The sequence below is a fragment of the Croceibacterium salegens genome (assembly GCF_009827435.1).
Classification (GTDB): Bacteria; Pseudomonadota; Alphaproteobacteria; order Sphingomonadales; family Sphingomonadaceae; genus Croceibacterium_B; species Croceibacterium_B salegens.
The window spans coordinates 57672-115342 of the sequence record NZ_WTYM01000057.1 but is presented as its reverse complement, the minus strand read 5'-3'; the positions used below and the strand labels follow the sequence as shown (position 1 = coordinate 115342).

Here is a 57671-nt window from a genome sequence, read left to right as displayed (position 1 = left end):
GTTCGAGGAGATCACCGCGCCCGACATGATGGCGCCCGATCCGGTCTACCACATCACCTGGGGCGCGACGCCGTTCCAGGTCCACGGCACCAAGGGGGTGTTCGATTTCTACTCGGGCATCGGCGAGATCGTGCTGTGGAACTCGGGCGACAAGGTCGCGGTGGCCGACTGGGGCATTGCCGACGAGATGTGGTTCCACCAGATGTCGACCGGCGCCGAGCTGGCAAAGGTCGGGCACGAGGGACTCAAGGACGACGGGCTCTACCTCGTCCATTCGCTGCAGGCCTTCATCTGGCCCTACGACGAGAAGGCGCTGCTCAAGGGCGAGCACCTCTACGAGGACAAGTCAACGCTCAAGATCGAGGAAATCGACCCGGCAGAATTCATGCCCGCCGCCCGCGTGCGCGAAATCCACGTCGAGTGCCTCGCCGAACTCGAGGAGCGCTGGGGGCCGGAGTACTGGGTTTACAAGGGCTAAGTTACTTGCCGAATTGAGATTTTTGGGAGGGCTTTTTCAATGCGAATTACGAAACTCAGCCTTGCTGGCGCCGCCGCAATGCTGGCCGTGGCCACCTCGCCGGCCGACGCCAAGTGGGTGGCCAGCTGGACCGCCGCGCCGCACGCGCCGTTGTCCACCGAAGGGCCGTTCGCCGCGGCGAGCTACGACAACGTCACGATCACGCAGGTCGTCCGCGTGAGCGAAGGCGGATCGAAGCTGCGGGTGACCTTCTCCAACCGCTATGGCCCCCACCCGCTCAAGATCGGCGCGGCGCGGATCGCGCAGATCGACGATGCCGGCAAGGAAGTGCCGGGCACCGGCCGCACGCTGACCTTCGGCGGCGAGGCCGGGGCGGTGATCCCGCGCGGTTCGCCGTTCGTCTCCGATGTCGTCGACGTCGACCTGCCCGACCTCGCGCGGATGAAGGTCGAAATGTACCTGCCCGAGGACACCGGCGCCTGCACCTGCCACCTGACCGGCACGGACGAGCTTGCCGTCAGCCCGCCGGGCAACTTCGTCGGCAAGAGCTTCGAGCCGGCCGACAGGAAGCAGTTCCGTGCTTTCCTGTCGGGCGTCGAGGTGGATTCGCCCGACGCGCTCGGCACCATCGTCGCCTATGGCGATTCGATCACCGACGGGGTCGGCTCGACCCCCGGCGCCAACCGCCGCTGGCCCGATATCCTCGCCAACCGGCTGCAGGCCGCGGGCAAGGAATGGGCGGTCGCCAACCAGGCGATCAGCGGCAACCGCGTGCTCAGCCCGGGCATGGGCGAGTCCGCGCTGAGCAGGTTCGACGAGGACGTGCTGAGCCTGCCGAACGTGAAGTACATGATCGTGTTCGAGGGCGTGAACGACATCGGCAACCGCTATGGCCCGCAGCGCGGTGGTCCGGGCGGGGCCGCCTTCACGCTCGACCAGCCGCAGATCGACGTCGACCAGATGATCGCCGGCTACAAGCAGCTCATCGCCCGCGCGCATGAGGCCGGTATCAAGGTGATCGGCGCACCGATCGGCCCGTACAAGGGTGCGAGCTACTGGTCGGAAGAGGGCGAAAAGGCCCGGCAGGCGATCAACGACTGGATCGTCAACGGCGGCGCGTTCGACGCCGTGACGCGGATCGACCTCGCCTTCGCCGACCCGGCCGATACCGAGCAGATGCGCGACGGCTACCACATGGGCGACCACCTGCACGGCTCCGACGCCGGGCTCAAGGCAGTCGGGGATTCGATCGACCTGTCGCTGTTCAACTAAACCGGAAGCCGGTCGGCGGCGCGGACCAAAGGGATACTGTCCGCGCCGCCTCCGGGTACACCGAAGACCTTACTTGAGGTCGTCGGCGGTAAGGGTGGTGCCGTTGGCAATCGTCGCGGCGCTCTTGGCGAGAACGTCGTCAGGCGCGGCGACGAGGCCGATCTTGGCCAGCGGGCCGCCTTTGGCCCACTGCGAAGTCCACTCGTTGAGGAACTCCTTGAGGCCCGGAATGGCATCGAGGTGCGCCTTCTTGACGTAGATGTAGAGCGGGCGGGCGCCGGGGTACTTGAAGCTCGAGATGTTCTCGTAGGTCGCCGGGACGCCGTTCATCGGCAGGTCCTGCAGCTTGTCGGAGTTCTCCTCGAGGTACGAGTAGCCGAACACGCCCACGGCCCTGGTGTTGCTCTCGATCTTCTGCACGATCAGGTTGTCCTGCTCGCCCTGGTCAACATAGGCGCCGTCGGAACGGACTTCGGTGCAGGTCTGGTCGAACTGGTCCTTGTCCGCTTCCTTGAGCGCTTCCATCGCCGGATCGGCGGTGCAGCCCTTTTCGAGGATCAGTTCCTTGAGCGCGTCGCGCGTGCCCGAGGTGGTCGGCGGGCCGTAAACGAGGATCGGGTCGTTGGGCAGCGAGGGATCGACGTCGCGCCAGGTCTTGGCAGTCTGTTCCTTGCCATAGGGCCTGGCGGCCAGCGCCTTGTAGACGATCGCCGGGGTCAGGTTCATCGTGATGCCGTCCTTCGCCGAAGCGAAGGCGATGCCGTCGAGGCCGACCTGGATCTCCATGATGTCGGTCACGCCGTTGGCCTGGCAGTCGGCGAATTCGCTCGCCTTCATGCGGCGGCTGGCATCGGCGATGTCGGGCGTTTCCGCACCGACGCCGGCGCAGAACAGCTTCATGCCGCCACCGGTGCCGGTGGATTCGATCAGCGGCGACTTGAAGTCGGGGTTGGAGCGGGCGAAGGCTTCCGAAACGGCCTTGGCGAACGGATAGACGGTCGAGGAGCCGACGGCGTGGATCGAGTCGCGCGCGCCGCCGCCACCGCTATTGCTGCCGCAGGCGGTCAGAGCGAGGGCCGAGAGGGTAGCGAAGGCAATCGTTTTCGAGAGTTTCATGGGAGGTTCCTGCTTGGTTTTCTGGGGCTCGTTATGCTTGCTGTGTGACAGAGGGGTGACAAATGCCGGTCAGAAGCGGAACTGGCCGTAAAGTCCTACCTCGTCGCGCTTTTCCTGGCCCGATCCGAGGTTGCCGATCTTGAGTCCGCCGTCGGCATTGTCGCGCTTGTAGACCAGCGCGAAGTCGACGATCGTCGCCGGGCTGAACTGCACGCCGAACATCATGAAATCGTCCTGCATGAGCGGGGCGGAGTTCTTGAACGGCTCGATGTGGTCGAGGCGGCCGAAGACGCTCCATTGCTCGACGGGCGCGATGGAGGCAAACAGGGAGTATCCTTCGGCCTTGTCCTTCGGCGCAGCCTGCAGGACCTTCCAGTTCTTCGCCGTGAAGTATTCGCCGCCGATCGTTACCGGCATGCCGGCGATCTCGTCCTTGTAGGCCAGCATCGCGTTGAAGCGCGTGGCGGTGCGATAGGGCGCCGCGCCGGTCACGTCCTTGCCGAGCTCGCCGGTGTATCCGCCGACGGCGACGTTGAACCCGCCGAACTTGGCCGAGATTCGGCCTTCGAAATCGATGGTCTCGGTGAACTTCGGCTCGCGGTAACCGGCACCGTCAACGGCCGATACCTGGTAGCTGACCACGCCATCGGCCAAATCGCCCGAGGCATGGACGCCCCAGTCGGCCGAGGTGCCGAAGCTGTCGAGGTCGGTCAGGGTCTTCTCGATGTGGCGATAGCCGTAGACGCCCTCGACGTAGGGGATCCACGGCATGTCCGCCGAGCCGAGCCGAAGCTTGAGTTCCTTGGCCAGCTTGGCTTCGAGGTACGCCTTCTTGATGTAGAAGCCGTAGCCGACGGCTTTGCCGCCGTTGTCGACCGGGCTGACGTCCATCGTGACGTTTCCGGCGAAGGTATCGTCGAATTTGTGGTCCACGCCGAGGTAGAAGCGCTTGAGCTCGAAACCGCCGTCGCTCTCGACCTTGTTGCCGGCCGCGTCCTTCGCGTTGACCGAACTGACGTTGTAATACATCCGGCCCGAAATCTTGGTGTCGGCGGCCCACTTGGCGGCTTTGGCGAAAGCACCGGTGGTGTCGCTCTCGGCCTTGGCGTCGGCGGCGGTCGCCGCCGCGACTTGCGCGGTCTGGGCGGCATCGTTGGCCGCGTCTTCGGCGGCCTCGGCCTTGGCCTGCGCTGAGTCGAGGCGGCTCTGCATGGCGTTCATCTGCTCCGCCATCGCCGCCATTTGCGCGCGCATTTCGGAGAGCTGCTGCCGGAGCGCGGCCGTATCGGCATCTTCGGCCTGCGCCGGGACCGCCCAGGCGCATGCTGCTGCCAACGCGAGCACCGAAGTCTGCATTTTTCTTGCAGTCATATGACTTTATCCTGACTTTCGTATGTCCATGATGTGACGTTCCGGCCCGCTAGGCGCGAGATGTTACAGCGGCGTGACAGCGATTGTTTCCCGGCGGGATAACTTGTGGACAAGCTACGTTGATGAGGCGGCTGCCGGCGTCCCATTGCGTGCAACCGGTTTCACTTGTAACGGCCTCTCGCATACGAGGAGATTGCCATGCGCATCGGTTGCCCCAGGGAAATCAAGAACCGCGAATACCGCGTCGGCCTGACACCCGAGAGTGCCAAGGAACTGGTGACGCACGGTCATGAGGTGTGGATCGAAAGCGGCGCGGGACTCGGCATCGGGGCAAGCGATTCCGAGTACATTGCCGCCGGCGCGACCATCAAGGACGGGCCGGAGTTGCTGTTCGCCGAGTGCGAGATGATCGTCAAGGTGAAGGAGCCGCAGGCTGGCGAGCGGGCAATGCTTCGCGAAGGGCAGATCCTCTACACCTACCTCCACCTCGCCCCCGACCCCGAACAGACCGCCGATCTCGTCCAGTCGGGCGTCACCGCCATTGCCTACGAAACGGTGACCGGCCGGGGTGGCGGTCTCCCGCTGCTCAAGCCGATGAGCCAGGTCGCGGGCCGCATGAGCATCCAGGCCGGGGCCACCGCGCTGGAGAAGGCCCACGGCGGTCGCGGCGTGTTGCTCGGCGGCGTGCCGGGCGTCATGCCGGGCAAGGTCATCGTTATCGGCGGCGGCGTGGTCGGCTTCAACGCGGCGCAGATGGCCGCGGGTTTGGGCGCGGACGTCACCATCATGGACCGCGATCCCGAAGTTCTGGAGCGGGTCGGCACCCATTTCGAGGCGCGGGCGAAGACCCGTTTTTCCAACCAGGCCAACCTCGAGGAAGCGGTTTGCGAGGCCGACCTGATCATCGGCGCGGTGCTGATCCCCGGAGCGGCGGCACCAAAGCTCGTCACGCGCGACATGCTCAAGTGCATGAAGCCCGGCTCGGTGCTGGTCGATGTCGCGATCGACCAGGGCGGCTGCTTCGAGACAAGCCACGCGACCACGCACGACGATCCGACCTACTTGATCGACGAGATCGTGCACTACTGCGTCGCTAACATGCCCGGCGCTGTCAGCCGCACCAGTACCTACGCGCTCAACAACGTGACCCTGCCGCATGCGCTGCGGATCGCGGACCTCGGCTGGAAGGAAGCCATGCGGACAGACCCGCACCTGGCCGAAGGGCTGAACGTCCACGCGGGGCAGGTAACTTATCCGGCGGTGGCTGCAGAGCTGGGATACGAGCTGAAGCCGGTCGCGGAACTGCTCGCTTAGGGGTATTTGTCGCCCTCGGCTTAACTGCCCGATAACCAACGGTATTTAGGGTCCCATCCATGTGGATCGGGGCGATATTCAGGGTGCTTCTCGTGCCCGCGGCCGTGCTGTGGGCGCTTTTCGCCGCCACACCTGCTCGCCCCGCTCCTCCTCCCGATTCCCTCGCCACCCGCGATTACTGCGTCGCGACTTCCGACCTCGCAGAGCCAATCGCCAGTGTCGTCGCAGATCCTAACCGCTGGAACTGCCGCGACAGGAAGGTTTCGCTTGAGCCGGAACGGACGCTGCTGCGGTTCGGAATTGACCGCAGCAAGCCATTGCCGCGCTTTCTCGTCACGCGACGCAGTCCGCTCGAAAATGTGCGTCTCCTGGCAATCGATGCAGACGGAGCCGTGCGCTCGGCCATTTATGCAAACGAGCAGCTCCTGCCCGCCCAGACAGGCGGTTTCGTCAAGGCTCCGCTGCCAACCATCGGCCCGGACACGCGCGAGGTAGTGGCCGCGTTCGACCTGGCGACTCACCAGGTGGCCTTGCATGACGCCCACATTGCGCCGAACGACCCGGGCGACCATCCGGGCGGGAGAAGACTGCTGCTGCTGCTGTCCGCGCTGTGCGGCATGCTGGTGCTGCCGCTGATCTTCAACGCCGTCTTCTACCGCATCCTGCGCGAGCGCTTCGTGCTGTGGCACAGCGCCCTGGCGCTCTCGCTGCTGCTGACGATCCTCGTCAATTCCGGGCTTTCGACCTACATCGTCGACCTTGCGGTCCCGACGCTGAGCAAGCTCACCTCGCTGGCCTTCGGGCTGGCGGTCGTGGCCGGGGCGATGTTCGCCTACAGCTTCATCGAACCCGGCAAGCTGCACCCTGTCCTTCGCCGATCGTTGCCCTGGGCGGCATGTTGGGCGCTGGCCATCAGCGCGGGACATGCCTTCTTCCCGTTCGTCGCCCGCGAAGTGCAGACCGATCTCTACTATGCAGGATACCTGCCGATCCTCGCGCTGCTGTTCTGGATGGTGGTCGATGCCCTGCGGCGGGGAAGCCGCGCCGCCAAGTTCCAGTTGATCGGCTGGCTACCGATGCTGGCTGTGGGAGTGATCCGCGAGCTCGGCCAGCTTACGCTGCTGCTCCAGCCGACCGAGGCAATGATGCTGTTCTACTTCGGCTGCGTGTTCGACATCATTGCCACCACGCTGGGTGTGGCCGACCGCTTCATGGCGCTCAAGAACCAGCGCGACGAGGCCCAGACCGAGGCGCGGCTGCTGGAACGGCTGTCCGAGCGGGATTCGCTCACCGGACTGCTCAACCGCCGCCTGATCGAGGAGCGATGGGATGTCCTGCGCTCGGAAGGGTTCAGCACGCTCGCCATCGTCGATCTCGATCGCTTCAAGCAGATCAACGACACCCACGGCCATGCTCGCGGCGACGAGGTGTTGCGCGCCGTGGCAATCGCCCTCGCGCCCGACCGGAATACCCTCGCCTTCCGCATGGGCGGCGAGGAGTTCATGCTCCTCCTTCGCGGAGCCGATACCGCAGGGCGCGCCGAGCGGCGGCGGCAGGCAATCCCCACGCAGGTCGCCGCCAAGGTCGGCGGGCTGGACCGGATGATCACCGCCAGCATGGGCATGGTCGAACTTCCCGCCGATGCGAAGATGGAAGGCAGTTTCCAGTCGATCTACGAGCGCGCCGACCAGCTGCTCTACGAAGCCAAGCAGAACGGGCGCAATCGCACTGTCGGCGAGAAGCTCACGCTCTTCGTGCCGCGCGCGCGGGAACGCCGGCGCAGGAAGCAGGCTGCCGGCTAGTCGCTGCCAGCCAGGAACGGGGCCGAAACTTCCTTCGGCACGCGCATCAGCCGCCAGGTCGCCCGTTCGACCATCGCCCAGGTCGTCTTCGCCCTGACGAGCACCTTGCCGGCGGAATCGGTGAAGGTGAAATGCCGGTCGAACCGCGCGCCGCTTGGCCCTTCGCGAATCTCGGTCGTGGCGATCACCTCGTCCCCCTCGCTGACGTTGCCGCGATAGTCGATCTCGTGTCGGGTCACGACCCAGGCATAGGCCGCCACATGCTCCGGCGCGGCATCCGCCATCCAGTGAGCCGTGGCTATATCCTCCATCCATCGGACCCACACCGCATTGTTGACGTGCCCGATCTCGTCGATGTGCTCGGGCAAGGCGATGAAGGTCATAGTGTAGGTGTTGGCCATTCTCAGCCCTCGACGCCCATCTGCCACAGGATGAAGGCGAATTCCTCGGCCGTTTCGTGCAGGCTCTGGAACCGCCCGGACTTTCCGCCGTGGCCCGCGCCCATGTTGGTCTTCAAGAGCAGTTCGTTGCCGTCCGTCTTCATCTCGCGCAGGCGGGCGACCCATTTGGCCGGCTCCCAGTAGGTCACGCGCGGATCGTTGAGCCCGGCGGTGACGAGCAGCGGCGGATAGTCCTGCGCGCGCACGTTGTCGTAGGGGCTGTACGAGCGGATCAGCTCGAACGCCGCCTGGTCCTCGATCGGGTTGCCCCATTCGGGCCATTCGCCCGGCGTCAGCGGCAGCGAGGCGTCGAGCATCGTCGCCAGCACGTCGACGAAGGGGACGTGCGCCACGACCGCGCCCCACAGCTCGGGGTTCGAATTGACCACCGCGCCCATCAGTTCGCCGCCAGCCGAGCCGCCCGAGATCGAAATGCGCCCCGCCTCGGTCAGCCCGCGGTCGATCAGGCCGCGCGCCACGTCGACGAAATCGGTGAAGGTGTTGACCCGGCTTTCGAGCTTGCCCGCCTTGTACCAGGCGCGCCCCAAGTCGTCCCCGCCGCGGATGTGGGCGATGGCATAGGCGAAGCCGCGGTCGACGAGGCTGAGCCGCGTGGTCGAAAAGCCCGGCGGGATGGCGATGCCATAGGCGCCGTAGCCGTAGAGGTGCAGCGGTCCGGGGCTCTTGCGGTCCTTGCGGTACATCACGCTGACCGGGATCGGTGTGCCGTCGCGGGCGGCGATCTCGAGCCGTTCGGTGGCATAGAGGTCTCGGTCGTAGCCCGAGGGGATCTCCTGCCGCTTGAGCAGCGTCAGCTCGCGCGTGGCCACGTCGTAATCGTAGGTGCTCGCCGGGCTGATCATGCTCTCGTAGGACATGCGCAGTACGGTCTGCTCGTATTCGGGGTTGCTCCCGGTCCCGGCGCTGTAGCTCGCCTCGGGAAACTCGACCGGCTCGATGCGGGCGGGGTCGTCGTAGTAGCGGATCTCGATCCGATCGAGCCCGCCGAGCCGCCCTTCGATGACGTAGAAGTCGCGGAACAGCTCGAAGCCGGTGAGATAGAGCTGATCCGTCCCCTCGATCAGCGTTTCCCACTTGTCCGGCGTGTCGAACGGCGCGGTGGCGACGCGGAAATTCTCGTGGGTGTCGTTGGCATGGACCCAGACGGTGCCGTCGCGCACGTCGACGTCGTATTCGACGCCCTTCTGTCGCGCCTTGACCAGCCGGGGCTTGGCGGTGGGATCCGCGGCGGGCACCAGCCAGCATTCGCTCGTCTCGTGATCGCCCGCGGCCATGACGATCCAGTCTTCCTGCGCCGAGAGCGAAGCGCCGACGCGGAAGCCTTCGTCGTCCTCGTGGTAGAGCTCGATATCGGTGTCGATCGGCTTGCCGAGCCAGTGCAGGCGGACGTTGTCGGTGCGCCAGTTCTCGTTGGCAAGCGAGTAGACCAGGCCGGTGTCGCCCGCGACCCAGACCAGCGAGGACAGCGTGCCGGGGATTTCGTCGGCGAGGTGTTCGCCGGTGGCGAGGTCCTTGATCTTCGCGGTGAAGCGTTCCGAGCCGTTGTCGTCGACCGAATAGGCGAGCAGCTTGCCGTCATTGGAAACCGACAGCGCCCCGAGGCGGAAGTAGTCCTTGCCCTCCGCCAGCGCGACTTCGTCGAGGATCAGCTCGTCATCCCCGCCGGCGACCGGTTTGCGCCACCACTTCTTGTATTCGGCGCCTTCCTCGAACTCGATCCAGTAGAGCCAGTCGCCGTCCTTCTGCGGCACCGACTTGTCGGCCTCCTTGATACGCGCGCGCATTTCCTTGAACAGCGCCTCGACGGTCTCCTCGTGCGGCTTCATCCGCGCTTCGAACCAGGCGTTTTCGGCGGCGAGGTGGGCGAGCACCTCCGCATCCTCGACCTTGGGATATCCGGCATCGCGCAACCAGGCGTAATCGTCGCTGACGGTGATGCCGTGGTGAGTGACGGCAGAGGGCTTCTTCGCGGCAACCGGCGGCGCGAGCGGGATGGTATCGTTCATGGCCGCCCATGTAGCCGCTTCGCCGCGCGATGGAAGGACCACTGCACTGGAACCAAGCGCCCGATGCGATTACAGCCCGGACATGCTTACATTCGAAACCGGAGTCGTCCCGCAATGCTGATGCAAACCCACGAAGCCCGTCTCGACGCGCTGCGCAAGGAGCTTGGCCGGCGCGGGCTCGACGGCTTCGTCGTCCCGATTTCCGACGAGCACATGAGCGAATACGTCGGCGGCTACGCCCAGCGCCTCGCCTGGCTGACCGGCTTCGGCGGCAGCGCCGGGACCGCCGTGGTGCTCAAAGACAAGGCCGCCATGTTCGTCGATGGCCGCTACACCGTGCAGGTCCGCGAACAGGTCGACGGCAAGCTCTACGAATACCAGTCGAGCATGGAGACGAGCCCGGCCGAGTGGCTCAAGGCCAATGCGCCCGAAGGCGCGAAGATCGGCTTCGATGCCTGGCTGCACTCGCGCGGCTGGGCTCAGGGCACGGCCAGCGCGCTCAAGAAGATCGGCGGCGAGCTTGTCGCGGTCGAGAGCAACCCGATCGATGCCGTCTGGGCCGACCGGCCCGAACCCTCGGCGGCGGTCGCGGTGGTCCACACCAACGCCAACGCCGGGCGCGCCAGCGCCGAGAAGCGCGCCGAGGTCGCCGACTGGATGAAATCGCAGGGCGTCGATGCGACCGTCATCAGCGCGCTCGATTCGATCGCCTGGCTGCTCAACATCCGCGGCTCGGACGTCGAGCGCACGCCGGTCGCGCTATCCTATGTGATCGCGCATGACGACGGCACCGCCGAACTGTTCATCGCGCCCGAAAAGGTCACCCCGGAACTGGCCAAGCACCTCGGCAACGCGGTGACGATCCGTCCGCGCCTCGACTTCGAGAAGGCGCTCGGCGAACTCGGCGGAAAGAAGGTCGCGGTCGATCCCAATTTCGGCGTCGCGGCGATCTTCCAGGCGCTCGAAGTCGCCGGTGCGACCGCTATTGCGGTGCGCGACCCGACGATCCTGCCCAAGGCGATCAAGAACCCGGTCGAACAGCAGGGCCAACGCGATGCGCAGGCCCGCGACGGCGCGGCGGTGACGCGGTTCCTCCGCTGGCTCGAAAATGAAGCGCCCAAGGGCGGCGAAACCGAGCTCAGCGCCGCGGCGCAATTGCAGGCCTTCCGCGAAGAGACCGGGCTGCTCAGGGACCTCTCGTTCGACACCATCTCCGCCGCCGGCCCGCATGCCGCGATCCCGCACTACAAGGTCGACGAGGAAAGCGACCTGCCGATCGATCCCGGCAGCGTATTCCTGGTCGATTCGGGCGGCCAGTACAGCGACGGCACGACCGACATCACCCGCACGGTGTGGATCGGTCCTGGAGAACCCACGGCCGAACACAAGGACCGCTACACCCGCGTGCTCAAGGGCCACATCGCGCTGGCGCTGCAGACCTTCCCGCAAGGCACCAGCGGCGCCCAGCTCGACACCCTGGCGCGACAGTTCCTGTGGGCAGCGGGCGTCGACTATGCGCACGGCACGGGCCACGGCGTCGGCAGCTTCCTCAGCGTCCACGAGGGGCCGCAGCGCATCGCCAAGCCGCGCGGCGGGCAGGCCGGGACCGACCAGGAACTGATGGCCGGAATGATCCTCTCGAACGAGCCGGGCTATTACAAGGCCGGCCATTTCGGCATCCGCATCGAGAACCTGGTGCTGGTCGAGAAGCGCGAGATTGCCGCCATGGAGGGCGAGTGGCTCGGCTTCGAAACGCTGACGCTGGTGCCGATCGACCGCACGCTGGTCGATCTCGACATGCTGTCGGGGGAAGACGTGGCGTGGTGGAACGGCTATCACGCGCGCGTGCTCGAGGTGCTGGCACCGCAGCTCAGCGGCGAGGACCTCGCCTGGCTCGAAGCGGCCTGCGCGCCGATCTGACGCGGGGCAAGGGGAGAAGACGATGCTCGGCTATGCGACCATGGGGACCAACGACCTCGAAAGGGCGGGGAAGTTCTATGATGTAATCGCCGGGATCGTCGGGGCGCAACGCGCCTTCGAAACCGACCGGGTGATCACCTGGAGCACGCCCGACAAGGGCGCGATGATCGGTGTGATCAAACCGCTCAATGGCGAGCCCGCGACCGGCGGCAACGGTTCGATGTTCGGCATTCCCGTCGACAGCACGGACAAGGTCCACCAGATCTACGACCACGCCCTCGCCAACGGCGGCAGCGACGAGGGGCCACCCGGGCCGCGCGGCGAGGCGTTCTACGCCGCCTATTTCCGCGACCCGGACGGCAACAAGCTGGTCGCCTTCTTCATGCCCCCGCAGGAGCAGTAGCGATGCCGCGGCTCGACACCTATCCGATCCACCTCGGTCTCGGTGCCACCGCCATCGAGCAGCCCGAGTTCCCGCGCGATGAGCGGGCGATGCAGTGGTACGCCGATTACGCCGAGCGCCATGCCGCCGACGGCAACGAGGCGCGGGTCATGGCGATGTACACCTTCACCGAGAGCTGGCCGATGTGGGAAATGCACCCGGCGGGCGGCGAAGTGGTGCTGTGCACCGCGGGCAGCATGACGCTGCACCAGGAGTTTCCCGACGGGGAAGCCGCCGAGGTGACGATCGGTCCGGGCGAATACGTCATCAACCCGCCGGGCACCTGGCACACCGCCGATATCGACGGCGAGGCCAGCGCGGTCTTCGTTACCGCCGGCATGGGAACCCAGCACCGCCCGCGTTGAGCCGTGCGACTTGCGGGCGCATGAACGCCGCGTCCGCCGGCGGACAATTTGCGACACTTTTGCCCGCTTCCGGCAAATCCCTGCGACATTGGCAGCCTAGAACCGGCATCAAGAGTGACGGGGCTGCCGCGGACCTCCCCCCCTTAAGCGGGGTGCCCCGTTGCTCAACCCGATCCGATGACGGAGACCGACCATGCGTAAACTGACCCTCGCGCTGCTCGCCGGCGCCATCGCCCTGACCGGTTCGACCGCGGTCCTCGCCCAGCAGGAAGGCCTGCCCGGACCCGGCCCGCAGGGCGACCTGACCCGCGCCGCCGTCGAACAGCGCACCACGCAGGAATTCCAGCGCCTCGATGCGAACGGCGACGGCAAGCTCGACAAGGCCGACCGCGAAGCGCGCGAAAGGCAGGCCTTCGACCGCCTCGACACCGATCACAACGGCTCGATCAGCTTTGCCGAATTCGACGCACGGCGCGACCAGCGCGGCGAGGCGCGGACCGACCGCCGCGGCCCCGGCCCGGACGGTGACGCCTCGCGGATGGCCATGCGCAGCAAGCACGGCGGTCCCGGCATGCGCGGCCTGATCCGCGGTGCCGATGCGAACAACGACGGCGCGATTACGCTGGCCGAATTCGAAACCGCCGCCCTGACTCGCTTCGATGCGGCCGACACCGACAAGAACGGTGTCGTCACAGCTGCCGAGCGCAAGGCCAGACGCGACAACATGCGTGACAAATGGCGTGAGCGCCGTACACAACGCGCCGGCTAACGGGCCGAGAGGGGGCATTGAGATCGTGAGCACGGAGTCGGCACCAACGCGCCTGCTGCTCGTCGACGACGAACCGAGCTTGCGTGAACCCCTGGCGGACTACCTGACCCGCCAGGGGTTCGTCGTGCGCCAGGCCGAGGACGCGGCCAAGGCTCGATCGGCCCTGCTCGAGGAAACCCCCGACCTCGTCCTGCTCGACATCATGATGCCGGGCGAAGACGGCCTGTCGCTGTGCCGCCACCTGACCGAATCGAAGAACCTCCCGGTCATCCTGCTGACCGCCAAGGGCGAGGCGATGGACCGCATCGTCGGGCTCGAGATCGGCGCCGACGACTACGTCCCCAAGCCGTTCGAGCCGCGTGAGCTCGTCGCCCGCATCCGCTCGGTCCTGCGCCGGATCTCGAAGGGCGGACCGCCGCCCGAAGAGGACGCGCTCTATGAATTCGACGGCTGGATGCTCGACCCGCTCAAGCGCAAGCTGACCGATCCGCACGGCGCGGTGGTGCCGATTTCCTCGGCCGAATTCCGCCTGCTCGTCGCCTTCGTCAGCCACCCGCGCCAGGTCCTCGACCGCGACCGCCTGCTCGACATGGTGCAGGGCCGCGAGGCTCACCTGTTCGACCGCGCGGTGGACAACCAGGTCAGCCGCCTGCGTCGCAAGATGGAAACCGACAGCCGCGATCCCAAGCTCATCCAGACGGTCTGGGGCGGAGGCTATCGCCTCGCTGCCGATGTCCGCCGGGTTGCCTCGGACCGCGACTAATGCGCCGTTTCCTGCCGAAGAGCCTGCACGGCCAGATGCTGCTCGCGGTCGCCGTCGCGCTGCTGGTGGCGCAGGCCATTTCCGCCGTACTGATCTACCGCGCACAGGAAGCGCGGCGCGAATTCGGCGCCGCCAACGGCCTCGCCTTCCAGCTCGTGGCCCAACCTCGCATCGACTACCGCTCATCCGACGTGCCCGGACCGCTCGGCGAGCGTGGCCGGATGTGGCGCCGCCTGCGGCTGGAGGACACGACCTCCTCCCCGTTGCACGCGGGCGAACAGCGCAGCAAACAGCGCGAGGACCTGCTGCGGCAGATCCTCGAGGAACAGGGCGTTGCGATCGGCGAACTCGTCGTGACCAGCCGGCCCGTCCATTCCGATCCCTTCGTCGTTGCCCGCTTGCAGGAGCGTTCGCGCTGGCGCAGCGACGAGGACTGGAAGAACGGCGACCTCATCGTCGCGGGCCTGCGCAAGCCGGGCGACAACCACTGGCTCGTCGCGCGCGTGCCCGTGCCCAGGCCCGATCCGCGCGGCATCGGCTCGGTCATCATGCAGACCCTGCTGCTCTACGTCGTCCTCGTGGGCGGGCTGGGCATCCTGCTGCGCCGGATCACCAGGCCGCTTGCCGCACTTACCCGGAGGCTCGAAACTTTCGCCGAAAGGCGCGAGACCGACGGCCAGCTCGAACCGAGCGGTCCGGAGGACACGCGCAGGCTGATCGCCGCGCACAATGCCATGGAAGCAAGCATCGCCGCGCTGCTCGACGAGAAGGACGTCATGCTCGGGGCTATCGGCCACGACCTCAAGACGCCGCTCGCCGCCCTGCGCGTGCGCATCGAATCGGTGCCCGACGAAGCCGAGCGCGACCGCATGGCGCGCACCATCGAGGACATCACCGGGACACTCGACGATATTCTCTCGCTTGCCCGTGTCGGACGGCCGAGCGATCCGCTCGAACAGACCGATCTCGGCGCCCTCGCCGCCGACGTGGTCGGCGAGTTCGAGGACATGGACGAACCGGTCGAACTGGTCGACGGACCGCGCGTCGCCGCGCCGGTGCGCGCGACATGGCTGCGCCGCGCCATGCGCAATCTTATCGGCAATGCCGTGCGTTACGGTGAAAAGGCCAAAGTCTCGCTGATGCAAAACGGCGATATCGCGGTCATCCGCATCGACGATGTCGGACCCGGGATACCCGCCGACGAGATCGCTTCGATGCTCGAACCGTTCAAGCGCGGCGAGGCTTCGCGCAACCGTACGACGGGCGGCGCCGGGCTCGGGCTGACGATTGCCCGGGCGATCGCCGAGCAGCATGGCGGCCAGCTTGTCCTCAAGAACCGCCCCACCGGGGGCCTCAGGGCGGAACTACGGCTGCCGACGAAACGTTGAGTCGAATCGACCAACGACTTCGCTAGCCGCGAGCCGGCTTGGTAAGCGCCGCCGGTTACACAAGAAATCACTTCGGGACATCGCATGCGTTTTATTACCGCCGTCAGTGCCGCCGCCTTGCTTGCAGGCTGCGCCACGGTTCCTTCTGCCCAGGCGGCCCCGACCGGGCCCTCGCTGGCACCGCTTCCGTCCTCCATTACCAGCGAACTCCCGCGCAACGCCCGCCCGTCGCACTACGCGATCGAAGTCGTTCCCGACGCCGAGAACCTGACCTTCACCGGGACCGTGGTGATCGACCTCGCGGTGTTCGAACCGAGCAAGACGATCACCCTCAACTCGGTCGGCCTGACCGTTTCCGGCGCGACCATCGTGCCCCAGGCCGGCGGGAAGGCGATCGCGCTGCAGGTCTCCTACGACGAAGCCAAGGAAACAGCGATCTTCACCGCGCCCGAAGCCATCGGCGCGGGCGATTACCGGATGACGGTGGCCTACAGCGGGCCGATCGGCCGCAAGCCCAGCGGCTTCTTCGCGCTCGACTACCCCGACAAGAAAACGGGCGAATCCAAGCGCGCGCTCGGCACGCAGTTCGAGATTCCCGACGCCCGCGAATTCGCGCCGATGTTCGACGAGCCCTCGTACAAGGCGACCTTCGACGTTTCCGCCGTTGTCCCCGCGGACCAGATGGCGCTGAGCAACATGCCGGTGACCAGCGAGACCGACCTGGGTGACGGCACCAAGCGGGTGGTCTTCGCCACCACGCCGAAGATGTCGAGCTACCTGCTGTTCTTCGGCGTCGGCGATTTCGAACGCCTCGCGCAGACGGTCGACGGCACCAGCGTCGGCATCGTCTCGCCGACCGGCAGCGGCGAAACGGCGCGCTACGCGCTCGACGAAGCGGTGGAAGTCCTGCCGTACTACAACGACTATTTCGGCGTGAAGTACCCGCTCCCCAAGCTCGACAACATCGGCATGCCGGGCAGCTCGCAGCAGTTCGGCGCGATGGAGAACTGGGGCGCGATCTTCACCTTCGAGGACAACCTGCTGGTCGACCCGCGCACCACCAGCCCCGACAAGCTCAAGTACATCCACACCGCGCTGGCCCACGAAATGGCGCACCAGTGGTTCGGCGACCTCGTCACCATGGCGTGGTGGGACGACCTCTGGCTCAACGAGGGCTTTGCCAGCTGGATGGAATCCAAGGCGACGGCCAAGTTCCGTCCCGACTGGAACACCCAGGTGGGCAAGATCAATTCGCGCGAAGCCGCCATGGGGGCGGACGCGATGCGCACCACGCACCCGATCGTGCTCACCTCCGAGACCGCCAGCGAAGCCGACGAGCAGTTCGATTCGATCGCCTATTCGAAGGGCGAGACGATCCTCACCATGTTCGAGGACTTCGTCGGCGAGGACACCTGGCGCAACGGCATTCGCGGCTACATGAAGGCCCACGCCTACGGCAACACGACGACCGACGATCTGTGGCGCGCGGTCGAGCAGGCCGGCGCGAAGGGCCTGGTCGACATCGCCAAGGGCTATACGCTCCAGTCCGGCGTTCCGCTGGTGACCGCCTCGGTCACCTGCGCCAACGGCCGCACCAGCCTGACTTTCAAGCAGGGCCAGTTCAGCCGCGACCAGCAGGCCGAGGTGGCAGCCAAGCCCAATCACTGGCTCGTCCCGATGACGATCATCGCCGCGGACGGTTCGAAGCATCCGCTGGTGCTCGACGGCACCACGACCATCGACCTGCCCGGCTGCGGCGCGGTCAACGTCAACGGCGGCCAGCTGAGCTATTTCCGCACGCTCTATTCGCACGACATGCTCATGCAGCTGACCGCCGCCCTGCCGTCGATGGCGCCGCGCGACCAGCTCGGGCTGGTGCGCGACAACCTCGCGCTCGCGGCGGCCTCCTACCAGGACTACGACCCGGCGCTCGACATGCTGCTGGCGGTCCCCGGCAATGCCAACCCGATGGTCGTGGAAACGTCGGTTTCGCAGTGGTCCTCGCTCTACGACGTGCTCAACGACGAAGGCCGCAAGGCGACGCTGGCGAAGCTGGTCCACGACACCTACTCGCCTCGCCTCGCCGCGCTCGGCTTCGATTCGCGCCCCGGCGAATCGCTGTCGGACGCGAGCCTGCGCGCCGAGCTGATCGGCGACCTCGGCAAGATGGGCGATCCGGCCGTCGTGGCCGAGGCCCGGCGACGCTTTGCGCTCCTCGCCAAGGACCGCACCGCGCTCGACGGCGAGCTCAAGGGCACCTGGCTCTCGATCGTCGCGCGCAACGCGACGGCCGAGGACTGGGAATTCCTGCGCCGCTATGCGCTGGCCTCGACCGACAGCGTCGAGCGCAAGCTGCTGGTCCCGTACATCGGCGCACCGAAGGACGATGCGCTGGCGATGAAGGCGCTCGAACTAGCCCTGAGCAAGGACGTCCAGCCCGACGAAGGCCTGCGGATCCTGACCCGCGTCGCGGCAAACCATGCCGACATGGCGTACGAGTTCGCGCTTGCGCACAAGGCCCAGATCGACCCGATGCTCGACGATTCGTCGCGTTCGGGCTTCTACCCGCGCCTCGGGGCGAGCAGCGACGATCCGGCGATGCTCGAGAAGGTCAAGGCGCTGCGCGACAGCTACCCGGCCAACGAACGCGTTTCGGTCAACCGGACTATCGCCGGGATGGAAAACCGCTTCGCCACCTACCCGCGGATCCGCGAGCAGCTCGGCGCCTGGCTGGCTTCACGCTGATGCTTCGGCGGGCGATGCGCGGCTAGCGCATCAGCCCGCCGACAAGGTTGCGCACGAAGCGCCCGGCAAGGCCGCCGCCGAATTCGGTGGCGATCGTGCCGGCGACCGAGGTCGCGGCGGACTTCATCGGGTTGGCCCGCGACTTCTTGCCGAGGATCGCGGCGGCGGCGATGGAGGCGGCCGAACCGGCGGCTGCGCTCATCCCGCGCTGGGTCGCCTTCTCCCACAGCGAGGTCGACTTGCGTTCGCGCTTGCCGACTTCCTCGCGGCCCTTCTCGGCCACTTCCTCCGCCGTAGCGGCGGCGTCCTGTGCCTTCTGGGCCAGCACCTCTTCGGCGCTCTCGCGGTCGATCCGCTCGTCGTACTTTCCCGCATACGGGCTGATCGACTGGATGATCGCCCGCTCCTTGGCGTCGATGGGCCCCAGCCGGCTACGCGGCGGCTTGATCAGCGTGCGCTGCACCACCGAGGGCGCGCCGTCCTCCATCAACGTCGAGACCAGCGCTTCGCCGACCCGCAGTTCGGTGATGGCCTTCTCGACGTCGAGGTCGGGATTGATGCGGAACGTCTCTGCCGCCGCTCTGATCGCCCGCTGGTCGCGCGGGGTGAAGGCGCGCAGGGCGTGCTGCACCCGGTTGCCGAGCTGGCCGGCGACCTTTTCCGGCACGTCGATCGGGTTCTGCGAGCAGAAGTAGACGCCCACGCCCTTCGAGCGGATCAGGCGGACGACCTGCTCGATCTTGTCCTGCAGCGCGTTGGGGGCATCGTCGAACAGGAGGTGCGCCTCGTCGAAGAAGAACACCAGCCTGGGCTTGTCCGGGTCGCCGACCTCGGGAAGCACCTCGAACAGTTCGGCGAGCAGCCAGAACAGGAAGGTGCCGTAGAGCTTGGGGCTGCGCATCAGCTTGTCGGCGGCGAGCACGTTGATCACGCCCCGGCCCTTCTCGTCGGTGCGGATGAAGTCGGTGATCTCCAGCGCCGGCTCGCCGAAGAACATCGCCGCGCCCTGGCTGTCGAGGCTGAGCAACTGGCGCTGGATCACCCCGATGGTCGCCCTGGTGACGTTGCCGTACTTCGCCGAAAGCTCGTCGGCGCGCGACGCGCAGTCGGCGAGCATGGCCTGCATGTCTTCGAGGTCGAGCAGCAGAAGGCCCTGCTCGTCGGCCGAGCGGAAGACGACGTTGAGCGCGCCTTCCTGCGTCTCGTTGAGGTCGAGCAGGCGGGCGAGCAGCAGCGGGCCCATTTCGGAAATCGTCGTGCGGATCGGGTGGCCCTGTTCGCCGAACAGGTCCCAGAACACCGCGGGGTTATCCGAATAGGCATAGTCGTCCATGCCCAGTTCCCTGGCCCGGCTTTCCAGCGCATCGGCGTGCTTGAAGGTGGGCGAACCGGGCATGGAAATGCCCGAGAGATCGCCCTTCACGTCGGCGACGAAGACCGGAACGCCCTCGGCGGAGAAGCTCTCGGCGAGGCCCTGCAGGGTCACCGTCTTGCCGGTCCCGGTCGCCCCGGCGATCAGTCCATGGCGGTTGGCGCGGCTCAGTTCGAGCGACTCGCGCTCCCCGTTCTCCGCCAATCCGAGGAAAATCGCGGCCATATCAGTTCCCTTCGCCCTGCCTTGTCCAAGGTGTGGCGCAGCGCGCCGCGCACGGTCAAGCGATAGACATTACGGTTACAGAAGCTAGAGCGGGCCGATGCCGTCCGGCGAACCGTTCATCTTGCTCGACGATGCCCGCAGTGAAAGCGCGGTAGACGCCCACCTGTTCGAGCATCCGACCGAAATCTTCGTGGCCCGCCGCGCGGAGGATGTTGCGCGCGTGCTGACCGAGGCCGAGGCGACCCGGGCGATGACCGGCGGCCACCTCGCCGGCTACATCGCCTACGAAGCGGGCCTGGCGCTCGAAGAACGCCTGATGCCGCTTGTGACGGACCGCACCGGGGCGAACGGGCCGCTGGTGTGGCTGGCGCTGTTCGACCAGGAGAAGACCATCCCGGCGACCGACGTACCCGCATGGCTCGACCAGCGCGCCGGAACGGGCAGCGGCCGCACCTCGATCGGTCCGCTCGAACCGCAGGTCTCGACCGGCGCCTATCTCGCCGCTTTCGACACCTTGCAGGAAGCGATCCGGGCCGGCGACATCTACCAGGCCAACCTGACCTTCCCGCTCGCCGGGGCCGCGCGCGGCGACCCGGTGGCCCTGTACAAGGCGATCCGCCCGGCGGCCAACGCCGGTTATGGCGGGCTCATCTTCGACGGCGATCACTGGCTGCTTTCGTTCAGCCCCGAACTGTTCTTTTCGCTCAAGGGCGGGAGGGCCAAGGTCAAGCCGATGAAGGGCACGCGCCCGCGCGGGACGACCGAAGCCGAAGACCGCGAATTCGCCGCCGAACTGGCCGCTTCGGTCAAGGACAAGGCCGAGAACCTGATGATCGTCGACCTGATGCGCAACGACCTGAGCCGCGTGGCCAGGGCCGGCAGCGTGCGCGTCGAGCACCCCTTCGCGGTCGAGACTTATCCGACTCTCCACACCATGACCTCGACCGTGCATGCCGACCTGCAGGAAGGACGCGGGACGATGGACATGGTCCGCGCGCTGTTCCCCTGCGGATCGATCACCGGCACGCCGAAGATCCGCGCGATGGAGCTGATCGACAAGGTCGAGCGCGACCCGCGCGGGCCCTATTGCGGGGCTATCGGACGCATCTCCGCCAATGGCGACGCCGCCTTCAACGTCGGCATCCGCACCATCCGCCTGACCCCCGGCGAGAACGCCAAGCACCACGTCGTCCTCGGCGTCGGCGGGGCGATCGTCGCCGACAGCGACGGGATGGAGGAATGGCGCGAATGCCTGGTCAAGGGCGGCTTCGTGCGCGGGCAGGCGGGCGGCCACGACCTGATCGAAACGATGAAGTTCGACCCCGAGAAAGGCATCGAACTGCTCGAACTGCACCTCGAACGGATGAAGGCGAGCGCCAACGAGCTCGGATTCTCGTTCGACCGCCACGATGCCCGCAACCGCATCCAGGCGCTGTGCTTCGCCATCGAAACGCCCTCCAAGGTGCGCCTGCTGCTCTCACGCGACGGCGAGACCGCGCTCGAAGCTGCCCCGCTGCCCGAACTCTCCGCCGGCCCGGTGCCGTGCATCGCGCTGCCGCTTCCGGTGGTGCCGGGCGACTGGCGGCTGCGCCACAAGACCACCGACCGCAGCTTCTACGAAGCGGCCATGGCAGTCGCCAAGGACCATGGCGCGGGCGAGGCGCTGCTGGTGCGCGACGACGGGCTCGTCACCGAGGGCACGATCAGCAACGTCTTCGTCGAGCGCGGCGGCAAGCTGCTGACCCCGCGCGCCTCGCTCGGGCTGCTACCCGGTGTGCTGCGCCGCATCCTGATCGAGGACGGCCGCGCCGAGGAGGCCGAGCTGACGCTCGACGACCTTGCCGGCGGGTTCTTCATCGGCAACGCCACGCGCGGGCTGCTTGCCGCGAGGCTGCTGGCATGAGCCAGCCGCACCTTTCCGCCGCGATCCAGCGCATCGAGGCCTCGCCGACAACGGCGATGACCGACCGCGCGACCGAACTGCGCGAACAGGGCCGCGACGTCATCTCGCTCTCGGTCGGCGAGCCCGATTTCGCCACCCCGGCGCATGTCATCGAGGCGGCCAAGGCGGCGCTCGACGCGGGCGACACCAAGTACACGCCGGTCACCGGTACTATGCGGCTCAAGAAGGCCGCGGCGCTGCATTTCGAGCGCGATCTCGGCATCAAGACCGACCCGGCCAACGTCATCGTCAGCGCGGGCGGCAAGCAGGCGATCTTCGAGGCGCTGGCGGCAACGCTGAGCGAAGGCGACGAGGTCATCATCCCCTCGCCGTGGTGGGTCAGCTACCCGCAGATGGTGCGCTTCTGCGGCGGCAAGGTCGTGCCGCTGCGCACCCACCCGCACCACGGCTTCCGCTTCGACCCCGGCGAAGTCGAATCGCTCATCGGCCCGCGCACCCAGTGGCTGATGCTCAACAGCCCCGGCAACCCGACCGGAGCGGTCTTCCCGGCGGAGATGCTCAAGGGCATCGGCGAAGTGCTGCGCCACCACCCGCAGGTGCTGGTGCTGAGCGACGACATCTATTCCCCGCTGATCTACACCGGCCAGCCGCACGCCACGCTGGCCAACCTGTGCCCCGACCTCGCCGACCGCATCTGCACCGTCTCGGGCGTGTCCAAGAGCCACGCCATGACCGGCTTCCGCATCGGGGTCGCCACCGGGCCGTCGTGGCTCATTTCGGCGATGGGCAAGCTGCAGAGCAATTCGAGCGGCAACCCGGCCTCGATCAGCCAGGCCGGAGCCGTGGCCGCGTTCGAGGGCCCGCAGGACTTCCTCGACGAGTGGCGCGAACGGTTCCGCAAGCGGCGCGACATGGTCGTGGTGGCGGTTAACGCCATTCCCGGCCTGTCCTGCCCCGTTCCGGACGGAGCGTTCTACGTTTTCGTCGATGCTACACCGTTGATGAAGCGCTTCATTGACGACTCCAGGCTGGCCCTGCACCTGCTCGACCACGGCGTCGCGGTCGTCGCCGCGAGCGCCTTCGGCGGCAAGAACGGCTTCCGCATCAGCTTCGCCGCCGACGATGCAGTGCTCGAAGAAGCCATGAAGCGCATCGCCGGGGCGCTCGCGTGACGCCCGGACGGATATTCTGGGGCAGCCTGATCGCGTTGTCGGTGGGCTTGCCCCTGCTCGCTTCGCGGTTTCCGCGGGTGCGCTGGCGCTACAAGGCTCCGCTATGCCTGCTGCTCGCATACATCCTGTCGCTCGCTGCCATTCTCGGTCCGACCCACGGCAGGATCGGGCCAACAGGTTTGTTGCTCGTCATGTTCTTTGGCCTCGCAGTCAGTGGCGTCGTGGTTCTGGCGGAAACCCTCATCTTCAAAGGCTACCTTGAGCAATGACCATCCCGATCCTCTACGAGGACGGCGAAGCGCTGGTCATCGACAAGCCGGGGGGGCTGCCGATCGAGAAGCCGCGCGCGGGCGGCAAGTCGCTCGAAGACCATCTCGACGAACTCAAGCTCGGCTTCCAGCGCGCGCCGATTGCGGTGCACCGGATCGATACCGACACCTCGGGCTGCCTGCTGCTGGCGCGCAATTCCAAGGCGCTGAAGCGCTTCGCCCGCGCCTTCGAGGAGCGGCAGGTGGGAAAACGCTACCTCGGCGTGCTCGCCGGGGTGCCGGAGGACAAGGAAGGCACGGTCGAACTCGCGCTCAGCAAGATCAGCAGCGCCGAGAAGGGCTGGCGGATGATCCCGGCGAAGAAGGGCAAGCCCTCGCTGACCCATTGGAAAGTGCTGGCCGAATCGGGTGGCCGGACGCTGGTCGAATTCCGGCCCGAGACCGGCCGCACCCACCAGATCCGCGTCCATGCCGCGAGCGGGATCGGCATCCCGCTACTCGGCGACCCGGTCTATGGCGACGGGAAGGGCGCGGCGCGCACGATGCTCCACGCCGCCGGTCTCGAAGTGCCGCGCGAGGGCAAGCCCCCGATCGTCGCCACCGCGCCGTTGCCCGCCGACTTCGCCGCGCTGGGCTTCGGCGATGAATAAGGACGAGGCCGTGGCCCGCGCGCTCGCGCTGGCCGAAGAGAGCTTCATCGCCGCTTCCGGCCCCGGCGGGCAAAACGTCAACAAGGTGGCGACCGCGGTGCAGGTCCGCCTCGACGCCACGGCCATCGGCCTGCAGCCGCAGGTCTACGCCCGGCTCAAGCGGCTCGCGGGCAGCCGAATGACCAACGCCGGCGAGATCGTCCTCACCGCGCGCAGCTTCCGTACGCAGGAGGCCAATCGCGAGGATGCCCGCGACCGGCTCGCCGCACTGGTAGAGCAGGCCCACGTCGCGCCCAAGCCGCGCGCCAAGTCGCGGCTCAACCGGGTCGGCAAGGAACAGCGCATCAAGTCGAAGAAGGCGCGCGGCACCGTGAAGGCCAATCGCGGCAAGGTGGAGTGGTAGGTCCTTCGAGACGCGTCTTCGGGACGGCGGCCACGTCGCCTCCTCAGCCGCTCCTCAGGATGAGCGGGGTTCTGTTCAGTTCCGCTCATCCTGAGGAGGGACTGAGCCCCTGAGCTTGTCGAAGGGTCGAAGGCCCGTCTCGAAGGACCGGTTTGCCTTGACTTTTGCCCTCGCCTGACGCAATGGCGCGCCCGGATGGGCGGCCATGCGTGCCGCCCTTGGTATTTCGGGGCTCGCTGCCCTCACGACAGATTTGGGAATAGAACGATGGCGAAGCCCGCAACCATCAAGATCCGGCTCAACTCGACGGCCGACACCGGTTTCTTCTACGTGACGAAGAAGAACCCGCGCAACCAGACCGAGAAGATGTCCTTCCGCAAGTACGACCCGGTTGCGAAGAAGCACGTCGAGTTCAAGGAAGCCAAGATCAAGTGATCCTGAACGGCGGGAACCCCAAGGGTTCACAGCCGGTTCAATGCCCCGTATCGATATTCGGGAGCATGACACACTTGACCTATTTCACCCGTAAGCCGCTGCACGCCGCGATTGCCGGCGTGCTTGCCGTTGCCCTGCCTGCCACCGCGCTGCTCGCCCCGGCGATGCCTGCCGTTGCCGCGGACGATTCGACGCAGCTCGACCAGGTCGTCGCCGCGCTGCGCGGGATTTCGACGCTCAAGGCCGATTTCACCCAAACTGACCGGTCGGGCCGGACCCTGCGCGGCGAACTGACGCTCAAGAACCCGGGCAAGATCCGCTTCGAATACGCCAAGGGCACGAACATGCTCGTAGTGTCGGACGGCAGCTCGTTGACCTTCGTCGACTACGAGGTCAACCAGGTCCAGCGCTACCCGATCAAGAACTCGCCGCTTGGCGCGCTGCTCGACCCGAGCCGCGACGTGAAGAAGTACGGCAAGCTGATTCCGACCGGCAATCCCAACGTGTTCAGCGTCGAGGTCAAGGATCCGAAAAAGCCGGAATACGGCATTTTCACCGCGATCATGATCAAGAACGCCGCGGCCCCGGGCGGACTGGAACTGGCCAACTGGGTCCAGATCGACGCGCAGAACCAGCGCACCGTCGTGCGGCTGACGAACCAGAAATACGGCGTCGCGGTGCCGGATTCCGCGTTCAAGTTTCGCGACCCACGACGCTCGTCTCGTCGCCCGGGCTGAACGGTTCGGCGGCATTTGGCTCCGTCGTGCGACAAACTGCGACGGGCCATTCATGAGGCAGCAAGCCATTCGGGCTTAGGGTTAACCCATCAAGTCGGTGGAGGCGGGTTTCCCCCCTGTTGCCCCAGCCTCGAAAACGCCGGCTTGTGTAAGCGTGACGAACGCTCAAAACGAACCCCCACCGCAATGCCCCCGCGGTGGGGGTTTTTTATTGTGGGACTGCGCCTTGCCGCCCCGCGCCGCGCTCCCTAATCCAGCGCCATGATTTCGATAGCCAGCTGGAACATCAACTCGGTTCGCCTCAGGATCGACCAGGTCGTCAAATTTGCCGAGCAGGAGCAGCCCGACGTGCTGTGCCTGCAGGAGATCAAGTGCCAGGCGCACCAGTTCCCGGCGAAGGCGCTGGCCGACATCGGCTACACCCACCAGGCGATCCACGGGCAGAAGGGCTACCACGGCGTCGCCACGGTCAGCAAAGTGCCCTTCACCGAGTTCTCGCGCCACGACTGGCAGGACAACGGCGAAGCGCGCCATGTCGGTGTCGAGCTGCAGGGCGCCGGCAAGGGGCTGGTGCTCGAGAACGTCTACATCCCCGCCGGCGGCGACATTGCCGACCGCGAGGCCAATCCCAAGTTCGGCCAGAAGCTCGACTTTCTCGAACGCATGACCCGCTGGTCGGAGAAGGTCGACTACCCGGCGCTGCTGGTCGGCGACTTCAACATCGCCCCGCTCGAATGCGACGTCTACGACCACAAGGCGCTGCTCAAGGTCGTCAGCCACACGCCGGTCGAAGTCGAGACGCTGGGCACGCTGCAGGCGGCGCACGACTGGCAGGACATCGGCCGGACCTTCATCCCCGCGCCGGAGCGCAATTATTCGTGGTGGTCGTACCGCAGCTACTGGCGGCAGAAGGACCAGGGGCGGCGGCTCGACCACATCTGGGCCAGCCCAGACCTTGCGCCGCAGGCGAAGAGCTACCGCTTCGTCGAGGAAACCCGGCGCTGGGAACAGCCGAGCGACCATGTGCCGATCGTGACGGAGCTCGACCTCTGAGCCAGCTGGCGCCCTCCCGGCGCGCGGCGCAGGCGATCGACGCTTTGCGCCATGGCTGGCCGTTGCAGGTCGGCACGGGACCGGTGCTGCTGCCGGTCGAGACGGCGCTTCCCGCTGCGGCGCAGTCGAACCTCGCACTCATATCCGCGGCCCGCGCCGCCACGCTCAAGCTTGCCAACCAGCGCGAGGCGGCCGACCCGCACGCCCCGGTGCTGATTCGCGCCGCCGATCCGATCGATCTCGCCGCCGCACGCCCGATCGCCGACCCGGCGCTCGATCTCGATGCCCCGCTCAAGGGCCCGTTCCGCGCCGAGGCGCTGGCGTGGCGCGAAGAGGCCGAAGCGGCGATGGAACTGGCGCTTCTCGCCGGGATCCTTCCCGCCTTCCTCGTCGCACCCGAACCCGCCGAAGCCGCCGTCGCGGTGTCGGTCGAGGACCTCGCCGCATGGCGCGACACTTCGCGGCTCGCCATCGCAACGCGTGCGAAGCTTCCCGCCTTCGCCAGCGAGGAAAGCGAGGTCGTCGCCTTCCGCAGTCCCGACGACATGCGCGAGCACGTCGCGCTGGTTATCGGCAAACGCAGCGCCGAGCGCCTGCCGCTGGTCCGCCTGCATTCGGAATGCCTGACCGGCGACGTGTTCGGCAGCCTCAAGTGCGACTGCGGCCCGCAGCTCGACGCCGCGCTGGCGGCCATGGCCGAGGAGGCCGCGAACGGCGGCTGGGGCGTGCTGCTCTACCTGCGCCAGGAAGGGCGGGGCATCGGCCTCGTCAACAAGCTGCGTGCCTATCGCCTGCAAGACCAGGGCTTCGACACGCTCGAGGCCAACCGCCGCCTCGGCCTTCCGGAAGAGGCGCGCGATTTCCCGGTCGCCGCACGGATGCTCGATCTGCTCGGCGTTCGCACGATCCGGCTGATGACCAACAACCCGGCCAAGGTCGCCGCGTTCGAGGCGGCGGGGGTGACGGTGGCGGAACGCGTGCCGCATGCGCTGCCGGCCAATCCGCACAACGCGCGTTACCTCACCACCAAGCGCGACGAGGCAGGGCACCTGCTGTGAAGGGCATCACGATCCGCGGCGAACAGGGGATGGACCAGTTGCGCATCCCGCGCATCATCTCGGGCGCCTTCGCCGACGCACCGCATGCCAGCGGCCGCGAGGCGGCAATCTACGGCAAGCTGGTGGCAGCGCGCGAGACCGAGGCCTCGTTGGTTGCAGTGGCGAGCTTCAAGCGCATCGTCGGGCATGTCCTGTTCAGCGAAGTGCGGATCGATGGCGAGCACCGCCGGTGGCTCGGGCTCGGGCCGCTGTCCGTGCTCCCGAAATGGCGCCGCCAGGGCATCGGCGGCGCGCTCGTCGCGCACGGGCTGGAAGCCGTCAGGCGCGACTGGGACGGCTGCGTCGTGCTTGGCGATCCTGCGTTCTATGGCCGCTTCGGCTTCGAACACGACCCTGCGCTGGTTTATCCCGGCCCGCCGCCCGAATTCTTCCAGCGCATCGTGTTCAGGGGACCGGCGCCGCAAGGCACGGTCACTTACCCCAGCGCCTTCGGCTGATCGCCGGCCCTTCTGTGACAGACGGTTTCACGGAAGCTTCATCGGCCTGACCCACCACCACGTCACAACCTGCCTGTCCGGCCGAATCGTTCGGCCGGCCGAGTCCAGGAGTTACGTTACATGGAACTTTACGGCAGGATCGACGAGGACGGGAAATTCCTCCTTCTCCTCGAAGGCGGCGGCGAAGAGCAGTGCCTGCTGTTCACAACCGAAGAGGACGACACCGAGAACGAGGTCGAGGAATTCGACACTTCGGACCTCGATCCGGGCCCCGTCGTGGTAACCTGCAGCGGCTTCGACGGCGACAATGCCTGGGGCGTTACCGAGGTCGCCGCCGACGATGAAGGCGATGATCCGGAAGACGATGCCGACGAGGAGGAATCCGAACACAACGACGAGGACGCCTCGGCCTGAGAGGTATTAAGCCGCGTGTGCTTCTGCGGAACTCCGGCCGTCTAGCGCTTTTCGAAGCTGGCGAGGCCCGGGCCGAGCGCGTTTGCGCCGAGGTTGAGCTTGTCGCCCGACCAGTCGGCGACGAAGGCGGTGCTGCGCTGGATGCCCGGCGCGAGGCGGGCGTCGTTGCCGACGATATACAGCCCGGCGCTGGTCTGCTCGCGGCCTTCAGCGGCGACCGCGATGAACGCCGACCAGTTTTCCTTGTCCTTGCCCTGCACGAACCAGTTGTTGCTGATCTGGCCGGTAGCCCCGTTGGGCAGGTCGATCATGTAGTTGGTGCCGTGGCCGCGGGCATCGTCGAAGCTCGAACTCGCCACGTCGACGCGCTTGGCGCGGCTCTTCAGGTAATGCCCGCCGCTGCCTTCCTCGAAGCGGCTGCGGGTGACGCGGAGCTGGGCGATTTCGCCGGTGTAGATCGAGTGCGCGCAGCCTGACGAATCCTCGCAGTTGCCGAGGCGGGTGAAGGTCGAGCTGTCGATCACCAGCCGGCTCTGCGGGTTGGCCCCGGTGAGGATGCCCTGCTGGCTGTCGTGGAACCAGCTCTGTGCGACCGTCAGGTTCCCGGCTTCGAGGCGGATGCCGGCGCCGTTGTAATCGGGCACGGCCATGTTCTGGAACACGAGGCCGGCGACGTCGGCCGAACGGCCGCGCAGCACGAGCGCCGCCTTGCCTTCGCAGGTCACGCCGTCGAACACCGACTTGCCGGGATCGACCGCGAGGTAGGAAATGTCTCCACCGCTCTGGACCGCGCACTGGCGGATCGTGCCGGGCACGATGGCGATCGAGCCCTTGCCGTTGCCGATCGCGTCGACCGCGTCCTGCAGGCGGGCGAAGCCCTGGCCGGTCTCGACGACGGTGAAGGGAGCGGTGGCGGGAGCGGATTGCGCGAACAGCGCGCTCAGCGGGATCGCGGCCACAGCCAGCACGGCAACCGCGCCCAGCAAGAGCAACGAAGGCCGGTGAAGCGGAGGCTGGGCGGCGAGTTCCATGCGCCCGCGATATCGAAAGAGGGTTAACGCATCGCGAAGATTTGGTGCGCACCGTTCACAGCGAGGCGGCGATCAGTCCCAGTCCGATCACCAGCACGATGGCCGAAAGGATCGTCAGCACGAAGTGCGGCTGGTCGCCTTCGCCCGGCTTCTTCGCCTTGGCTTCGGCCTGTGCGGCCACCGTCGGTACGACAATCATCGTCTTACTCCTCGTCATTCTTGGGAGGCCTCCCGCGCCGTGGCGGGTCCGGCCGTGGAACCTTTACCCCGCGCCGCTCCAGCGCCTCGCGCAGCAGGACTTCCAGCTCGGCGTTGACCGATCGGAAATCCTGTGCCGCCAGCCGCTCGATCGCCGCGTGGAGCGCGGGATCGAGCCGCAGGGGAAAGGCCTTCTTGTCGCGCGGCACCGGCTCGTCCTCAGGTGTAGAGCGAGCCTGCGTTGACCACCGGGTTCACGTCGCGCTCGCCGCACAGCACGACCATCAGGTTCGAGACCATGCTGGCGCGACGCTCGTCGTCGAGGTGGACGATGTCGTCCTCGCTCAGCTTGTCGAGCGCCATCTGCACCATCGAGACCGCACCCATGACCAGCTTGGCGCGCGCGGCGATGACCGCTTCGGCCTGCTGGCGGCGGAGCATGGCCCCGGCGATTTCCGGGGCGTAGGCGAGGTGGGTCAGGCCCGCCTCGTCGACCTCGATCCCGGCGACGTGAAGCCGTTCGTTGAGTTCGGCGCGCAGTTCGCTTGCGACGACCTCGGCGCTGCCGCGCAAGGTTGTCAGGTCATCCTCGCTCATGTCGTCGTAAGGATGGCGCGCGCCGACAGTGCGCAGTCCCGCTTCGATCTGGATTTCGACGAACGCCTTGTAGTCGTCGACGTCGAACACCGCCTGCGCGGTATCGGCGACGCGCCACACGACGTTGCAGGCGACGTCGATCGGGTTGCCGCGCAGGTCGTTGATCTTGACCCGGTCGGAATGGACGTTGTGCGCGCGGACCGAAAGCTTGCGCTTGCCCATCCACGGCCAGATCCAGCGCAGTCCCTGGGTGCGGTCGGTGCCCTTGTAGGACCCGAACAGCGTGATCACCGCCGCCTGGTTGGGCTGGATCATGTAGAATCCGGCGAGCACCAGGCCGACAATTCCGATCGACCCGAGGATCGTGCCGGCGAAGGCCAGCTTGGCTGCCTTGGTGGCGTACTCGCCCGGCACCGCGCTCCTGATGAGGAACCACGCGAGCACCACCGCCACCAGCAAGACGAGCAGTATGAGGTATCCGCTGAAGGTACTGGCCGCGCCTTCCTGGCTCCTGGTCATGCCCCTGCTTTCGTTTGTCACGACGAATCTCCTTTTAAAGATGATATCATATTTATATCACCTTGGGCGGAGTTCAAGCGGAATCGGGGCCCGCCGACGGTTCGACTTTCCTACACGCTCCTGTTCTGCTTATGTTCGCCACATGCTTCTCCCGCTCATCCATCTGCCGCGCCAATCCCCGCGTCCACGCGCTCCGGGAGAACCGCGCTTTTTTTCGAAAGCAGCCAGGTGTGAACCTGCGCCATTTCCTCATTATGCGGTATTATCAATCATTTATAGGGGCGGCCCCAGGGTCACAGGTGAGAACCTTGAGACCTTGTCTGCGCGTCGCATTCTCGTCGGCGCCGAGCCTCAGAAGCGCCGGATCGCCGCGAGGAAGGCGTCTCCATACGCTTCGAGCTTCTTCGATCCCACGCCGGAGAGCGTCCCCAGTTCGGCAAGGCTGTCCGGTCGCGTCGCCGCCATCTCGCGCAGCGTGGCGTCGTGGAAGATCACGTAAGGCGGAACCTGCGCCTCGGCGGCGAGCTCGCGGCGCAATTCGCGCAACGCCTCGAACAGCGGGTCGCCGACCGGGTTTGCGGCCTGGTTGCGACCTCGCCGCCCGCCGCGTTCGGGCTTCTGCGGACGGACGATGACGAGGTCCTGCTCGCCCTTGAGGATCGCCCGCGCATCGCCCGCCAGCATCAGCCCGCCGTGCTCGGTCGCGACCAAACTGCCGCGCGCCTGCAGGGCCCGGCTGACCGGCTGCAGCAGCCGCGCCTCGTCCTCGCCGACGATGCCGAACACGCTGAGCCTGTCGTGCCCACGCTGCCGCACCCGCTCATCCTCGGCCCCGGTCAGGACCTTCTGCACGTGCCCGAATCCGAAGCTCTGCCCGGTGCGGTAGACCGCGCTGAGCAACTTGCGGGCGATCTCGGTCGCGTCGACCACGTCGGGCGCTTCGAGGCAGTTGTCGCAGTTGCCGCAGCGTTCGGGCGGATCCTCCCCGAAGTGGCGCAACAGGATCGCGCGGCGGCAGCCCGGCGTCTCGACCAGCGCCGCCAGCGCATCGAGCCGCGCGCGTTCGCCTTGCTGGCGGCCCTCGTCCACCTCAACCAGCCGCTGGCGGGCCTGCGAGAAGTCGCCCGCGGCCCAGAACATGACCGCCTGCGCCGGATCGCCGTCGCGCCCGGCACGCCCGGTTTCCTGGTAATAGGCCTCGATCGACTTGGGGATCCCGGCATGGGCGACGAAACGCACGTCGGGCTTGTCGATGCCCATGCCGAAGGCGATCGTGGCGACGATGACCGTGTCCTCGCTGGCCACGAACGCGGCCTGGTTGCCAGCCCGGACCTGCGGCTCGAGCCCTGCATGGTAGGGCAGCACGGTGCGCCCGGTCGCCTGCGCCAGTTGCGCCGCCAGCGTTTCGACCTTGGCCCGCGTCGGGGCATAGACGATGCCCGGCCCCGGCACGCTGCGCATCAACGAGGCGAGCTGGCCCGCGACGCCCTGCCGATGGCGAATGTCATAGCGGATGTTGGGCCGGTCGAACCCGGCGACGATCAGTCCCGCGGCCGGGATGCCGAGCTGGTCGAGAACGTCGGCCCGGGTGCGGTGGTCGGCGGTTGCGGTCAGCGCGAGGCGCGGCACATCCGGAAAGGAGTCGAGCAGGGGACGGAGCTGGCGATAGTCGGGGCGGAAGTCGTGCCCCCACTCGGAGACGCAATGCGCCTCGTCGATCGCGAACAGGCACAGCGGCGCGCTGGCCAGCAGGTCGCGGAAGGCCGGCTGGCTGGCCCTTTCGGGCGCGACGTAGAGCAGGTCGAGCTCGCCGGCGCGGAAGGCGTCCTGCGTCTCGCGCCAGTCGGCATCGGCACTGGTCAGCGTGGCGGCGCGGATGCCGTTGGTCCTCGCCGCGCGGAGCTGGTCGTGCATCAGCGCGATGAGCGGCGATATCACCACGCAGGTACCCGGGAGGATGGTCGCGGGCAGCTGGTAGGTAAGCGATTTGCCCGCGCCAGTCGGCATGATCGCCAGCGTCGGCTGGCTAGCAAGGACCCGGCCGACGACCTCGTCCTGCACACCGCGGAAATGCTCGAAACCGAACACCGTGCGCAGGGCTTCCCTCGCCCGGTCCAGGTTCGCGCCGCTGTCTGCCATGCCAAATGCTGTGGCAGATCGGCAGCTTGGGCGAAACCGGCGACAAGCCGCATTTTGGACGTTTTCCAACGCCGCCGCGTCCGCTAGCTTCGCGCTCCTTGCACGGTGCACTGTCCCCTGCGAATTCGAGAGGTACCACTATCATGAAAAAGTTCGCGATCTCCGCCATTGCTTCCGCCGCGTTCCTCGCGCTCGCCGCCTGTGGCAGCGCCGACGACGCGTCCGAGGATGCGATGGCAGACAACGTCGAAATGCCGGCCGACGAGGCGTTGAGCGAAGTCCCCGCCCCGGTCGCCGACGAGACCGCCGCCGTGGAAGACGCCTCGAGCGACGTCGCGGACACGACCTCCGCGGTGGGTGACGCCGCCGAAGCCGCGGCGAACGATGCCGTGGCCGCCGCCGCATCGGCCGCCTCGGCCGCCAACTGAGACACGCGATGATACCGGCGGGCGGGGCGCGGGCCCCGTCCGCCGGTTCGTCATCGGCTCGGTAACATGACCCGCCTCACCTCCGCGTTTCTGCTTCTGCTCGCCGCCTGTGGGTCGGGCGACAACGACCCCGGTCCGGGCGGCGTAAGCGTCGGCGAGGCCAAGGCGCTCGACGAAGCGGCCGAGATGCTCGAACAGCAGCGCTTGCAGCCGCAGGACGTCCCGCAACCCGAAGCAAGCTCTCCGGCAAGTCCTTCACCCAAACCATCCAGCTGAGAGAGCGCGGCGAATTGCCGGGAATTCAGCGGCGTGCTAGACGTTTCAACTGAAACCATGGTCACGATCGTCGAACCCGACAGCGAATTCTCAGCGATTCCCACGGTACCCGAGGGAGTCTTTACCGCGCCCCTGCGGCGCCCGCCGCATATCGGCGAAGACTGGCTCGAGCCGCAGCAGCGGGCCTACACTTCCGACGACGATGCGATCTGGAACGACCTGTTCGCGCGGCAGATGGACATCCTTCCGGGCCGGGCCTGCAGCTCGTTCATGGCGGGGCTGCAGAAGCTGCACCTCAACCGCGGCGGGGTGCCCGATTTCGGCGACCTGTCCGAAGAACTCGGCAAGCTCACCGGATGGAGCGTGGTTCCGGTGCCGATGCTGATCCCGGACCACGTGTTCTTCTGGCATCTCGCCAACCGGCGCTTCCCGGCGGGCAATTTCATCCGCACCCGCGAGACCTTCGACTACATCCAGGAACCCGACGTCTTCCACGACGTGTTCGGCCACGTCCCGCTGCTGACCGACCCGGTGTTCGCCGACTACATGCAGGAATACGGCAAGGCCGGGTGGAAGGCGATGCGCTACAACCGGCTCAAGGCGCTGGGCGCGCTTTACTGGTACACCGTCGAGTTCGGGCTGATCCTCGAACACGGCGAGCCGCGCATCTATGGCGCCGGTATCCTCTCGGGCCCGCGCGAGGCGGTGTTCGCGCTCGAAGCACAGTCACCCAATCGCATCATGCTCAACGTCGACCGGGTCATGCGCACCGATTACGTGATCAGCGACCTGCAGCCGACCTACTTCGTGATCGAAAGCTTCGAGGACCTCTACCGGCAGACGGTCGAACGCGATTTCGACCGGCTTTACCGCAACCTGCACCCGGGCTTCACCTACGCCAATGCCGCGGTGATCGACATCGACGACGTGCTCCAGCGCGGCACGCAGGAATACCACCTGCGCGGCGGCCGCGGTTCCGACGCCGACCCGGTCTGAGGGCTATCCAGCAAGACCAAAGGAAAACCGGCCCGGGGCGAACCCCGAGCCGGTCTCCTGCGTGATCCGTTGTGGATCGATCAGTTTCCGGAAGCTTCGTCCATCGCCTCGCCCTGTTCTTCCATGGCGTCCGCCTTGTCCTCGGCGGCGTCGGTCATGGCGTCGGCCTGTTCGTCGGTGATCTGGCCGGCGTCTTCCATCGCCTCGGCCTGTTCGTTGACAACCTCCGCCTGCTGTTCACCGGCGTCTTCCATGGCGTTCTCGTTGGCGCCGTCGCACGCGGCAACGCCGAGTCCGAGGGCAGTGGCGGCAGCGACCGCAATAAACTTCTTCATTCCGTATTCCCCTTGGTTTCAGGACCGGAATGCCCGGCCCCATAAGAGCGGTGTCATGCCTCCGGTCCCGTGCCTCCACGCGCGAAATCCGGACCCAGCATGTTCAGTGCGGCGACCCCAGCCGTCGCACCTACCAGCGTCAACAACACAGCAGCCATGCGGTAGGTTCCGGCAAGCAGGTTTCCGACGTCCACCAGCGAGGCAACCAGCGGCCCGCCGACCAGCGCCCCGGCGAGGCCTGCGGACAGCTGGATCACTATGCCGCGAGTGCGATAGATCCGCCTGACGACGACCGAGAGCCAGCCGATGGCGAGCCCGGCCACGATGATGCATGGCAAGCCCGTTTTGGCGCTGGCGGGTCCTCCTTTCGGAAGAATCAATCGCCCGTACCGGCTATCGTTCCGAAGGGTGCGGTAAGCCTAGCGCAGGCCCAGCCAAGCGATCGCGGCGAGACCGACAACGATGCGATACCAGGCAAAGGGCGCAAACCCGTGCCGGCTGACGTAGGCGACGAAGGCGCGGATCACGGCCAGCGCGACGATGAAGCTGACCACAAAGCCGATGGCGATTTCGCCCCAGCCGACCGTCATCTGGCCAGCGGTAAGCTGTTCACCCTTCTGGATCAGTTCCAGCGTAGTCGCCCCGATCATCGTCGGCACGGCGAGGAAGAAGGAGAATTCCGCCGCGGTCTTTCGATTCACGCCCATCGCCAGCGCGCCCATTATCGTGGCGCCCGAACGGCTGACGCCTGGCACCATGGCCAGGCACTGGGCGAGACCGATGCCGATGACCTGCCGCAGGGGAAGCTCGGACACGGTGTGCTCCATGTCCGGCTTGGCAAGCTTTTCGATACCCAGGATGGCGATGCCGCCGATGAGCAGGGTCCAGCCGACCAGCATCGGACTGCCAAGCATGATGTCGATGTAGTCCTTGAAGGCGAGGCCGAGGATCGCGCTCGGCACGAAGGCGAGAAGGATATTTCGCGCGAACAGCAGGCCGTCACGCTCGAGCCGCAGCACGCCAATTCCTGCTTTCCAGAACGTCGGCCAGTACTGGTAGACGACCGCGAGGATCGCACCCAACTGGATGACGACATTGAACATCGCCCACTCGTCGGCGTCGTAGCCGAACAGTTCGGTGGCAAGGATAAGGTGGCCGGTCGAGGAGACTGGCACGAACTCGGTCAGGCCCTCGACGATTCCGAGCAGGATTGCGGTGAGGGTCAGTCCCATGTGCCGCCGCTCAAGAAGAAAGGGCGGCGCAAGTCAACCCGACTTGCGTCGCCTCGCCAGATTATTGGGCGCCAGGGTTCCGCGGCCAGATGATCGCGGAAAGAAGGCTTCAGGCCGCGGCCTCGTCGAACTGTAGCGCGGCGAGGCGCGCGTAGAGGCCGCCTGCGGATTGCAACTGCGCATGCGTGCCCTGTTCGACGATGCGACCGTTGTCCATTACCACGATCCGGTCCGCCGCACGCACGGTGGCGAGGCGGTGGGCGATGACCAGGGTTGTGCGGTTGGTCATCAGCCGTTCGAGCGCTTGCTGCACCAGCCGTTCGCTTTCGGCGTCGAGCGCGCTGGTCGCTTCGTCGAGGAGCAGGATCGGGGCGTCGCGCAGCAAGGCGCGGGCAATGGCGACGCGCTGGCGCTGGCCGCCGGAAAGCCGTGCCCCGCCCTCGCCGAGGAAGGTGTCGAGCCCCTGCGGCAAGGCCTTGAGAAAATCCTCGGCATTGGCGGCGCGGGCGGCGTCCCAGATCGCCTCTTCGCTGGCCTCCCAAGCGCCATAGCGCAGATTGTCGCGCGCGCTGGCGGCGAACAGGGTACCTTCCTGCGGGACCAGCGCGAAGCGGCGGCGGACGTCGGCCGGGTCGGCCCCGGTGAGCGGGACGCCATCGACGCGGATAGTGCCGAGCTGCGGGTCGTAGAAGCGCTCGGCGAGCTGGAAAATGGTCGACTTGCCCGCGCCGGAAGGGCCGACGACGGCGACAGTCTCGCCGGGCTCGATATTGAGCGTGAAGTCGGAAATCGCCGCGACTTCGGGCCGGGTCGGGTAACGGAACGTGACATGGTCGAATGCGAGGCTGCCGCGTGGCGGCTCGGGCAGTGCCTGCGGACGTGTCGGCGGCGCGATCTCGGGCCTGACGTTGAGCAGTTCGTTGAGCCGGCTCGCCGCGCCTGCCCCGCGCAGCAGGTCGCCGTATACTTCGGTCAGAGAACCGAAAGCCCCCGCCACCAGCATGCCGGTGAGGACGAAAGCTGCGATCGTGCCGCCCGAAAGAGTGCCCTCGACCACCTGGATCGCCCCGCGCCACATCAGCAGCGTGATCGCGCCGAAGACGAAAGCGATGACCGTCACGGTCATCAGCGAGCGCAGGATAATGCGCCGTCGGGCGGTGCCGAAGGTGCTTTCGACCGCAGCGGCAAATCGCGCCTGCTCGCGGCCTTCCTGGTTGAAGCCCTGGACGATCTTCATTGCCCCTAGCACTTCCGAAGTCATCGACCCGACATCGGCGATGCGGTCCTGGCTCTCACGCGAAACCGAGCGCACCCGGCGCCCGAAGATGGCCATCAGCGGGATTACAACCACGACGACAGCGACCAGCGCGCCGGTCATCAACGGCGAGAGGTAGAGCAGGTACGCAGTCCCGCCGAGCACCGTGATCGCATTGCGCAGCGCCACCGAGACGGTCGTGCCCACCACCTGGTCGATCTGCGCGGTGTCGGCGGTCATGCGCGAGGAAATCTCGCTCGGGCTGTTCTCCTCGAAGAAGCCCGGCGACTGGCGCAGCAGGTTGCGCTGCACGGCCAGGCGGATGTCGGCCACCACGCGCTCGCCGAGCGTCGAGACGAAATAGAAACGGCTGCCGGTGCCGACCGCGAGGACCATGACGATCATCAGCAGGTAGCGGAACCAGCGGCCGATTTCGGCCGGATCGCTGCCGGCGGCGAACCCGCGATCGATAATAAGCCGAAATCCGGAGGGGATCGCCAGCGTCGCCGCCGCCGTGACCAGGAGCGAAACGAGGGCAAGCGCAACATGCCGCGGATACTGCGCCGCTGCCTTGGCAATCATGGTCAGCGGGCCGAGGTTGTCGGCGGGCTCGACGTCTGGACGCTGGGGGCGGCGGGCCATGGCGGCGCGCCTAGCCGATTGTGGTGCGAGATAGAAGCGGAATGACCGGCGCTGTCCCCGAAGGGCAAATGCCGCATTGCAACATTGGCCGTTTGGTTGCACGGTAAAGCGTGAAATTTTCGCCGATCGGAAGACCGACGGCGAGCAGGGGAACGCTACATTGCTTTATAACACTTACGAGATGCAGCGCACGATGCTGGCCGGGGCCAGCAACTGGGCTGCTATCAGCGCGAAGATATTGAACAATCCCGCGCTGCCGCTGGGCTACTTCGGAATGGGCCCGATTGTGGCCAGCGCACTCGAAGTCTTCGCCCATCTCTACGAGGATCGCAGCAAGCCCGAATTCGGAATCGACGCAGTCGAAGTCGACGGCAAGAGCCACAAGGTCAGCGAAGCGGTGGTGCTTGAAAAGCCGTTCGGCAGCCTGCGCCATTTCCGCCGCGTCGGCCTGCCCAAGGGCGCGCCCAAGCTGCTCGTCGTCGCACCGATGAGCGGCCACTACGCCACTCTGCTGCGCGGCACCGTCAAGAAGATGGCAGAGAAGCACGAGGTCTGGATCACCGACTGGGCCGACGCCAAGATGGTACCGTTGTCGGAAGGTCATTTCGACCTCGACGACTACATCGATTACCTGATCGAGTTCCTGCAATTCATTGGCCAAGGCACGCACGTACTCGCCGTGTGCCAGCCTTCGGTCCCGGCCTTTGCGGCGACTGCGATCATGGGCGCGGACAAGGATCCTTGCCGCCCCGCCTCGCTGACGATGATGGGCGGCCCGGTCGATACCCGTGCCAGCCCGACAAGCGTGAACAACCTGGCGATGGAAAAACCGCTATCGTGGTTCGAATCCAACGTCATCGCGACCGTGCCGATCAACTACCCGGGGGCCGGCCGCAAGGTCTATCCCGGCTTCCTGCAACTCGCCGGTTTCATAACGATGAACCTGCAGTCGCACATGATGAGCCACTATGAGATGTTCAAACACCTGACGCTCGGCGACACCGAGAGCGCGGCCTCGACCAAGCGGTTCTACGACGAATATCTCTCAGTCTGCGACATGACGGCGGAATTCTACCTCGAGACGATTGAGGAAGTGTTCCAGGCTCATTCGCTGCCGCGCGGCAAGTTCGTCCATCGCGGCAAGCCCATCGATCCCGATGCGATCCGCGATACAGCGCTGCTGGCGATCGAGGGCGAGAACGACGACATTTCAGGCGTCGGCCAGACCCGCGCAGCGCTGGATCTGGCCGAACACCTGCCGCCGGCGAAGAAGAAGTACCTCCTTGCCCGCGATGTCGGACACTACGGGATATTCAACGGCAGCAAGTGGCGCACCCGCATCGCACCGGTCGTCGAGGAATGGATCGCCGCGAACAACGGGCCGTCCTGACGCATCAGGCCAACCCGAGGTTCTCGGTAGGCATCCGTGCCGCCATGCCCAGCGTGATGCCGCTCGCCCCGGTATTGGTGACGTCGAAAGTTAGCACCCGCGTTGCCGCGTTGTAGGCGACGTTGGTCAGGGTCAGCGAAGGCGCCGTGCCGTTGGCATAGGTGGCGGTAAAGACCCCGTCCTTCGAACCGCTATCCGAAGGGTTCACTATCGGGACCAGGAACTTGCCGGCAGCCCGGTTGGTGGCCGAACCGCGCGCGAGCCATTCGCCCCCGATCATGGCGAAGCGCGAACCGTGGGTACTGTTGATCTCAGGGCTGAGCCACATCTTGGCCGAAAAGCCGGCCCCGGCGGCGATCGAGGTCGTCTGGTCGCTACGCCACAACAGGCCCTCGTTGTCGTACTTCGACAGTGTGCCGTGACAATCGATGACCTTGTTCGCCTGCATGCTGTCGCGCTGCCCGGCGTTCTTGGCGATCACGACATCGGCGGTATCGAAGTTTTCGAAACGATTCTCGATCGAACGCAACGTGTCGTCGGCGCTGTCGGCAAAATTGACGAAGTAGTGCCCGCCGCGGTCGATCGTGGTGGTGGTGTTCTGCACCGCGATGTAACCGCCCCGCAGCACGTTGTGGCGCGAATTGGTGAAGCTGAAATAGTTGCAGTCATAGTCCGGCGTGGTGCCTGACCCGATCGACGCGCCACCGTCAAAGGAGCGGTTTTCGCCCATCTTGGTGAAATAGATCGAGTTGATTATCGCGCCGTTGGTCTGCTTGAGGTTGATGCCGGCCCTGGCCGGCGTGTCGATGAACACGCCATCGAGCATCACCGGGACCTGGTTGAAAAGCGAAAGCGCCGCCTGCCCCGAACGGACCATGTGCAGGTTGTTGCCTTCCAGCCCGCACTCGGAATGGATGCCGTAATTCACGCTGTCCTTGGCGGTCACGTTGTTGAGGTAGTTGTCGAAGTTCTCGACGTAGTATCCGTCAAAGTTGCTGTCTGCATGGCACCCGCGCAATTTGCCTTCGAGCGCACCGAGCGAGAAGCCGCGTCGCCCCCCAACCGCGCGACAATCGACGAGATACTGGTGATAGACCGACCCCGTCGTGACGAAACAGTCGATCGGCGTACCTACCTGCGTGGCGGGATCGTACACTTCGGACAGTACCCACGCGACCACGCCGCGGGCATAGCAACGTGATTCATGCAGCCTCACGACAGCGTCCCCGTTGAAGCCGGCGATGGCGAAGACCTGCGCCGTCTCGGCCCCGGCCGTGACCAGGCAATCGCCGACGTTGAAGAGTTCGATCGGCGACAGAGCGCAGTAGTCGCCGGCCAGGAAGGCGCCCCCAGTCAGCGCGATGCAGGCGTTGATCGCCGGGGCGGAGTCGGTTCCGCTTTCCGTATCCCAGTCGAAATCGGCCACTGCTCCGAACCATTCCGGGCGGGCCGTTCCGTCGTAGATGCGGCTCCACGCACCGTTCGCTCCCGAAGGATCGCCATCCGGCACGAGGTAGAGGCCTTCGAGAGTGTCGGCAACGATACGCTCCTGCGGAACCGCGGAACGGAAGACGAAAGCGCCCTCGCGGCCCGCTTCGACGAGGTATGCACGGGCGCCCTCGGACGCTGACAACGCCTTGATTTCGGCCCTTGTAACGTACCCGTCGAGCGCCTGCTGGACAGTCGCGTCGGGGCCGGAAGTGACAATGTTGTTCGCTGCCAGTCCGCGGGCGGCGAGACCGCGGGCGACGACGTCGACCGCGCTCATTGCGACACCCGGTAGGCAAGCGTGCCCGAGGTGAGTTCGATGTCGAGATAAAAGGTCGCGCCGTCCTCGGTCTCGAGCCAGGCCTGTTCGCAGCCCGACGCCGAATAGGTGGCCCATTGCTGGCCAGCGACGCGAAGCACCTGCCTGGTCGCAACGCCATCGTTGGAGCGCTGGAGCGTGGCGGTTCCGTACCACGTCCCGCCGAGCGATACGCTGATCGCCCGGCCGGCGATCGCGGCGAACGGTCCCGCGACCTGCGAGGCCGCGGCCTGACCTTCAAATGGCGGAGGGGGTGGGGCGGCGACGGCGACTGGCAGGCGCTCGCCGTCGCTCACCAGGGCAAAGGCACTGTCCGAGCCGGAATAGCCAAGGGCGAAGGCGGGAGCATAGCCTGCGGGAGTGTGGATCGGGGTGGGATCGGGCATTGTTGGACCTCTTGCGAATCGGGAAGGTCCAAACCGATTAGGGACGTCAAACCTCTGTAGGAAAGTGAAAAATTTCCAACACTTGCCGATCAGGCGGGACCAGGCTCGGTTTCGCCCGGGCGCTGGAACCGCGCCTTGTCGGGCTGCCGGGTCGTGCGCCGGACATAGCTCCACAGGCCGCATTGCAGGCCCACGAGCATATAGATGAACGGCTGGAAGGCGATGCCGACGAACAGCGATCCGATCAGGTAGACTATCTGCGCCTGTTGCAGCGCCGTGGCCATGCCGCGCTGCCAGCAATCCTTCCCGTCCTCGCCGCGGCGGAACATCCAGCGGATCCGCTCCATGTGCCACACACCGAGCAGTTGCAACCAGAGCCACAGACCAAGACCGAGCCATCCCTGTTCGCCGAGCATCTCGAAGTACGACGAATGGTACGCGCGGCCTTGGTCGGTGACCTGGTCGTAGACGACGCGCACGTTCGGTGGCGTGCCCTCGCGCTTGGCGGTCCAGTAGGTGAAGCTGTTCTGACGATAGGCATCGAAGCCGCCGCCCCACGGGTTCTTCTCCACGTAGTCGAGCGTCCATTGCCACACCTGCACGCGGGTCGAGGCGCTTTCGTCGCCCTGCGTATTGGACAGGGTCTGCATCCGTTCGAGATAGCTTTGCGGCAGGAACGGAAGTGCCGCGACCAGCATCAGCGCTCCGCCGCCGGCGAGAAGGAACTTGTGCTTTGCCGTTCGCAGCATGAGCACACCGAGCACCGCGGCGCAAACGAGCCCGGTGCGCGCCGCCGTGCCGACCGGGATCAGCAGGCACGAGAGGATCAGCCCGGCCACGAAGGCCCAAACCCGCCAGTCCGGCTTGAAGATCGTGCCATGGCGGGCAAGCCACAGCGCCAGCGGAACTGTCGCGACGGCGGCCGTCGAGAGGATCGAGCCCTCGTAGAGCCCGGCGTCTTCGCGCACCAGCAGTGCCAGGGTGCCGTAGCCGCCACCTCCGAACACCGTTTTGATCCCGCCGTTGATAACAATTGTGCCGAGCGACAGGACCATGATCAGCGCGGCGGCTTCGAGCCGCAACTTGGTGCGCAGGGTCAGCGGCAGGAAGGCGGCGAAGACCAGCGCCTTCCACACCCAATCCCATTTCACCTGCGCCTCGACCGGGAAATCGGCGGCTTGCGTGGTGATGTAGCAATAAACCAGCAGCGCTACGATCAGGCCCTGTCGCAGGGTGAACCGGCTGCCTTTCTTGCTGTCGAGGAAGAGCCAGCCGCCGAAGCACGCGGCGAAGGCGATCAGCGATAACGGTATCGACTGGATGATCGTCCAACCGACTTTCTGCGGGGCGACCACGTCGATGTAGATATAGACCAGCACCCAGAAGAAGGGGCGCTTGAACCCCAGCGCGAGAAACACGCCGACGAAGGCGAGGAGGAAGAAGTCGAGCATGTTACTCGGCGCCGTCTTCGGCGGGCTCCAGCCAGGGCTTGCGCTTGAGCGGTGCATCGTCCTCACGATCGAGGTCGTTGCGCGACATCAGGCGCAGCAGCGCGACCAGCATCAGGCCGTGCGTCAGCACAAGTGTGGCCAGGTCGATCAAGACGCATCCCCGAACGCGAGCGGAGCCATGGCCGCACGCTACCCAGTCGCCTTACCTGTCCCGGGTTGACGCGCCGTTAAGCTTGTCGTGGCACAGCGTTCGGAGATGACCCGCGTCCTCCACGTCCTCGACCATTCCTTGCCGCTACACAGCGGCTACACCTTCCGCACGCGCGCCATCCTCAAGGCACAGCAGGCGGCGGGGATCGAGGTGCGCGGCGTCACCGGAATGCGCCACGCCGCAGAGGGGCCCGCCAGCGAGGACATCGACGGCCTCGCCTTCCGCCGCACGCCCGGCGCGGCCAGCGGCCCGGTGGGCCTGCGCGAGTGGCGCGAGATCGGCGCCCTGGCTCGCACCGTCGAGCAAATCGCGCGGGAGTGGCGGCCCGACGTAATCCACGCCCATTCCCCGGCGCTGTGCGGAATGGCCGCGGCCCGCGCCGCGCGGGCGCTCGACCTGCCGCTGGTCTACGAGATCCGCGCCTTCTGGGAGGATGCCGCGGTCGGTAACGGCACCTCGCGCGACGGTTCGGTCAAGTATCGTCTGACGCGCGAGCTCGAGAACCGCGCCATCGCCGCTTCCGATGCGGTTGTAACGATCTGCCAGGGCCTGCGCGGCGACCTGATGACGCGCGGGGTCGCGGCGGAAAAGATCACGGTCATGCCCAACGGCGTCGACCTGACGCTGTTCGGCGCCCCGCCGCCGCGCGACGAGGGGCTCGCCCGCGATTTGGACATCGGCGAGGGGCCAGTGATCGGCTTCATCGGCAGCTTCTACGACTACGAAGGGCTCGACGACCTGATCGACGCCATGCCCGCCCTTGTCCGGAGCCACCCTGAGGCGCGCCTGCTGCTGGTCGGCGGCGGCCCGATGGAAGCTGCGCTGAAGGCGCGCAGCGAGGCCTCGAGCGCCGCCCACGCGATCCGCTTCACGGGCCGGGTCCCGCACTCCGAGGTCGAGCGTTACTACTCTCTGTGCCAGGTCATGGCCTACCCGCGCAAGCGCAGCCGGCTGACCGACCTAGTCACGCCACTCAAGCCGCTCGAGGCGATGGTGCAGGGGCGCATCGTCGCCGCTTCCGATGTCGGCGGTCACCGCGAGCTTGTCACGGATGGGCTGACCGGCGTGCTGTTCCCCGCCGACGACCCGGTCGCCTGCGCCGCCAGGCTTGCCGCGCTGCTCGATTCTCGCGCCTACTGGGACGCCATGCGACAGGCCGGACAAGCCCACGTCGCAGCGTATCACGACTGGGCCCGCAACATTCATCGTTATCAAGACATTTACCAAGTCTTGGTAGGTGCGGCTCACCGGGGCCGTACTAGGGCGGCGGCGTGATGCCGCCTCAAACTGTAACAGGGATTGAGAGTGGCAACGAAGTCTGCCGACATGAAGCGAATGGGGAAGGGCGCCGGGTCGGCACCGGTGAGCGCGCATCCCGCGTTCCCGGCGATCGTCGCGCTCTGGTTCGCTGCTCTGCTTGGCCTTGGAAGCCTGATCCTGCCCGTGGTCCTGCTCGAACGCCTCACCGTCACCACCGGGATCGCCTCGCTGGTTCCCTCCGCCGCCCCGCCGCTCGGATTCTCCACGCGCGCCACGCTGGCGCTGGCCGCGGCGGTGATCGGCGCACTGATGGGCATCACGCTGGCGCGCAAGGTAGCACAAAGCCACGCGCTCCGGCCGAGCGAGCGCTTCGGCGACGAGGAGCCGGCCCGCCGGCCGATCTCGGCGCACGACGAGCTTGGCGAGGAAGGCCTCGGCAAATCGGACGAGGGCGGCTTCGGCAAGGCGCGGCCGCGCACTCCAGTGGTGCAGAAGCGCCGCGCACTGGCCATCGCGGACGAAGGAACGCGGAGCGAGTACCTCCTGTCGGTGTCGCTGCCGGGCCATGGCGGGCATGACGATGATTCTGCTGATGCCCCTGACGACGACGCACTTGAACTCGGCGACTTTGCCGGCCCGGGCGACGAAGCCGGCGAACAGGACTTTGCCATGACCGGCGGCAGCTTCGACGAGCCCGAAGACATCTTCGACGAGGAAGAGGTCGATTTCGCCGCCCCCGGCGAACGCCAGGAATTCAGGCCCGCGGCCCCCGCCGCGGCCGGGACGCCGGCCGTTGCCGATCCGCTCGCCGGATTCGACGACGAGCCGGACGCCGAAGAAGAAGAAGTGGAAGCGGCCGACGCCCTGCCGTTCTCCGCGCCCTCGCTGCGGCGCAAGGCACCGGTGCTTGAACTGTCGACCGAAGAAGACGATCATGTGGAAGACGACATGCCCGATTTCTCGATGCTGCAGCGCCGGGAATTCGCCCCCGAACCCGCGGCCGCGCCCGTCCCGCAGACCTTCGAGGCGGCGCCGAAACTCTCCGTCGTCGAACCCCTTGCAGCAGCGTTGGATCCCGGCGTGGACGACCGTTCGCTCGACGATCTCGGCCTGGTCCAGCTCGCCGCCCGCCTCGGCGCCTCGCTCGAGCGGCGCCGCGCCCAACGCGTCCCGCAGGGTTATGCCGTTCCCGCGCCGTGCCCGATCTTCACCGAGAAGACCGAGGACTTCTGCGCCGCTGCGGCGGACGAGGCCGCTCTCGCGCGGGCCGACTTCTTTGGCGGTAAGAAGACCGCGCACCACGACAACTTCGACGAGCCCGAATTCGGACCCGAGCCGACCACCAATCCGTTTGCCGCCCGGGCCACCATGCAGCGGGCTCTCGCCGCGCCGGAACGTGAGCCCGAACCCGAGCCCGAGCCCGAGCCTTCCAGGCTGTCGAGCTTCCGCTACGACGACGAAGCGCGGTCGGAAGACGACGAGGACGGTTCGGATTCCGAGGAAGAATACAGCTCGCTCCTCGAGATGAAGAACCCGTTCCAGCGCCAGCAGCCCGAGTTTGTCCGCATCGAGGAACCAGAGCTGGGCGATGGCGATTTCGAGGCCACCGTGACCTTCCCTGCCCGCAAGCCTGTTGCCGAAGCGGAAGAAGCGCCTGCCGGCGAAGCAGCGCGGCCCTTCGATCCCCCTCCGGGGGTCAAGCCCAAGGGTGCGCCGCGCAACCACGACGACGCCGAACGCGAGCTTCGCGCCGCGCTCGAAACGCTTCAGCGCATGAGCGGCGCCGCCTGAAATCCCCCACCTTCCGGCGTGCCCGGCAGCTAACCCATTGAACACCCGTCCCGGAGCGCCGGAACGGGCGTTCACGCTTGCAAAAGCAGCTTCATGTCGCCAAGGGAGAACTTCGCGACATTTTCGGAAGCAGTCGGTATGAGAGGATCGGCCTTCGTTGCGGCGCTCGCCGCCTCGAAGTTCGCTTCGCTGACTGAAAAAGACTGAAGAAAGAGGAATGACGAGTTTGGTTGAGTTTCCCGCGCCCCAGGGCCTATACGATCCGCGCAACGAGCATGATTCCTGCGGAGTGGGCTTTGTCGCCCACATCAAGGGACAGAAATCGCACGCGATCGTCAGCCAGGCGCTGGAGATTCTCGCCAACCTCGATCACCGGGGCGCCGTCGGCGCCGACCCGTTGCTGGGCGACGGCGCCGGCATCCTCATGCAGATCCCCGATCCGCTCTATCGCCGCTGGGCCGAGGGCGAGGGGCTGACCCTTCCGCCGGAAGGCGATTACGCCGTGGCGATGTGCTTCTTGCCGCAGGACGACGATGCACGCGAATTCATCTGCGGTCAGTTCGAAAAGTTCGTCGCCAAGGAAGGCCAGCACCTGATCGGCTGGCGCGACGTCCCGACGACCGAGGACGGGCTCGGCAAGGCGGTGCTCGCCTCGATGCCAATGATCCGTCAGTGTTTCATCGGCCGCGGCGACAACTGCGAGGACCAGGACGCCTTCGAGCGCAAGCTCATCGTCATCCGCAAGCAGACCCAGAACCCGCTCAAGGAACTGGCCACGAAGAAGGGCATGCCGGCGATCGAGAAGCTCTACATGCCGAGCTTCTCCAGCCGCACCGTCGTCTACAAGGGCCTGCTGCTGGCGACCCAGGTCGGCAGTTTCTACGACGACCTCCGCGATCCCGACTGCGTCTCGGCGCTCGGCCTCGTGCACCAGCGCTTCTCGACCAACACTTTCCCGAGCTGGAGGCTGGCGCAGCCGTTCCGGCTGATCGCGCACAACGGCGAGATCAACACCGTGCGCGGCAACGTCAACTGGATGAACGCTCGCCGCCGGACGATGGAATCCGAGCTGCTCGGGCCGGACCTCGACAAGCTCTGGCCGATCGTGCCGCACGGGCAATCGGACACCGCGTGCCTCGACAACGCGCTCGAGCTGCTGCTGCTTGGCGGATACTCGCTCGCCCACGCGATGATGATGCTCATCCCGGAAGCCTGGGCGCGCAACCCGCTGATGGATCCGGCACGCAAGGCGTTCTACGAATACCACGCCGCGCTGATGGAGCCGTGGGACGGCCCCGCCGCAGTGGCCTTCACCGATGGCCGCCAGATCGCCGCGACGCTCGACCGCAACGGCCTTCGGCCCGCGCGCTTCTGCGTCACCCGCGACGACCTGTGCATCCTCGCCTCCGAATCCGGCGTCCTGCCGGTGCGCGAGGCCGACATCGTGCGAAAGTGGCGCCTGCAACCGGGCCGCATGCTGCTGATCGACCTCGAGGAAGGCCGCATCATCGAGGACGAGGAGCTCAAGGCCGAGCTCGCCAACGCCGAGCCCTACGCCAAGTGGCTCGCGCAGGCGCAGTACAAACTCAAGGACCTCGAAGCGATCGAGACCGACCACGAGGCCGTTCGCGAGCACGAGGTCAGCCTGCTCGATAGGCAGCAGGCCTTCGGTTACACGCAAGAGGACCTGACCAAGTTCCTCGAACCGATGGCGCAGGACGGCGACGACCCGATCGGATCGATGGGCACCGACACGCCGCTCGCCGTGCTGTCCGACCGCAGCCGCCTGCTCTACGACTACTTCAAGCAGAACTTCGCGCAGGTCACCAACCCGCCGATCGACCCGATCCGCGAGGAGCTGGTGATGAGCCTGCTGTCGATGATCGGGCCGCGCCCGAACCTTCTCGGGCACGAGGCAGGGACGCACAAGCGGCTCGAGGTCGAGCAGCCGATCCTGACCAATACCGACATGGAGAAGATCCGCTCAGTCGAAAGCTCGCTCGACGGCGCCTTCCGGACCGAGACGATCGACATGACCTGGGACGCCGCGAGCGGGGCCGAAGGCCTCGAAATGGCGATCAAGGAGATGTGCTGGACGGCTACCGAGGCGGTGCTGCAGGACAAGAACATCCTGATCCTGTCCGACCGCGCGCAAGGTCCCGATCGCATCCCGATGCCGGCGCTGCTGGCGACCGCGGCGGTGCACCACCACCTCGTCCGCCAGGGCCTGCGCATGCAGACCGGGCTCGTCGTCGAAACCGGTGAAGCGCGCGAAGTGCACCACTTCTGCGTGCTCGCGGGCTACGGCGCCGAGGCTATCAACCCCTATCTCGCGTTCGAGACCATAGAGCACCTCAGGGCCGAGAAGTTCCCCCAGATCGACGCCAAGGTGGTCGCCAAGAACTACATCAAGGCGGTTGGCAAGGGCATCCAGAAGGTCATGTCCAAGATGGGCATCTCGACCTACCAGTCGTACTGCGGGGCGCAGATTTTTGATGCGGTCGGACTGTCGAGTGCCTTCGTCGAGAAGTACTTCACCGGCACAGCGACGACCATCGAGGGCGCAGGTCTCAAGGAGATCGCCGAGGAAACCGTGCGCCGCCATGCCGCGGCGTTCGGCGACAACCCGATCTACGAAAACATGCTCGATGTCGGCGGCATCTACCAGTTCCGCCTGCGTGGCGAGGACCATGCATGGACCCCGACCAGCGTCGCCAGCCTTCAGCACGCGGTCCGCGGCAACCGCTTCAAGGACTACCAGGAGTTCGCGAAGTCGATCAACGAGCAGTCCGAACGGCTGCTGACCATCCGCGGGCTGATGGAGCTCAAGAAGGCTGATAAGCCGCTCGACATCTCCGAGGTCGAATCCGCCGAGGATATCGTCAAGCGCTTCAGCACCGGGGCGATGAGCTTCGGGTCGATCAGCCGCGAGGCGCATACCACGCTGGCCATCGCCATGAACCGCATCGGCGGCCGCTCGAACACCGGCGAAGGCGGCGAGGAACCCGACCGCTTCGAACCGCTGCCCAACGGCGATTCGATGCGCAGCCGGATCAAGCAGGTCGCTTCGGGCCGGTTCGGCGTGACCACCGAATACCTCGTCAATTCGGACGACATCCAGATCAAGATGGCGCAGGGCGCGAAGCCCGGCGAAGGCGGCCAGCTGCCCGGCCACAAGGTCGACAAGGTGATCGGCAAGGTCCGGCACTCGACCCCCGGCGTGGGCCTGATCTCGCCGCCGCCGCACCACGACATCTATTCGATCGAGGATCTCGCGCAGCTCATTCACGACCTCAAGAACGTGAACCCGGTGGCGCGCATCTCGGTCAAGCTGGTGTCCGAAGTCGGCGTCGGCACGGTTGCCGCAGGCGTCTCCAAGGCGCGCGCCGATCACGTCACGATCTCCGGCTACGAGGGTGGCACCGGCGCTTCGCCGCTGACCTCGCTGACCCATGCGGGTAGCCCGTGGGAAATCGGCTTGGCCGAAACCCAGCAGACGCTGCTGCTCAACGACCTGCGCAGCCGCATCGCGGTGCAAGTCGACGGCGGCATCCGCACCGGGCGCGACGTCGCCATCGGCGCGCTGCTCGGGGCCGACGAGTTCGGCTTTGCCACCGCTCCGCTGATCGCCGCTGGCTGCATCATGATGCGCAAGTGCCACCTCAACACCTGCCCGGTGGGCGTGGCGACTCAAAACCCGGAGCTGCGCAAGCGCTTCACCGGCCAGCCCGAGCACGTCATCAACTACTTCTTCTTCGTCGCGGAAGAACTGCGCCAGGTCATGGCCGAGATGGGCTTCCGCACCGTCGAGGAGATGATCGGCCGGGTCGACCGGATCGACATGCGCCACGCGATCAAGCAGTGGAAGGCGCGCGGGGTCGATCTGTCGCGCATTCTCGCGCAGGTCGAGATCCCCGCCGGAAAGGCGCTGTTCCACACCGAGGAGCAGGACCACGGCCTCGCCGCAGCGCTCGACAACGACTTGATCGAAGCGGCCGCACCGGCGATCGATAACGGCGAGGCGCTGGTGCTCGAACGCGAGATCCGCAACGTCAACCGCACCGTCGGCGCCATGCTCTCGGGCGAGATCGCCAAGAAGTACGGCCACGCCGGTCTCAAGCCGGACACGCTGCGCATCAACTTCACCGGAGTCGCCGGTCAGAGCTTTGGCGCCTGGCTCGCTCACGGCGTCACGCTCGACCTGACCGGCGATGCCAACGACTACGTCGGCAAGGGCCTCTCGGGCGGCCGCATCGTCGTGCGCCAGCCCGCCGGGATCGACCGCGAGGCGACCGAAAACATCATCGTCGGCAACACCGTGCTCTACGGCGCGATTTCCGGCGAGGCCTTCCTCGGCGGCGTCGCCGGCGAACGCTTCGCCGTCCGCAACTCGGGCGCCGTCGCGGTGGTCGAGGGCACTGGAGACCACGGATGCGAATACATGACCGGCGGCGTCGTCTGCGTTCTCGGCAAGACCGGCCGCAACTTCGCCGCGGGCATGAGCGGGGGCGTCGCTTACGTCTACGACGGGGACGGCCAGTTCAATCAATTGTGCAACCTCTCGCAGGTCGACTTGGAGCCGATTTCGGCCGAGCCCGACGAAGATGAAGGCACCGGCCGCCCGCAGCAACGCAGCCGCAGCGTCGAGGACATGGGCATGGGCGACATGCTCCGCCACGACGCCGAGCGCCTGCGCATCCTGATCGAGCGCCACAAGCTGCACACCGGCTCCAAGCGCGCCGCCGCCCTGCTCAACGACTGGGAGAACACACTGAAAAAGTTCGTGAAAGTTATGCCGCGCGATTACGCCAAGGCACTCAAGCAACTCGAGGCCGAGCGCGACGAAGCCGCCTCGGTCGCGGCTGAGTAGGAGCGCGAGCGATGGGCAAGGAAACCGGCTTTCTCGAACTCGACCGCAAGGATCGCACCTACGCCGATCCCAAGGAGCGGATCAGCCACTACAAGGAATTCGTGATTCCGCATGCGGATGAAGCGCTTCAAAAGCAGGCTTCACGGTGCATGAACTGTGGAATCCCGTACTGTCACAACGGCTGTCCGGTGAACAACATCATCCCGGACTGGAACCACCTCGTCTACGAGGGCGACTGGAAGAACGCGCTCGAAGTCCTGCATTCGACCAACAACTTTCCCGAATTCACCGGCCGCATCTGCCCCGCCCCGTGCGAGGCGAGCTGCACCTTGAACATCATCGACCAGCCGGTGACCATCAAGTCGATCGAGTGCGCCATCGTCGACCGCGGCTGGAAGGAAGGCTGGATCAAGCCCGACGTGCCCGCGGAAAAGACCGGCAAGCGCGTTGCCGTGGTCGGCAGCGGTCCGGCGGGCCTTGCCTGCGCCCAGCAGCTTGCCCGCGCCGGCCATTCGGTGACGGTGTTCGAGAAGAGCGACCGCGTCGGCGGCCTGCTCCGCTACGGCATTCCCGACTTCAAGATGGAAAAGCACCTCATCAACCGCCGTGCCGTGCAGATGGAAGCCGAAGGCGTGACCTTCCGCACCAGCACCGAAGTCGGGGTCGATGTCTCGCTCAAGTCGCTCAAGGAAAACTTCGACGCGCTGGTCCTGGCCGGTGGCGCCGAAGAGGCCCGCCCGCTCGACATTCCCGGAGCCGAGCTGCCCGGAGTGCGGCTGGCGATGGAGTTCCTCACCCAGCAGAACAAGCGCAATGCCGGCGACGACGAAGTCCGCGCCGCGCCGCGCGGCTCGCTCACCGCGACGGGCAAGGACGTGATCGTGATTGGCGGCGGCGACACCGGCAGCGACTGCGTGGGCACCTCCAACCGCCAGGGCGCGAAATCGGTCACCCAGATCGAGATCATGCCCAAGCCGCCCGAGATGGAAGACAAGATGCTCACCTGGCCGGACTGGCCGATGAAGCTGCGCACCTCGTCGAGCCACGAAGAGGGCGTCGAGCGCGACTGGGCGGTCCTGACCAAGGAAGTGATCGGCGAGAACGGCAAGGTCACCGGCCTCAAGTGCGTCCGCGCCGACTGGTCGAAGGGCAAGCTGGAAGAGGTTCCGGGCAGCGAATTCGTCCTCCCGGCGGACCTGATCCTGCTGGCAATGGGCTTCATCGGTCCGAAAAAGACCGGGATGATCGACCAGACCAACGTCAAGCTGACCGAGCGCGGTAACGTCGATGCGAATACCGACGACTATCGGACGAGCGAGGACATGCTCTTCGCCTGCGGCGACATGCGGCGCGGCCAGAGCCTCGTGGTCTGGGCGATCCGCGAAGGCCGCCAGTGCGCGCGTTCGGTAGACGAAGCGCTGATGGGAACGACCCAACTGCCGCGCTAGGCCAGACGAATTGCGGATGAGAGTGCGACGCGGAAGGTTCGAAGAGAACCTTCCGTCAAACCGGGCTTTCCTGCGCGGATTTGAGTCTTTCCGGCCCCTTCTACTTGGCAAAACGGCCCGTCCGATGCAGAATTTCGGACAAAGCCGATAAGCGGGACTCAAAAGTCCCGGTGGAGGGGAAACTTGATGCGCAAGCATAGCCTGTACCATTTCGCCCTGGCCGCTGCCGCGACCCTGATGCTCGCCGCACCTTCCAGTGCCTCTGCACAATCGCTGTGGTCCGATCCGGGCACATGGCCTTCGGGCAAGGTCCCGAAGGCAGGCGACGCTGTCGAGATCGCCCGCGACATGGATGTCGTGCTCGACGTCGATGCCCCGGCGCTGCGCAGCCTGACCATCCAGGGCAAGCTGAGCTTTTCCGACAAGCGCGACATCAGCCTCGAATCCGAATGGATCTATGTCCCCGGCGGCGAGCTGCAGATCGGCACAGAGGCCAAGCCCTACACCCACCAGGCCTCGATCACGCTGACCGACAACGTGCCGGGTGAAGACATCAACACGATGGGCGATCGCGGCATCCTGCTCATGCGCGGCACGCTCAACCTCCACGGCGATCGCGACCACACGTGGACCAAGCTTGCGAAGACCGCCAAGGCGGGCAGCACGAGCATCAAGGTCCTCGACGCCGGCGAGTGGCGCAAGGGCGACGAGATCGTCCTAGCCTCGACCGACTTCGATCCGCGCCAGGCCGAGCGCCGGACGATCACCGCCGTCAACGGCAATGCGCTCACCCTCGACCGGCCTCTGCAATACATGCACTTCGGCGAGATCACCTTCGGCGTCGACGAGCGCGGCGAGGTCGGCATGCTGACCCGGAACATCCGCATCCAGGCCTCGAGGGATTCGGAGCAGACCTACTTCGGCGGACACATCATGGCGATGGCCGGAGCCAAGCTCTACGTCGACAGCGTCGAGCTCTCGCGCATGGGCCAGCACCTGCACCTTGCGCGCTATCCGCTCCACTTCCACGTGCTGGGGGAGGGTGCGGGCATGTATGTCCGCAATGCGGCGATCCATGACACCTTCAGCCGCTGCGTGACCGTCCACGGCACCAACAATCTCGAGATCGAGAATAACGTCACCTTCAACACCGTGGGTCACTGCTTCTTCATGGAAGACGGGATCGAGCACGGTAACCAGTTCGTCCACAACCTCGCCATGCAGACCAAGTGCCATCCGACCCTGCCGTGCCAGCCGACCAACCTCGGAATACCGAGCGAACGCGTGGCGAACGGCCAGGATTCCAAGGACATCCTGATCCCTTCGGACAACACGGCGGCAAGCTTCTGGATCACCAATCCGGCAAACGACTACATCGACAACGTCGCCGCGGGTTCGGACTCGAACGGCTTCTGGATGTCGTTGCCCGAGCATCCGACGGGCGCGTTCGAAGGCTCGGAAGTCAGCAAGGCGACCTGGCCGCGCCGCACTCCGATGGGACAGTTCAGGGGCAATGTCGCCCACTCGAACTACGACGGGTTCATGTTCGATCGCAACGTCGCGCCCGACGGCAAGTTCGGCGTGACCGGCACCGTCTATATCCCGCGCAAGGATCCCAACGATCCGACCAGCACGCCGCTGATCAATCTCTACGCGGACCTGACCGCCTACAAGAACCGCAATGGCGGGCTGTGGATGCGCGGCGAGGAAACCATCTTTCATAACCTGCACGCGGCCGACAACGCGATCGGCATGACCTTCGCCTCGGGTCTCGGCGGCGGTTCCACCTTCACCTCTAAGACGATCGATTCGCTGTTCGTGGGCGAAACCGATAATATCGGAAATCCCCGGACGGAGGCGGAGAAAGCCTATGGCCGCAGCCTGCCCAAGCCGCAGGTCCCCGACTATCCCATCCGCGGCTACGAATATTACGACAACATCCACGAGCTGGCGAACACCACGTTCGTCAACTTCACCGACAACGACCTGCGAAAGACCGGGGCGCTTTCGTACCTGCTCTTCACCAGCTTCGGGATGAGCGTCGAAAACTCGGCGCGGGGCCTGAAGTTCGTCGACGCCAAGCCGGTCTACTTCCCCCCGCGGACGGAGAGATGGGCCAGCGACTACGGCACCAGCGCCGCCTTCCTGACTGCGGCCATCCACGACCTCGACGGCTCGACCAGCGGCGTCCCCGACACCTACATCGTCATCGACAACGGCATCGCCAACGACGACGAGGCATGCGAGGCGCGGCCGACCTGGGGCGCGGCGGTGTGCAAGGGCGATTATGGCCGGCTCACTCTCGGCGGCGGTTTCAACTTCGGCGGCGGTCCGGCTGAAGACCCGGTTACGCTGAGCCGCAACGGCCGGACCTTCGATTACCGCGGACAGACCACGATCCGCAGCGGGGTGGAGCTGACCGTCGACACCGCCAAGGAATCGCTGCCGCTGCGGCTTTCGTCGATGGACGAGGATTCGTGGGTGCTGCTCAAGCTGAACGGCTTCACCAGCGCCGACGCGGGCAAGCAGCAGCCAAACATGGCCGCCCTGCGCGCGGCCAGGGAGATGTCGTACTTCAAGGACGGCGAAGCGCTGTGGATCAAGCTGTTCGAAGCCGGCCCGCCGCCCGCCGGCAGCACGCCCTTCAACATCCCGCCCACGGTGACCGTGAGCAAGACGGGCCTAGGCGGCTGAGGCCAACCGGGCCGCTGGCGGGGAAGAACACAGGCTGGGTGTGGAGCGGCCTTGCCGCCGGCTGTCTGAAGCCCCGCAGTGACTGCCGCTATGCGACAATTTCGCGCAGCGCCTCGAAGCCGCGCGGGTCGATCGCCGTGCCGACTTCGCGCTCCATGATCGCCAGCGCCTCGGCCGGCGCCATCGCCTCGCGGTAGGGCCGCTCGGCAGAGAGCGCGTCATAGAAGTCGCACAAGGTGATGATGCGCGTCTCATGGCTGATCGTCTGTTCGTCGAGCCCGAGCGGGTAGCCGAACCCGTCGAGCCGCTCGTGGTGTGCCGCCGCGATCGGGGCCAGGTCGGCGAAGGCGCCGATCCGCCCGAGGATCGCCTGCGTATGGACCGCATGGCTGCGCATCACTTCCCACTCGGCGTCGTCGAGCTTGCCGGGCTTTTCGAGGATCGCGCTCGACACACCAAGCTTGCCGACGTCGTGCAGCGTGGCCGCGCGCTTGAGCCGACGCAACCGCCCCGGCAGCACGCCGAGTCGTTGGCCGAGTTGCTCGGAATAGGCGGCAACGCGCTGCGAGTGCCCGGCCGTGTAAGGGCTCTTGGCGTCGACCACCTTGCCGAACGCGGCGGTGATCGCGTCGAGATAGTCTTCGTCGACCTCCTCTTCGAGATCGGGCGCCATGGCAGCGACCTGCATTTCGAGACTGGCGGATTCGAGCCGCGCCCAGAAGCGCGGGGTGCCGGCGAGTCGGGCGAAGGAGCGACAAAGCTCGGGGTCGAGCCATGTGCCGGAACGCAGCGCCACTTCCGTGCAGGCGGCGATTGGGCCGGCCGCGGTGTGGAACACGTCGGCAATCTGCGCCAGCAGCGCGCAGCGCGAGGCGAGGGGGATGGCATCGCCTCTCAGGTGCCCCGGCCGGCCCGATCCGTCCCAGCGCTCGTCGAGGTGGTAGATGCCCTGCGCCACGTCTTCGCCGAATCGCAGTTCGCGGGCGATATCGGCACCGCGCGTGCAGCGCGTCTCGATCATTTCCTGGGCGATGGCCTCGCCGTTCCGGAGGATGTGAGCGATCGCCTTGACCCGCGCCCTGAGCGGGGCGCCGCGCGCGGTGTTCTCGAACACGAACTCGAGCGTCGACTTGAGGCCCGGCGCGACCGTCTTCCACCGGTTCTTGAAGGCGAGATCGTCGGCCCGATAGAGTTCGTGAATCCGCGCCGCGTTGCTGCTGCAGCCGAGGTCCTTGAGCAGGGTGGCATAGTAGACCGTCGCCCAGTCGTCGCCCGACAGCCCGATTTCGCGCGCCAGTTCGCCGGCGATGTAGCAGGCGCGGATCGAGAGGCCCTGCGGCTGGCCTTCGGTGAGGTCGAGCGCATAGCTGAAGGCCGCAACGACCTCCGATCGGCAAACCGTGGCAACGCGCCGTTCAAGCATCAATTCGTGCCGCATGCGGCAAGGCTATCGGAAAACCCTTGCGGCCACGCGCAGACACGCGGTTAAATTGGGGTTTCCGCGGGGACGGATGCTTTCCTCGCGAAGACAATCGCGGCTATGCCTGCCGTGAGACTGGGGAGAGGAAATTCAATGCAAGTCAGCCCCTTGCACCCGCTGTTCGCCGCCGAACTCGTCGGCGCCGATCTCTCGTTGCCCCCTGACGCGGAACTGGTCCGAACGGTCGAGGATGCGATGGCGCGCTACGGCGTGCTGGCGATCCGCGACGCCGAGATTTCCGACGAGCAACAGAAGGACTTCAGCCGCGCGTTCGGCCCGCTGGAACTGCCCAGCCGCGTGAAGGGCGCGTCGCGTCCCGTCGGCACCCGCCACTACACGCCCGGCATCTTCCATGCCGGCAACCTCGACCACAACGACGAGGTCATCCCCTACGGCTCGGACCCGAAAAGCCTCGCCAAGGGCGCCGAGCGGTTCCACACCGATTCGAGCTTTCACACCATGCCGACCAAGTGGTCGCTGCTGCACGGAGTCGAGACCCCGCCGCCGAGCGTGGGCGGCGATACCTGGTTCGTCGACGCGCGCGCCGCCTACGACGACCTGTCCGAGACCATGAAGGCAAGGATCGAAAACCTCGTCGGTCTTCACGACTTCTGGGAGGGTCGCAAGCTCGCCGGATTCAAGGCCGAGATCACGCCGGATATGCGGCTGGTCATCCCCTTCCCGACGGTCCGGCACCCGCTGGTCCGGACCATGCCCTACGGGCGCAAGGCGTTGTATATCGGCGGACATTGTTTCGGGATCGAGGGCATGGACCTGGACGAAGGGCTGGCGCTGGTCGAGGAGCTCTACGCCCATGCTACGCAGGAGAAGTACA

At 66.3% G+C, this 57671-nt stretch carries 51 protein-coding genes (2 of these 51 cut by a window edge); 32 read left to right on the top strand and 19 right to left on the bottom strand.

Annotated elements, in window-relative coordinates; translation table 11 throughout:
• Positions 1 to 478, top strand: the 3' portion of a protein-coding gene (locus tag GRI89_RS14730) for a hypothetical protein (protein WP_159797283.1). Its footprint begins 137 nt before the window's first position; only the last 478 of its 615 coding nucleotides appear in the window; its start codon lies beyond the left edge, outside the window; its stop codon occupies positions 476 to 478.
• A gap of 39 nt (positions 479 to 517) precedes the next feature.
• Entirely contained in the window at positions 518 to 1750 is a 1233-nt protein-coding gene (locus tag GRI89_RS14725; RefSeq protein WP_159797281.1) for an SGNH/GDSL hydrolase family protein, read from the top strand.
• 69 nt (positions 1751 to 1819) lie between these two features.
• Here GRI89_RS14725 and GRI89_RS14720 read toward each other — a convergent pair whose 3' ends face one another.
• Both GRI89_RS14720 and GRI89_RS14715 read right to left on the bottom strand, forming a co-directional pair.
• Positions 1820 to 2866, bottom strand: coding sequence for a substrate-binding domain-containing protein (locus GRI89_RS14720; RefSeq protein WP_159797279.1), 1047 nt, complete (start codon positions 2864 to 2866; stop codon positions 1820 to 1822).
• A 69-nt stretch (positions 2867 to 2935) separates the two neighbouring features.
• On the bottom strand, positions 2936 to 4237 hold the full coding sequence (locus GRI89_RS14715; protein WP_159797277.1) for a hypothetical protein: 1302 nt from the start codon (positions 4235 to 4237) through the stop codon (positions 2936 to 2938).
• A gap of 198 nt (positions 4238 to 4435) precedes the next feature.
• On the opposite strand from GRI89_RS14715, the gene ald reads away from it, so the two are divergent.
• Together ald and GRI89_RS14705 are read left to right on the top strand one after the other, a co-directional pair.
• Positions 4436 to 5551: an alanine dehydrogenase gene (ald, locus tag GRI89_RS14710; RefSeq protein WP_159797275.1), complete on the top strand. Its 1116-nt coding sequence runs from the start codon at positions 4436 to 4438 to the stop codon at positions 5549 to 5551.
• 92 nt (positions 5552 to 5643) lie between these two features.
• Complete coding sequence (locus GRI89_RS14705; RefSeq protein ID WP_201290948.1) at positions 5644 to 7353, top strand: sensor domain-containing diguanylate cyclase; 1710 nt, start codon at positions 5644 to 5646, stop codon at positions 7351 to 7353.
• Here GRI89_RS14705 and GRI89_RS14700 read toward each other — a convergent pair.
• Entirely contained in the window at positions 7350 to 7754 is a 405-nt protein-coding gene (locus tag GRI89_RS14700) for an acyl-CoA thioesterase (RefSeq protein ID WP_159797271.1), read from the bottom strand. The genes GRI89_RS14705 and GRI89_RS14700 overlap by 4 nt on opposite strands.
• A gap of 2 nt (positions 7755 to 7756) precedes the next feature.
• The gene (locus GRI89_RS14695; RefSeq protein WP_159797269.1) at positions 7757 to 9820 is read right to left on the bottom strand and encodes a S9 family peptidase; all 2064 of its coding nucleotides are present in this window, start codon (positions 9818 to 9820) and stop codon (positions 7757 to 7759) included.
• Positions 9821 to 9934: 114 nt separating this feature from the next.
• Between GRI89_RS14695 and GRI89_RS14690 the strand changes: the two genes are divergently transcribed.
• The 7 genes from GRI89_RS14690 to GRI89_RS14660 all read left to right on the top strand — a co-directional run bounded on the left by GRI89_RS14690 (position 9935) and on the right by GRI89_RS14660 (position 18212).
• The gene (locus GRI89_RS14690) at positions 9935 to 11740 is read left to right on the top strand and encodes an aminopeptidase P family protein (RefSeq protein WP_159797267.1); all 1806 of its coding nucleotides are present in this window, start codon (positions 9935 to 9937) and stop codon (positions 11738 to 11740) included.
• A 22-nt stretch (positions 11741 to 11762) separates the two neighbouring features.
• On the top strand, positions 11763 to 12143 hold the full coding sequence (locus GRI89_RS14685) for a VOC family protein (RefSeq protein WP_159797265.1): 381 nt from the start codon (positions 11763 to 11765) through the stop codon (positions 12141 to 12143).
• 2 nt (positions 12144 to 12145) lie between these two features.
• Complete coding sequence (locus GRI89_RS14680) at positions 12146 to 12547, top strand: cupin domain-containing protein (protein ID WP_159797263.1); 402 nt, start codon at positions 12146 to 12148, stop codon at positions 12545 to 12547.
• A 193-nt stretch (positions 12548 to 12740) separates the two neighbouring features.
• Positions 12741 to 13316, top strand: a complete 576-nt coding sequence (locus GRI89_RS14675; protein ID WP_159797261.1) for an EF-hand domain-containing protein — start codon at positions 12741 to 12743, stop codon at positions 13314 to 13316.
• Between the two features lie 25 nt (positions 13317 to 13341).
• Positions 13342 to 14079, top strand: coding sequence for a response regulator (locus tag GRI89_RS14670; protein ID WP_328598280.1), 738 nt, complete (start codon positions 13342 to 13344; stop codon positions 14077 to 14079).
• Positions 14079 to 15467, top strand: a complete 1389-nt coding sequence (locus tag GRI89_RS14665; RefSeq protein ID WP_159797257.1) for an ATP-binding protein — start codon at positions 14079 to 14081, stop codon at positions 15465 to 15467. The genes GRI89_RS14670 and GRI89_RS14665 overlap by 1 nt, the downstream gene beginning before the upstream one ends.
• An 84-nt stretch (positions 15468 to 15551) precedes the next feature.
• Entirely contained in the window at positions 15552 to 18212 is a 2661-nt protein-coding gene (locus GRI89_RS14660) for a M1 family metallopeptidase (RefSeq protein ID WP_159797255.1), read from the top strand.
• A gap of 22 nt (positions 18213 to 18234) precedes the next feature.
• On the opposite strand, the gene GRI89_RS14655 is transcribed toward GRI89_RS14660, so the two are convergent.
• Entirely contained in the window at positions 18235 to 19809 is a 1575-nt protein-coding gene (locus tag GRI89_RS14655) for a helicase HerA-like domain-containing protein (protein ID WP_159797253.1), read from the bottom strand.
• Positions 19810 to 19906: 97 nt separating this feature from the next.
• Between GRI89_RS14655 and pabB the strand changes: the two genes are divergently transcribed.
• The 11 genes from pabB to GRI89_RS14605 all read left to right on the top strand — a co-directional run bounded on the left by pabB (position 19907) and on the right by GRI89_RS14605 (position 28400).
• A complete protein-coding gene (gene pabB / locus GRI89_RS14650) occupies positions 19907 to 21712 on the top strand; it encodes an aminodeoxychorismate synthase component I (protein WP_159797251.1) in 1806 nt (601 codons plus the stop codon).
• A complete protein-coding gene (locus GRI89_RS14645) occupies positions 21709 to 22884 on the top strand; it encodes a pyridoxal phosphate-dependent aminotransferase (RefSeq protein WP_201290947.1) in 1176 nt (391 codons plus the stop codon). Before pabB ends, GRI89_RS14645 begins: the two co-directional genes overlap by 4 nt.
• A complete protein-coding gene (locus tag GRI89_RS14640; RefSeq protein WP_159797249.1) occupies positions 22881 to 23153 on the top strand; it encodes a hypothetical protein in 273 nt (90 codons plus the stop codon). Before GRI89_RS14645 ends, GRI89_RS14640 begins: the two co-directional genes overlap by 4 nt.
• On the top strand, positions 23150 to 23803 hold the full coding sequence (locus GRI89_RS14635; protein WP_159797247.1) for an RluA family pseudouridine synthase: 654 nt from the start codon (positions 23150 to 23152) through the stop codon (positions 23801 to 23803). The genes GRI89_RS14640 and GRI89_RS14635 overlap by 4 nt, the downstream gene beginning before the upstream one ends.
• A complete protein-coding gene (gene arfB / locus GRI89_RS14630) occupies positions 23796 to 24206 on the top strand; it encodes an alternative ribosome rescue aminoacyl-tRNA hydrolase ArfB (protein WP_159797245.1) in 411 nt (136 codons plus the stop codon). The genes GRI89_RS14635 and arfB overlap by 8 nt, the downstream gene beginning before the upstream one ends.
• A 267-nt stretch (positions 24207 to 24473) precedes the next feature.
• Positions 24474 to 24641, top strand: coding sequence for a 50S ribosomal protein L33 (gene rpmG, locus GRI89_RS14625; protein WP_159797243.1), 168 nt, complete (start codon positions 24474 to 24476; stop codon positions 24639 to 24641).
• Positions 24642 to 24706: 65 nt separating this feature from the next.
• Complete coding sequence (locus GRI89_RS14620; protein ID WP_159797241.1) at positions 24707 to 25378, top strand: LolA family protein; 672 nt, start codon at positions 24707 to 24709, stop codon at positions 25376 to 25378.
• 261 nt (positions 25379 to 25639) lie between these two features.
• On the top strand, positions 25640 to 26431 hold the full coding sequence (locus tag GRI89_RS18075) for an exodeoxyribonuclease III (RefSeq protein ID WP_235913424.1): 792 nt from the start codon (positions 25640 to 25642) through the stop codon (positions 26429 to 26431).
• A 35-nt stretch (positions 26432 to 26466) separates the two neighbouring features.
• Entirely contained in the window at positions 26467 to 27489 is a 1023-nt protein-coding gene (gene ribA, locus GRI89_RS14615; RefSeq protein ID WP_328598284.1) for a GTP cyclohydrolase II, read from the top strand.
• Positions 27486 to 27986: a GNAT family N-acetyltransferase gene (locus GRI89_RS14610; RefSeq protein ID WP_328598279.1), complete on the top strand. Its 501-nt coding sequence runs from the start codon at positions 27486 to 27488 to the stop codon at positions 27984 to 27986. Before ribA ends, GRI89_RS14610 begins: the two co-directional genes overlap by 4 nt.
• A 120-nt stretch (positions 27987 to 28106) precedes the next feature.
• Positions 28107 to 28400: a hypothetical protein gene (locus tag GRI89_RS14605; protein WP_159797237.1), complete on the top strand. Its 294-nt coding sequence runs from the start codon at positions 28107 to 28109 to the stop codon at positions 28398 to 28400.
• Positions 28401 to 28441: 41 nt separating this feature from the next.
• Here GRI89_RS14605 and GRI89_RS14600 read toward each other — a convergent pair whose 3' ends face one another.
• The 5 genes from GRI89_RS14600 to recQ form a co-directional block, all read right to left on the bottom strand.
• Positions 28442 to 29431, bottom strand: coding sequence for a right-handed parallel beta-helix repeat-containing protein (locus tag GRI89_RS14600; RefSeq protein ID WP_159797235.1), 990 nt, complete (start codon positions 29429 to 29431; stop codon positions 28442 to 28444).
• A 55-nt stretch (positions 29432 to 29486) separates the two neighbouring features.
• Positions 29487 to 29630 (bottom strand): hypothetical protein, encoded by a 144-nt coding sequence (locus GRI89_RS14595; protein ID WP_159797233.1) that lies wholly within the window; start codon positions 29628 to 29630, stop codon positions 29487 to 29489.
• A 4-nt stretch (positions 29631 to 29634) separates the two neighbouring features.
• Positions 29635 to 29838, bottom strand: coding sequence for a toxin-antitoxin system HicB family antitoxin (locus GRI89_RS14590; protein WP_328598278.1), 204 nt, complete (start codon positions 29836 to 29838; stop codon positions 29635 to 29637).
• A gap of 10 nt (positions 29839 to 29848) precedes the next feature.
• Positions 29849 to 30766 carry an SPFH domain-containing protein gene (locus tag GRI89_RS14585; protein WP_407924982.1) on the bottom strand — a complete coding sequence of 306 codons (918 nt, stop codon included), beginning with the start codon at positions 30764 to 30766 and terminating at the stop codon, positions 29849 to 29851.
• 330 nt (positions 30767 to 31096) lie between these two features.
• On the bottom strand, positions 31097 to 32884 hold the full coding sequence (recQ, locus tag GRI89_RS14580; protein WP_159797231.1) for a DNA helicase RecQ: 1788 nt from the start codon (positions 32882 to 32884) through the stop codon (positions 31097 to 31099).
• A 143-nt stretch (positions 32885 to 33027) separates the two neighbouring features.
• Here recQ and GRI89_RS14575 point away from each other — a divergent pair, with 143 nt between their 5' ends.
• From GRI89_RS14575 to phhA, 3 genes are all read left to right on the top strand, one after another.
• Entirely contained in the window at positions 33028 to 33312 is a 285-nt protein-coding gene (locus GRI89_RS14575) for a hypothetical protein (RefSeq protein WP_159797229.1), read from the top strand.
• Positions 33313 to 33378: 66 nt separating this feature from the next.
• A complete protein-coding gene (locus GRI89_RS14570; RefSeq protein ID WP_159797227.1) occupies positions 33379 to 33588 on the top strand; it encodes a hypothetical protein in 210 nt (69 codons plus the stop codon).
• A 57-nt stretch (positions 33589 to 33645) separates the two neighbouring features.
• On the top strand, positions 33646 to 34584 hold the full coding sequence (gene phhA / locus GRI89_RS14565) for a phenylalanine 4-monooxygenase (protein ID WP_159797347.1): 939 nt from the start codon (positions 33646 to 33648) through the stop codon (positions 34582 to 34584).
• Positions 34585 to 34664: 80 nt separating this feature from the next.
• Here the strand turns inward: phhA and GRI89_RS14560 are convergent, their stop codons facing one another.
• From GRI89_RS14560 to GRI89_RS14545, 4 genes are all read right to left on the bottom strand, one after another.
• Positions 34665 to 34919, bottom strand: a complete 255-nt coding sequence (locus GRI89_RS14560; protein ID WP_159797225.1) for a hypothetical protein — start codon at positions 34917 to 34919, stop codon at positions 34665 to 34667.
• A 53-nt stretch (positions 34920 to 34972) separates the two neighbouring features.
• The gene (locus tag GRI89_RS14555; protein WP_159797223.1) at positions 34973 to 35242 is read right to left on the bottom strand and encodes a hypothetical protein; all 270 of its coding nucleotides are present in this window, start codon (positions 35240 to 35242) and stop codon (positions 34973 to 34975) included.
• 96 nt (positions 35243 to 35338) lie between these two features.
• On the bottom strand, positions 35339 to 36151 hold the full coding sequence (locus GRI89_RS14550; protein ID WP_159797221.1) for an undecaprenyl-diphosphate phosphatase: 813 nt from the start codon (positions 36149 to 36151) through the stop codon (positions 35339 to 35341).
• Between the two features lie 109 nt (positions 36152 to 36260).
• Positions 36261 to 38048, bottom strand: coding sequence for an ABC transporter transmembrane domain-containing protein (locus GRI89_RS14545; protein ID WP_159797219.1), 1788 nt, complete (start codon positions 38046 to 38048; stop codon positions 36261 to 36263).
• Positions 38049 to 38208: 160 nt separating this feature from the next.
• On the opposite strand from GRI89_RS14545, the gene GRI89_RS14540 reads away from it, so the two are divergent.
• Positions 38209 to 39438 carry a polyhydroxyalkanoate depolymerase gene (locus GRI89_RS14540; protein WP_159797216.1) on the top strand — a complete coding sequence of 410 codons (1230 nt, stop codon included), beginning with the start codon at positions 38209 to 38211 and terminating at the stop codon, positions 39436 to 39438.
• Between the two features lie 4 nt (positions 39439 to 39442).
• On the opposite strand, the gene GRI89_RS14535 is transcribed toward GRI89_RS14540, so the two are convergent.
• The 4 genes from GRI89_RS14535 to GRI89_RS17840 form a co-directional block, all read right to left on the bottom strand.
• Complete coding sequence (locus GRI89_RS14535; protein ID WP_159797213.1) at positions 39443 to 41206, bottom strand: hypothetical protein; 1764 nt, start codon at positions 41204 to 41206, stop codon at positions 39443 to 39445.
• Positions 41203 to 41631 (bottom strand): hypothetical protein, encoded by a 429-nt coding sequence (locus tag GRI89_RS14530; protein ID WP_159797210.1) that lies wholly within the window; start codon positions 41629 to 41631, stop codon positions 41203 to 41205. Before GRI89_RS14530 ends, GRI89_RS14535 begins: the two co-directional genes overlap by 4 nt.
• Before the next feature lie 89 nt (positions 41632 to 41720).
• Entirely contained in the window at positions 41721 to 43082 is a 1362-nt protein-coding gene (locus GRI89_RS14525) for a putative O-glycosylation ligase, exosortase A system-associated (RefSeq protein ID WP_159797207.1), read from the bottom strand.
• A gap of 1 nt (position 43083) precedes the next feature.
• The gene (locus GRI89_RS17840; protein ID WP_201290946.1) at positions 43084 to 43233 is read right to left on the bottom strand and encodes a hypothetical protein; all 150 of its coding nucleotides are present in this window, start codon (positions 43231 to 43233) and stop codon (positions 43084 to 43086) included.
• Between the two features lie 105 nt (positions 43234 to 43338).
• On the opposite strand from GRI89_RS17840, the gene GRI89_RS14520 reads away from it, so the two are divergent.
• The 5 genes from GRI89_RS14520 to GRI89_RS14500 all read left to right on the top strand — a co-directional run bounded on the left by GRI89_RS14520 (position 43339) and on the right by GRI89_RS14500 (position 55356).
• The gene (locus GRI89_RS14520; protein WP_159797345.1) at positions 43339 to 44568 is read left to right on the top strand and encodes a TIGR04063 family PEP-CTERM/XrtA system glycosyltransferase; all 1230 of its coding nucleotides are present in this window, start codon (positions 43339 to 43341) and stop codon (positions 44566 to 44568) included.
• 60 nt (positions 44569 to 44628) lie between these two features.
• The gene (locus tag GRI89_RS14515; protein ID WP_235913414.1) at positions 44629 to 46344 is read left to right on the top strand and encodes a hypothetical protein; all 1716 of its coding nucleotides are present in this window, start codon (positions 44629 to 44631) and stop codon (positions 46342 to 46344) included.
• Between the two features lie 217 nt (positions 46345 to 46561).
• Positions 46562 to 51214: a glutamate synthase large subunit gene (gene gltB / locus GRI89_RS14510; protein ID WP_159797201.1), complete on the top strand. Its 4653-nt coding sequence runs from the start codon at positions 46562 to 46564 to the stop codon at positions 51212 to 51214.
• An 11-nt stretch (positions 51215 to 51225) separates the two neighbouring features.
• A complete protein-coding gene (locus tag GRI89_RS14505; protein WP_159797198.1) occupies positions 51226 to 52662 on the top strand; it encodes a glutamate synthase subunit beta in 1437 nt (478 codons plus the stop codon).
• Positions 52663 to 52848: 186 nt separating this feature from the next.
• Complete coding sequence (locus tag GRI89_RS14500; protein ID WP_159797195.1) at positions 52849 to 55356, top strand: G8 domain-containing protein; 2508 nt, start codon at positions 52849 to 52851, stop codon at positions 55354 to 55356.
• Positions 55357 to 55444: 88 nt separating this feature from the next.
• On the opposite strand, the gene GRI89_RS14495 is transcribed toward GRI89_RS14500, so the two are convergent.
• Entirely contained in the window at positions 55445 to 56794 is a 1350-nt protein-coding gene (locus GRI89_RS14495; RefSeq protein WP_201290945.1) for an HD-GYP domain-containing protein, read from the bottom strand.
• A 135-nt stretch (positions 56795 to 56929) separates the two neighbouring features.
• Here GRI89_RS14495 and GRI89_RS14490 point away from each other — a divergent pair, with 135 nt between their 5' ends.
• A protein-coding gene (locus GRI89_RS14490) for a TauD/TfdA dioxygenase family protein (protein WP_159797189.1) crosses the window boundary here: on the top strand, positions 56930 to 57671 show its 5' portion. It continues 179 nt past the right edge of the window; only the first 742 of its 921 coding nucleotides appear in the window; it begins with the start codon at positions 56930 to 56932; its stop codon lies off the right edge, out of view.

Excerpts from the sequence above, each read along its gene's own strand:
- GRI89_RS14725 (WP_159797281.1), top strand. The coding sequence starts at position 518 with ATGCGAATTACGAAACTCAGCCTTGCTGGCGCCGCCGCAATGCTGGCC.
- GRI89_RS14720 (WP_159797279.1), bottom strand. The coding sequence starts at position 2,866 with ATGAAACTCTCGAAAACGATTGCCTTCGCTACCCTCTCGGCCCTCGCT.
- GRI89_RS14715 (WP_159797277.1), bottom strand. The coding sequence starts at position 4,237 with ATGACTGCAAGAAAAATGCAGACTTCGGTGCTCGCGTTGGCAGCAGCA.
- ald (WP_159797275.1), top strand. The coding sequence starts at position 4,436 with ATGCGCATCGGTTGCCCCAGGGAAATCAAGAACCGCGAATACCGCGTC.
- GRI89_RS14700 (WP_159797271.1), bottom strand. The coding sequence starts at position 7,754 with ATGGCCAACACCTACACTATGACCTTCATCGCCTTGCCCGAGCACATC.
- GRI89_RS14695 (WP_159797269.1), bottom strand. The coding sequence starts at position 9,820 with ATGAACGATACCATCCCGCTCGCGCCGCCGGTTGCCGCGAAGAAGCCC.
- GRI89_RS14690 (WP_159797267.1), top strand. The coding sequence starts at position 9,935 with ATGCTGATGCAAACCCACGAAGCCCGTCTCGACGCGCTGCGCAAGGAG.
- GRI89_RS14685 (WP_159797265.1), top strand. The coding sequence starts at position 11,763 with ATGCTCGGCTATGCGACCATGGGGACCAACGACCTCGAAAGGGCGGGG.
- GRI89_RS14680 (WP_159797263.1), top strand. The coding sequence starts at position 12,146 with ATGCCGCGGCTCGACACCTATCCGATCCACCTCGGTCTCGGTGCCACC.
- GRI89_RS14675 (WP_159797261.1), top strand. The coding sequence starts at position 12,741 with ATGCGTAAACTGACCCTCGCGCTGCTCGCCGGCGCCATCGCCCTGACC.
- GRI89_RS14665 (WP_159797257.1), top strand. The coding sequence starts at position 14,079 with ATGCGCCGTTTCCTGCCGAAGAGCCTGCACGGCCAGATGCTGCTCGCG.
- GRI89_RS14660 (WP_159797255.1), top strand. The coding sequence starts at position 15,552 with ATGCGTTTTATTACCGCCGTCAGTGCCGCCGCCTTGCTTGCAGGCTGC.
- GRI89_RS14655 (WP_159797253.1), bottom strand. The coding sequence starts at position 19,809 with ATGGCCGCGATTTTCCTCGGATTGGCGGAGAACGGGGAGCGCGAGTCG.
- pabB (WP_159797251.1), top strand. The coding sequence starts at position 19,907 with ATGCCGTCCGGCGAACCGTTCATCTTGCTCGACGATGCCCGCAGTGAA.
- GRI89_RS14645 (WP_201290947.1), top strand. The coding sequence starts at position 21,709 with ATGAGCCAGCCGCACCTTTCCGCCGCGATCCAGCGCATCGAGGCCTCG.
- GRI89_RS14635 (WP_159797247.1), top strand. The coding sequence starts at position 23,150 with ATGACCATCCCGATCCTCTACGAGGACGGCGAAGCGCTGGTCATCGAC.
- arfB (WP_159797245.1), top strand. The coding sequence starts at position 23,796 with ATGAATAAGGACGAGGCCGTGGCCCGCGCGCTCGCGCTGGCCGAAGAG.
- rpmG (WP_159797243.1), top strand. The coding sequence starts at position 24,474 with ATGGCGAAGCCCGCAACCATCAAGATCCGGCTCAACTCGACGGCCGAC.
- GRI89_RS14620 (WP_159797241.1), top strand. The coding sequence starts at position 24,707 with ATGACACACTTGACCTATTTCACCCGTAAGCCGCTGCACGCCGCGATT.
- GRI89_RS18075 (WP_235913424.1), top strand. The coding sequence starts at position 25,640 with ATGATTTCGATAGCCAGCTGGAACATCAACTCGGTTCGCCTCAGGATC.
- GRI89_RS14605 (WP_159797237.1), top strand. The coding sequence starts at position 28,107 with ATGGAACTTTACGGCAGGATCGACGAGGACGGGAAATTCCTCCTTCTC.
- GRI89_RS14600 (WP_159797235.1), bottom strand. The coding sequence starts at position 29,431 with ATGGAACTCGCCGCCCAGCCTCCGCTTCACCGGCCTTCGTTGCTCTTG.
- GRI89_RS14595 (WP_159797233.1), bottom strand. The coding sequence starts at position 29,630 with ATGATTGTCGTACCGACGGTGGCCGCACAGGCCGAAGCCAAGGCGAAG.
- recQ (WP_159797231.1), bottom strand. The coding sequence starts at position 32,884 with ATGGCAGACAGCGGCGCGAACCTGGACCGGGCGAGGGAAGCCCTGCGC.
- GRI89_RS14575 (WP_159797229.1), top strand. The coding sequence starts at position 33,028 with ATGAAAAAGTTCGCGATCTCCGCCATTGCTTCCGCCGCGTTCCTCGCG.
- GRI89_RS14570 (WP_159797227.1), top strand. The coding sequence starts at position 33,379 with ATGACCCGCCTCACCTCCGCGTTTCTGCTTCTGCTCGCCGCCTGTGGG.
- phhA (WP_159797347.1), top strand. The coding sequence starts at position 33,646 with ATGGTCACGATCGTCGAACCCGACAGCGAATTCTCAGCGATTCCCACG.
- GRI89_RS14560 (WP_159797225.1), bottom strand. The coding sequence starts at position 34,919 with ATGAAGAAGTTTATTGCGGTCGCTGCCGCCACTGCCCTCGGACTCGGC.
- GRI89_RS14550 (WP_159797221.1), bottom strand. The coding sequence starts at position 36,151 with ATGGGACTGACCCTCACCGCAATCCTGCTCGGAATCGTCGAGGGCCTG.
- GRI89_RS14545 (WP_159797219.1), bottom strand. The coding sequence starts at position 38,048 with ATGGCCCGCCGCCCCCAGCGTCCAGACGTCGAGCCCGCCGACAACCTC.
- GRI89_RS14535 (WP_159797213.1), bottom strand. The coding sequence starts at position 41,206 with ATGAGCGCGGTCGACGTCGTCGCCCGCGGTCTCGCCGCCCGCGGACTG.
- GRI89_RS14530 (WP_159797210.1), bottom strand. The coding sequence starts at position 41,631 with ATGCCCGATCCCACCCCGATCCACACTCCCGCAGGCTATGCTCCCGCC.
- GRI89_RS14525 (WP_159797207.1), bottom strand. The coding sequence starts at position 43,082 with ATGCTCGACTTCTTCCTCCTCGCCTTCGTCGGCGTGTTTCTCGCGCTG.
- GRI89_RS14520 (WP_159797345.1), top strand. The coding sequence starts at position 43,339 with ATGACCCGCGTCCTCCACGTCCTCGACCATTCCTTGCCGCTACACAGC.
- GRI89_RS14515 (WP_235913414.1), top strand. The coding sequence starts at position 44,629 with ATGGGGAAGGGCGCCGGGTCGGCACCGGTGAGCGCGCATCCCGCGTTC.
- gltB (WP_159797201.1), top strand. The coding sequence starts at position 46,562 with ATGACGAGTTTGGTTGAGTTTCCCGCGCCCCAGGGCCTATACGATCCG.
- GRI89_RS14505 (WP_159797198.1), top strand. The coding sequence starts at position 51,226 with ATGGGCAAGGAAACCGGCTTTCTCGAACTCGACCGCAAGGATCGCACC.
- GRI89_RS14500 (WP_159797195.1), top strand. The coding sequence starts at position 52,849 with ATGCGCAAGCATAGCCTGTACCATTTCGCCCTGGCCGCTGCCGCGACC.
- GRI89_RS14495 (WP_201290945.1), bottom strand. The coding sequence starts at position 56,794 with ATGCGGCACGAATTGATGCTTGAACGGCGCGTTGCCACGGTTTGCCGA.